This is a genomic window from Streptosporangium sp. NPDC002544 (assembly GCF_040295965.1).
Classification (GTDB): Bacteria; Actinomycetota; Actinomycetes; order Streptosporangiales; family Streptosporangiaceae; genus Streptosporangium.
The window spans coordinates 1-57,671 of sequence record NZ_JBEOWJ010000014.1 but is presented as its reverse complement, the minus strand read 5'-3'; the positions used below and the strand labels follow the sequence as shown (position 1 = coordinate 57,671).

Sequence of the window (57,671 nt, the reverse complement as noted above, 5' to 3'; positions counted from 1 at the left end):
GAGGGCTCGCGATGAGCCGGGTCAGGCGCGGGCAGTGGAATCCCGCCGACGTCAGGGTGGAGATCTTCGCCGTTCCCGGCATACCCGAGGTCCACGAGGGTGACGACGTCGGGGAGCTGATCGCCACGGCTCTGCCCGACCTGCGTGACGGCGACATCCTCGTGGTCACCTCCAAGATCTCAAGCAAGGCCGAAGGCCGGGTCCTGCACGGTGTGCCCCGTGCCGAGGCGGTCGGCGCGGAGACCAGGCGGGTGGTCGCCCGCAGGGGCGAGACCGTGATCGCCGAGACGAGGCACGGCTTCGTCATGGCCGCCGCCGGGGTAGACGCCTCCAACACCCGGCCGGACACGGTGGTCCTGCTGCCCGTCGACCCGGACGCCTCCGCCTCGGCCATCAGGGCGCGCGTCGCGGAACTGCTCGGCGTGTCGGTCGGCGTGATCATCTCCGACACCTTCGGCCGCCCGTGGCGCAACGGCCAGACCGACATGGCCGTCGGCGTCGCCGGGGTGACTCCCTCTCTCGACTACCGGGGCATGTCCGACGACTACGGCAACGCGCTCGAGGTCACCCTGACCGCCGTCGCCGACGAGTTCGCCGCGGCCGGAGACCTGGTCAAGGGGAAGGTCGCGCAGACCCCGGTGGCCGTGATCAGGGGCATGGCCGAGTACACCACCGAGGACGACGGGCCGGGCATCCGCGAGCTGGTCCGCCCGTCCGCCGACGACATGTTCCGGTACGGCTCGCGCGACGTGGTCTTCGCCCGCAGGACCATCCGGGAGTTCTCCGCGGAACCCGTGGACGGTGCCAAGGTCCGCAGGGCCGTCGACGCCGCGATCGCCGCGCCCGCCCCGCACCACACGACCCCGTGGCGGTTCGTCCTGCTGGAGTCGGCGGAGGCCCGGGAGAAGCTGCTCGACGCCATGCGCGAGGCCTGGATCGCCGACCTGCGCAGCGACGGTTTTTCTGAGGAGTCGATCGCCAGGCGGGTCAGGCGGGGCGACGTGCTGCGCGCGGCCCCGTACCTGGCGGTGCCCTGCCTGGTCATGGACGGCTCGCACACCTACCGCGACGACCGGCGCAACACCGCCGAGCGGGAGATGTTCGTGGTCGCGGCCGGCGCGGGGGTGCAGAACCTCCTCGTCCAGCTCGCGGTGGAGGGGCTGGGCTCCGCGTGGGTCTCCTCCACCATGTTCTGCCGCGACGTCGTCCGCGAGGTCCTCGACCTGCCCGCCGGCTGGGACCCGATGGGGGCCGTCGCCATCGGCCACCCCGCGGCTCCCCCGAGGGACCGCGCCCCCAGGCAGGCGTCCGACTTCATCGTCGTCCGCTAGGCCCGGCTTCCGCACGCGACACGAACCGGACTCGGAGCGGTTATCAGCGACTCCGGTTCGGGTTGCGGCGCCGCCGCGCGTGCGGGAAGCGGGATCGGCGCGTCCGGGGGCCTCGGCCGATCCACTCAGCCGTCCGCGCCTCCGTCGAGCTCCATCGCCCGATTTATATCGACGAGCGATTCCTCGTAACGGCCCAGGGACCGCAGCACCTCGCCCCTGCGGACGTAGGCCCAGGTGTATTCGGGGTCGATCTCGATCGCCCTGGTGAGATCGGCCATCGCCTCCTCGTCCCGGTGCAGCTTGTGCAGAATCGCCCCGCGGCTCCCCAGAGCACGCTCGTTGTCGGGCTCCAGCTGAAGGGCGTGATTCAGGTCGCCGAGCCCTTCATTTATCTTGTCCATCATGCGATACGTCTCACCGCGTGAGACGAGTGCCCAGACGTTGTTCGGCTCCATGCTCAGCGCGTGGGAGAAATCCGTGATCGCGTCGTCATAGCGGTTCACCTGGTAATAGAGCTCTCCGCGAGCGTTGTACAGGTCGGTGTCCTCCGGGGCGAGCATCATGGCCCGGATCAGATCGGTCTCCGCGTCGTCGTACCGCTCGACCTTGCGCAGCAGGCCCGCCCGCTCGCTGAGGAGCCAGACCTCGTCCGGAGTCAGCTCGATCGCACGGTTGTAGTCGGCCAGCGCCTCCCCGAACCGGCCGAGCGCCTCATACGCCTGCCCCCGGCTGCCGATCGCGTACGTGTACTCCGGGTCGATCTCGATCGCGCGGTCGAAGTCGGCGACGGCCTCCTGGAACCGGCCCGTCCTTCGGTACAGCTCACCCCGCCTGCCCCACACGATGTCGTTGCCGGGATCAAGCCGGAGCACCTCGGTCAGATCTGCGATCGCCTCATCGAAGCGCTTCATCATCGAATACGTCTTGGCACGTTCGATGAGCAGTCCACACCGCTGCGGGCCGCCTTCCCGCGCACCGGCTTCCAAACTTTCCTCGCCTGCCACGCCTACCTCTTCTTCAGCCATCTGAACGATCTTAGGTATGGCCATCTCGAAATGGCACCACATTTCCCATCATGAATTAATGATCGTGGGCATCGTGGTCTTTCTCCCCTCGGGACGCGCCTCCCGGCGGACGCTGATCCTGTCGGCCCATCCCGAGGGAAGGCCATGACCAGCGCGACCGGCCCTCACGAGCAGGTCCGGGGAAAGAGCGGGCCGGGCGAGGCGGCCCCTGACGGTTCGCCCGGCGGAAAGAGCGAGGTGGCGACGCGGCTTCGCGTCCCGTACGTCATCGCGCATGCCGGCGAGGCGCTGCCGCACCCCCTGCTGTTCGTACGCAGGCCGTTCACCACTCCACGACTCGCCTACGTCACCCCACACCCCGGAGATCGGGCCGACAACGGGGAGCGGCCGGGCGCCCGGCCATCACAGGAGCCGACATCGTTTCCGGTCACCGTGAGGATCCGGGGCCCGATCTGGGATTCGGAGGCTCAGCCGTAGCGGATCACGTTCACGACCACCGCGAACAGGATGAGCGCGCCCAGGCCGACCACGATCATGCGGCGGACCGCCTTCCAGGCCGCCGACTTGGCATCAGGGATCTTCGATGCGGCCTCGGCGGCCGCTTCGACCGCCTTGCCCCATCCCGCCCAGGTGTCCATCGTCCGCTGGAAACGCCGTCCGACGGCGAACACGATCGTGGCCACTACGACAAGGGCCAGGATCCGGCCGTTCGAGCTGTCCACGTCGCACTCCTACCGGGGGGAAGCAGGATTCTCGTCGCTGCCGGCATGCAGGGGGCTGTCAGAGTTGCGAGATGGCGAACACGATCGTGGCGATCACGATGAGCGCCATGATCCGGCTGTCGGCACTTTCCATCGATGTACCCCTACCTGGAGAGAAGCAGGATTTCGTCACTAAGAGTAGGCCAATGACTACTGAAATTCCAGACGCCTCCCCCGATCTCCTCGCTGGAACGATCCAGGGCTCCGGCCGGAGCGGCCGCCCGCCCCGGCGGCAGGTGGTCACGGGGCCTTGGCGCAGGTGGGGTGACAGAGACGGCGGGCCAGGGCGGACAGGAAGACGTCGATGATCTCTTCTGGGCGCTGGGCGACGTGCAGGGAACCGTTGGTGACCGAGGTGATCTGGGTGAGGGCGGCACGGTCGAGGTCGGTGCCGAAGGCGAGGACGACGATCTGGACGGGTCGCGCGGGGTTCCACTCACCGCGGAGCCTCTCCACCAGCTTGGCGCCGGAGATGCCCTTGCCGTCGTCCTTGCCCGCCGTGATGACGAGCAGGGTGTTGTTCATGGTCTCGTCGTAGGACTCGGTCAGCGCGCGGAACCCGGCGATGATCGAGTCGTACAGGGCGCTGGGCTCCTTCGGGTCGGCGCGCAGGGTCCGGGTCAGCTCCTCCAGGCGGCTGCGCCGGATGACCTGGCCGTCGTCGGGCTCGGTGATCGGGCCGAGGCGCACCCGCTCGCGCTGGTCCGCACCCTTGGCCGAGGAGAACTCCCACATGCCCATGTGCGTGGAGCCGGGAAAGAGCTGCAGGCCGAGCCTGGCGGCGTCAAGGGCGACGGTCAGCCGGGTCTTCCCCTGCTGCCCGTTGATCGGCCCGGCCATGTGCTTGCCGCTGTCCGCCAGGACCAGGATGTTGGTCGGCGGGGCGAGCCTGCTCCACGCCGCCAGCGCCTCGTCGATCATGCCGGGCAGGATGGTCGGGCGGGTGCGGGGCGCCTCGGTGGGAATCTCGGGACCGGGTGAGTACGGTCCCAGGGAGCCGTCGGGCGAGCGGAAGCCCGCCCTGCGGGCCGCCTCCTGGGCCTCGGGGGAGCGCAGCCAGGCGGCGAAGGCCCTCGACCCGCTCGCCTTCGCCTCGTCGGAGGAGGTGACCACGTACGGGTAGTCGAGGTTGATGGTCCCCTCACGGGGGTGCAGGGCGGTCACCGGGTCGTCCGACGGCCGGCGGTTGTGCTCCCAGACCGACTGCTCGGGAACGATCACCACGGGGCGCTGCCAGAAGGAGCGGTCGTCGACGGCGGCGAGCATGGTCCGGTAGTCGGGCGCCGCCCCCGCCTGCGCCCAGCGGACGAACGCGGTGAGCGCGCGGTCGGCCTCGGCGCCGCTGCCGACCACGTCCCTGGCCGCGGCCACGGTGGCGATTCCGGCACCCGCGAGCGACGGGTCGGGGACGCGGACCACGTCGGGCTCGTTCTCGGTCGGCTGGATCCGGCCACGGGTGGTCGCGGGGAAGACCATCCGCCAGTTCATGTCGGTCTTACCGACCGCGAAACGCCGGGCCAGGGACTTACGGGTGGCGAAGACCAGGGGCGAGGTCGCCATGACGGTCTCGGTGCCGGCCAGGTTCGCGGCCCCCTGCTTGCGGGCGAGCCGGATCCAGGCCGAGGAGTCGGAGATCCAGCCGTCCGGGCGCTCGCTGAGCACCCCCGCGGTGCCGCCGAGCAGGGTGCGCAGCACCGTGGCGGGTGGCTGCTCGGTCACCTGCACCAGCACGCACCGGCCGTCGACGCCCGCCCCGCTCCGGTTGAACCGCCCCGCCGCCTCCATGACGGTCGGGGCGATGTCGACGGCGGCGGCGACCCCGACCAGCACCGGGTCGCGGGCCGAGCACGAACCCCCCTGGTCGAGCACCAGGACGGCGCTCCCCGCCAGGGCGACCGCTATCGCGACCGCCGCCAGCGACAGGCGCAACAGGACCTGACGCCGACGCCGCTCAGCGCCGACGGCCACACGGTGTCGACCGGAGGAGGGCACACGGAGACCTCTCGCTAGAGGAGAAAGACGATTGTGTCAATGAACCCCTCACGGAGGGCAAGCAAATATAGAACTTGTTATAACTTTGTCGACCCCTCCAGCGGGAGCAGTGGAAGGGCGTTGGGGCGGACGCTCCGGCAGACCCCGTCGCTCGCCCTGGCCGCGGCCAGCCGCTCGGCGTCGGGCACGCCGTAGGAGGTGGTCCGCTGCCGGATCGGCCGCCCGGTCGGGGCGACCATGGCCTCGATCTCGCTGATCGTCTTGAAGGAGCCGTTCTCCGACCCGGCCATCCTGCTGATCGTCTCCTCCATCAGCGTGCCGCCGAGGTCGTTGACCCCGCCCATGAGCACCTCGCGGCAGAGCCCGTCCTGGAGCTTCACCCAGGAGCACTGGATGTTGGCGATCGCGCCGTGCAGCAGGACGCGGGCCAGCGCGTGCACCGCCCGGTTCTCCCGCGCCGTCGGCCCCGGGCGGGCGATCCCCGCCAGGTAGATGGGCGCGCTGTGGTGGACGAACGGCAGCAGCACGAACTCGGAGAACCCACCGGTCTCCTCCTGCATGCGGCGGATCAGCCGGATGTGCTGCACCCAGTGCGCGTGGTTGTCGACGTGGCCGTACATCATCGTGGAGGTCGTCGGAATGCCGACCCGGTGCGCGGTGGAGATGACCTCGACCCACTCGGCGGTGGGCAGCTTGCCCTTGGTCAGCACCCAGCGGACGTCGTCGTCGAGGATCTCCGCCGCGGTACCCGGCAGCGAGTCGACGCCCGCCTCCCTGGCGGCGACCAGCCAGTCCTCGATGGACAGGTTGGTGCGGCTGGCCCCGTTGATGACCTCCATCGGCGAGAACGCGTGGACGTGCATCTGGGGCACCCTGGCCTTGACCGCCTTGGCGATGTCGAAGTAGGCGGTGCCGGGCAGGTCGGGGTGGATGCCCCCCTGCATGCACACCTCGGTCGCCCCTGCCTGCCATCCTTCCCAGGCGCGGTCGGCGACCTGCTCCAGCGAGAGGGTGTAGGCGTCGGCATCGGTGCGGCGCTGCGCGAAGGCGCAGAAGCGGCAGCCCGTGTAGCAGACGTTCGTGAAGTTGATGTTCCTGTTCACCACGTAGGTGACGTCGTCACCGACCGCCTCCCTGCGCAGGCCGTCGGCGATCCGGCAGAGCTCGTCCAGCGCGGCGTCGTCGGCGCCGGCGCCCGACGGGTCTCCGGCGAGGTCGAGGAGGACGAGCGCCTGGGCGTCGCTCAGCCCCGCCGGGTCGCGTTCGGCCTGCCGCAGCGCCTCCCGCACATCGCCCCTGACGGCGCCGCCGCTCCCGGCGGCGCCCTCCGCGACGGGCAGACGCTCCCGCAGAGCCTCCCAGTCTCCGTAGACGTGGTCGAAGTCGTCACGACGGTCGGCGGTACGGCCCTCGGTGTCGACCGCCGTGTGCAGGTCGACGCGGCCCAGGGAGACGAAGCCCCCGTCGGGCTCCTGCCAGGGGCGGCCGGTCACGACCGCGTCCTCGCGGGCGAGGCCGGTGCCGGGGTCCGCCAGGGCGGCCACGTGCGCGTTGAGCCTCGGGTCCAGCCAGGGCTCCCCCGCCAGCACGAACTCGGGATAGATGGTCAGCCGCTCGCGCAGCGTGAACCCGGCGGCGGCGGTGCGGGCGGCGAGGTCGTCGATCTGCGGCCAGGGGCGCTCGGGGTTGACATGGTCGGGTGTCAACGGCGAGACGCCGCCCCAGTCGTCGATGCCCGCCCTGATCATCAGCTCGTACTCGGAGTCGACCAGGTTCGGCGGGGCCTGCACCCTCATCTTCGGTCCCAGCACCAGCCGGGTCACCGCGATGGTGGCGGCCAGTTCCTGCAGGTCCGCGTCGGGCATGCCGCGCATCGCGGTGTCCGGCTTGGCGCGGAAGTTCTGGACGATGATCTCCTGGATGCCGCCGTACTCGCGCGCCACCTTGCGCAGCGCGAACAGCGACTCGGCGCGCTCGGCGACCGTCTCCCCGATGCCGATGAGGATGCCGCTGGTGAACGGCACGTTCGTCCGCCCGGCGTCCTCCAGCACGCGCAGCCGCACGGCGGGGTCCTTGTCGGGTGAGCCGTAGTGCGGCTGCCCCTTCTCCTCGAAGAGCCGCCGCGAGGTCGTCTCCAGCATCATGCCCATGGAGGGCGCGACCGGCTTGAGGCGCTGCAGGTCCCGCCAGGTCATGACGCCCGGGTTCAGGTGCGGCAGCAGCCCGGTCTCCTCAAGCACCCGCACGGCCATCGCGCGGACGTAAGAGAGCGTGTCGTCGTAGCCGTGCGCGTCCAGCCACTCGCGGGCCTGGTGCCAGCGGTCCTCCGGCCGGTCCCCCAGGGTGAACAACGCTTCCTTGCATCCCATGGCCGCGCCCTGCGCGGCGATCTCCAGCACCTCGTCCGGGCTCAGGAACAGGCTCTCCAGCTTGTGCGGGGCGGTGGCGAACGTGCAGTATCCGCAGCGGTCCCGGCAGAGCCTCGTCAGGGGGATGAAGACCTTGCGGCTGTAGGTGATGACCCCCTGTCGTCCGACCGCCTCCAGACCCGCGTCCCTGACCCTCCCGGCGTGGTCGAGGAGGGTCTCCAAATGTGCGTCCCGGGCGTGCAACAGGGTTGTGGCCTCGGCGATATCAAGAGTTTTGCCATCGCGTGCCCTGGCCAGAGCCCGGCGCATCGCGTTGTCGGTGGGGTTGGGACTCATGACGTCACAGTACGGCGCGACGCTCACCTGCCCGGCGGCGGGTACCGGACCTCGATCCGACACTTCAGATTCGCTAAAGACTCGCTGCAAGCAGGTCTCGATAGACATAAATGCTTGCATATACATAAATTAGACATGTCAGCCGGACCCTTCGCAGCCACGAAGATCCCCGGCCCTCCTCCGAGGCACCCACCTCGGACCCCACCCCCAGGAGCCGAAAATGTTCTGGTTTCTCCTCGCCCTTGTCGCCGTCGCCGTCCTCGCCCCGCTGGTGGGCGCCGACACCCGTGACAGCCTCGACTGGCATCACCGGGAACCCTCCCCCGACGAGGGGGCGCTCAGCACGACCACCGGTCACGCGCGGGCGGCCGCGGCCCGCGAGCGGATGGCCGCGCACCGCCCGACCCCGGCGGCCGGCTGACCCTGCGCTTGGAAAGCCCCACCGGACGCGGCCCGTGCCGGACCGCGACCGATCCACCACGATCTCCCCGCACACCGTACGGCGGGGCCGGTCAGATGTCGCTGGAGAAGCGGATCGCGGACTCGGGGAGCACCACACCGGGCCAGACCCGGCTGCCCGCGAGCAGTTCGTTCCCGGGACCGACCACGGCGCCGTCGCCGACGACCACATCCCTCAGGACCGCTCCACAGTCGACACGCGCGCCGATGCCGATCACCGAGTCGACCACGACCGCGCCCGAGTGCACGATGCAGTCGTCTCCGAGCACGCTGCCACCGACCTGCGCCCCCGACTCCACGATCGCGCGGGCGCCGATCACGGAACCGCCGGAGACCTTGGCCTCGGGCGAGATCATGGCGCCGGGCAGGGCGAGGAAGTCACCGGTGGGACCTGGCAGCGCGGGCGAGACGAGCCGGCCGAGGACCAGGTCGCGGGAGCCCTGCACGAAGGCGGCGGGCGTGCCCACGTCGAGCCAGTAGGACGCGTCGGCGTAGCCGAGCACCAGAGCGCCGTCCTCGATCAGGCCGGGGAAGGTCTCGCGCTCGACCGAGACGACCTGCCCCTCCGGGATCGTGTCGATCACCGAGCGGGTGAAGACGTAACATCCGGCGTTGATCCGGTTGGTGACCGGGTTCGGGGTCTTCTCCAGGAAGGCGGTCACCCTCCCGTCGTCGTCGGTCGGCACGCAGCCGAAGCGCGAGGGGTCGTCCACCTCGGTCAGGTGCAGGGTGAGGGCGGCCCCCCGCGCGACATGCGTCGCGACCTGGTCGCCGATGTCGTGCCCGGACAGGATGTCGCCGTTCAGCACCAGCACCGGATCGTCGGGGCCGCAGGTCAGCGCCTTGGCGGCATTGCGGATGGCCCCGCCGGTGCCGAGCGGCTCCTCCTCCGTCATGTACTCGAGTTCGAGGCCGAACGCCTCGCCGTTCCCGAACGCCTCGGAGAACATCTCCGCCCGGTAGGAGGTGGCGAACACGATGCGTCGCACGCCGAAGGCCCTGGCGCGAGCGAGCTGGTGGGACAGGAAGGGAACTCCCGCCGTGGGCAGAAGGGGTTTCGGGGTGTCCAGCGTCAACGGACGCAGGCGCGTCCCTCGTCCACCGACAAGGAGAATCGCCTCTAGGTCCGGCAAAGGGGTCTCCATCATTCCGCGAGGTTAACTCACTACTCGGCCGCGCGCTGGTAAGAGAGCAGGTGTGCCTCGGCCGAGGCGTCCCAGGTGAACTCCTTGGCACGGGCGATACCCGCCGCGGACAGCACGTCCCTGCGCTCGGGCGAGGAGAGCAGCGTGCGCAGCGCCGCGGCGATGCTCTCGGCGTCCGGCTCGGTGTAGGCGACCGCGTCGCCCCCCACCTCCGGCAGCGAGGTGCGGTGCGTGGTGAGCACCGGTGCGCCGCAGGCCATGGCCTCCAGCACCGGCAGCCCGAAGCCCTCACCCCGCGAGGGAAAGGCCGCGATCACCGCCCCACCGAGGAAACCGCACAGGTCGGCGAAGGACAGGAAGCCGGGACGGAGCACCCGCACCGTCGAGGGGACCTGCTCCACCGCGGCGTCCACCTCGACGTCGCGGACGCCCCCGGCGAGCACCAGGGCGGGCGGGTGGGAGATGTCCTCGACGGCGCGCACGAAGCCGCGGATCAGGTTCGGCACGTTCTTGCGGGGCTCCAGCGGGCCGAGGAAGGCCACGTAGGGGGTGCCGTGCAGGCCGAGCCGGTCGGAGGCGTGCTTGACCTCGCGCTCGGACGGCGGATGGAACAGCGCCGGATCGACACCGTGGTAGGCGACGTCGATGCGGGTCGGGTCGGCCGAGAGCAACCTGATCAGCTCGTCCCTGGTCGCCTTGGAGGGCACGATCACCCGGGTGGCGTGCCGGACCGCCGTGCGGGTCGCCGCGCGGAAGAACGCCGCCTTGACCGCGTCGTGCTGCAGGGGCTCGGTGAAGCAGGTGAGATCGTGCACCGTCGCCACGGTCGGCAGGCCCGAGCTCAGCGGAATCGAGTAGTAGGGGGCGTGGATGACCTGGGCGGCGACCTGCCGGGCGAGGAAGGGCAGCCCCGTCTGCTCCCAGGTCAGGCGGGCGGCCCTGTTGGTGATCCCGTGAGGCCCCGGCACGATCCGCGCGGAGGGCGCCAGCCCGGCATATCGGGCGGCGTCGGCGCGCTGGCAGACGACCACGAGATCAGCGCCCGCCCTGTCCAGCGCGGCGACGAGTCCATCGACGTACCTGATCAGCGCACCGCGATCGGCCGGAACCGCGGCCGCGTCGACGAGCACTCTAGGCGTCAAGAAGGATCGCTCCCCTCATGATTCACGTGGGACGGCCGTCCCCTTCCTCCGTTCACTCTATTGCCAGAGTCTCCGAAATCATGGGGGAAATCACACGGCTTTTCCCGAAGCGTGGTCCTTATTGGAAGCCGTGGCGCGGCGCGCGGCCAGACCCGCGAAACCCGCGCAGACGAGATCGCCAAGAATGATCACGATCCGGGAGCAGAGCGCCGCCGCTATGGCCGACCCCCCGTCCAGGACAGGCGCCAGGACGGCCACCATGGCCACCTCCCGCACGCCCGCCCCCGCTGGGACGACGAACGTCATGATCCCCAGGCACCACGACAGGGCGAACGCGCCGATGGAGAACAGGACCGCGGAGAACCCGGAGGGTCCGAGGTCGTGCACGATCGCCGCCAGGTGCAGCCCGTACGCGATCCAGCCGCCCAGTGCCCAGCCCAGCGCGGTGAGCATGCCCCTGCGGGTGAGGGGACGCTCCAGCGGCTCGCGCCTCAGCTTGCGCAGCCCGAACCCGAGGACCGCGTTGACCACCCTCGGTTCGAAGGCCACCGCGAGCACGGGGATCAGCAGGAACGCCCAGGCGTACGGCGCGGCCGCCCCCGGCTGGGCCGCCAGCAGCGTCACCCCCGAGACCACCAGGCCGCTGCCGAGCTGCACCGGCAGCGTCAGGAAGAACGCCGCCGCACTGCGCGACCGGGGAACGCCCAGCTCCCGCCCCATCTCCATCTGAGCGATGACCGGCCAGAGCGAGCCGGGGATGTACTTGCCGAGCTGGCCCACGAAGAAGACCCTCGCCCCCGCGCGCAGCGGCAGCGGCGAGCCCAGGTCGGCCAGCAGCGCCCGCCATGTCATCATCCCGCCGCACAGCGCGGCGAGCACCGCCACCAGCGACGACACGAGCGACAGCACGGACAGCCGGGCGAACCCCGCGCGGATGTCGTCCCACTGGCTCAGCACCACCCAGGTGCCGAACCCGAGCGCGAGGAGCAGGAAGGCGACGCGGGCCAGCCGTCTCAGGGTGGACGCGCCGGACCGGACGGCTCCTTCGTCCTCGCTCACCGCAGGCTCACAGGGGCCGTACCGGCTCGGGGGGCTGCGGCAGCGTCCGCCCGGCCGGGCGGCGCTCACCCCTGGTCGCCACCCACAGGTAGGTGGGCACCACGGGCAGCAGGGCTCGCAGCACCGGGCGGGGCAGCCGCGACAGCACGCCACCGGCCACCCGCCCCGCCACACCGCCGAAGAGCTCGTCGCCCGCGAACGCCGCCGGGGTGGCGAGCACGGGGAAGGTGTAGTCCCACACCCGCAGGCCGCGCACCATCTTGCGCAGGCCGCGCCGGGTGCGATAGCGCTCGTAGTAGCTGTCGGCCCGGCCGAAGAGCCGCACGTAGCGGTCGGCCGCCGCGGGCGGCAGGTACGACAGGAACGGCAGCTTGTAGTGCGGCTCCATCACGCCGAGCCGGTTGCCCAGCCCGAGATAGAGGACACCGTCCGCGGAGAGCACCCGGCGCATCTCGGCCATGATCGCGTCCGGGTCGACCACATGCTCGTAGATGTGGTTGAAGACCAGTACGTCGATCGAACCGTCGGGGAAGGGCAGCGCGGTGCCGTCGGCGCAGACGAACTCGACCCGCTCGCCGAACCGCTGGGCCGCCTTGCGCAGGCCCGGCACGTCGATGTCGACGCCGAACGTCCGGCTCGCGCCCGCCGCGGCCAGCTCGTCGGCGATGAACCCCGCCGAGCAGCCGATGTCGGCGACGGTCAGACCGGCGAGGACGTCCTCTTCCCTGCCGAGAAAGTGCCCGAGCACCGCGACGATCTTCGCGGCCTTCCTGCGGCGCTTCTCCTCGTCCAGCATCGCCGCCTGGAACTCGGAGTACTCAAGCTGCGCGACCCGCTCGGCGCTCATCACTCGCTCACCGCTCCTCTTCTCCCCTTCGCGTGATGCCGGTTCGTGTGATGCCGGGACTTCCCCTCCGGATGGCACCGGACCGCGCACGACGCCCGCGGGCGCTCCACCACGCCGCCCAAGAGTACCGGTGACCGGTGACCCTACCGCCGAGTAAGGAGAGCGTCGTACCCTTGGCGGATGCTCAGCCGACTGCGGTCAAGCCGCCTGCTCCGGGTGCTGCTCGCGCTGGTCGCGGTGGGCTTCCTCGGCTACGGCCTGGCCAGGAACCGCGACGAGACCGTGGCCGCGATCTCGCAGCTCTCCTGGTGGTCGCTCGCCGGGTCCTACCTGTCGGTGATGGCCGGGATCGGGCTCATGGTGCTGGCCTGGCGGGCGCTGCTGGCCGGAATGGGCTCCCCGCTGCCCCTCGGGATCACCGCGAGGATCTTCTTCATCGGCCAGCTCGGCAAGTACGTGCCGGGCAGCGTCTGGGCGTACGCCGCGATGATCGAGCTCGGCCGTGACCACCGCGTCCCGCCCCGGCGCATGTTCGGCTCCATCACCCTGTCGGTGCTGGTCTCCCTCGGCTGCGCCCTCGTCGTGGCGGCGGTGACCCTGCGCGAGACCATGACCCAGGCGTGGTACCTGCTGGCGCTGATCCCCGTCATCGCCGTCTGCCTGCACCCCGGAGTGCTCACCTTCGGCCTCAACCTGGCCATGCGGATCGCCCGCCAGGAACCGCTCGGACAGGGCCGGCTGCTCAGCGGCCGTGCCGTGCTCACCGCGGTGGCCCTCACCGTGGCCGGCTGGCTGACCTACGGCCCCCACCTGCTGCTCCCCATGGCGGACCTGGGCGCCTCCGGCGATTCCCTGTACCTGGTGGCGACCGGCGCGTACGCGCTGGCCTGGGCGACGGGCATCCTCACCGTGGTCGTCCCCGCCGGGATCGGCGTCCGCGAGGGGGCGATGGTGCTCGCCCTGGCTCCGGTGCTCGACTCCCCCAGGGCGCTGGTGGCCGCGGTGGTGTCCAGGGTGATGTTCACCCTCGCCGACGTGAGCTGGGCCGGGATCGGCTTCCTGTGGGGCAGGGCCCTTGGCCCCGCCGGGGAGCCCGGCCGGCAGGCAGGCCCCGAGCCCGTGGCGACACGGGAGGGCACCGCCTGAGACCCGGCCCGGCTCAGCGCGAGACCAGTGCCTCGAGGTAGGCGGTCCAGTACGGCTCGGGGTCGACCGCCTTGACCCCGGCGCGGAGCCGCTCGGGCTCGCCGGGGCGGTAGAACGCGGCCAGCGCGGCGCGTAGCTCCTCCACCGAACCCGGCTCGACCAGCAGCCCGTCCACCCCGTCGGTGACGTGGTCGCCGAGCGTGCCCGCCCGGCTGGCGATCACCGGCACCCCGTGCTCGTGGCCGAACCACACCTGCTGGCTGGCCGTCCCGCTCCGGTAGGGCAGCACCAGCGCGTCCACGTCCGCGAACAGCTCGGGCACGTCCGCCGCCGGCACGTAGCCCGGTCGCAGCTCCACCCGTCCGGTCAGCCCGAGCTCGGCGACCAGCGCCCTCGTCGCCTCCTCCTGGCCACCCCAGAACTCCCCGGCCACCCGCAGCGACACCCCCTCGGGCAGCGCCCGGACGAGCAGGTCAAGCCCCTTGTACGGCCGGACGAGGCCGAAGAACAGCAGCCGGTCGTGCACGCCCTCCGCCGGGCCGCGCCCCGCGTTTCCCGATGGCAGATGCGGGGCCATCTCGGCCACCCGCACGGGCGCGGCGGTCAGCTCGCGGGCCTGCGCGGCCTGCCGCTCGGAGTGCACGAGCACCGCGTCCACCCTGCGCAGCAGCGCCTTCATCAGCGGTGTGTCGTACGGCTTGCGCTCGTGTGGCAGGACGTTGTGGCAGAGCGCCACGACCCGGGTCCTGCGCCCCAGGCCGGAGAGGACGCCCAGGTAGGGCGGGACCTGCACCGGGCTGAGGACGGCGAGGACGACCAGGTCGACGCTCCGCAGCCGTCGTCCGGCGCGGACCCAGCCGTCCGGTCGGCGCCAGTCGAGGTCGCGCCGGACGTGCGGGAACGGCTCGCCGTCGGGGACGTCGACGGTCTGCTGTCCCGGATACAGGAAGGAGGGGTACTGCGCCCGCCACGACTCGATCACCACGTCGTGCCCGGCTGCTCTCAGCCGGTGGGCCAGCTCCGTGGTGTGCGCGGCGCCGCCGCCCTTGTAGGGGTACGTCGGCCCGACGACGGCGATCCGCATCTACTCGCTCCTGGAACGCACGATGAGGTCGGCCAGCAGCGCCAGCGAGCCGATGAGCAGGCCGGAGATGAAGATCACAATGGTGTTGCTGGTCAGGTAGAACCCGTAGCGGACGATGTCGACGACGCCCTTGACCAGGCCGATGCCGACCAGCCAGAGCGCGGGCGGCATGAGGACCTTGAGCGGGTTGAAGTACATGACCATCCGCAGCACCTGCAGGATGTAGCGGTAGGCGTCGGAGACGAAGCTGAACTTCGACTTGCCGGCCCGCTTGCTGTAGCCGATCGGCAGGTAGTAGACGTCGTGCTGGTTCGACAGGAACGACAGCGTGATCGTGGTGACGCAGGAGAAGCCGGGCGGCAGCAGCCGCAGGTAGGGCTTGGCGACCGACTTGCGGAACGCCCGCAGCCCGCTGTTGAGGTCGGGGATCTTCTGCCCGGCCAGCCGCTCGGCCACCTTGCGGATGAACCACTTGGCCGGGACCCGGAGGAACTTGTGGGAGCCCTCCTCGCTGGTCCGCGCCCCCACGACCTGGTCGATCGTCGCGTCCTTCTCCAGGATCTGGACGAGCTCGGGGATGCGCTCGTTCGGGTAGGTCATGTCGGCGTCGGTCCACACGACGATCTCGCCGCGCGCCTCCTGGGTGCCGATCCTGCGCACCGTGCCGGAGCCGCCGTTGCGGTGGAAGGCCCTGATCCGCATGTTCGGAAACCTCGGCGCGGCCTCTTCGAGCCTGGCCAGGGTCTCGTCCGTGGAGAAGTCGTCGACCGCCACGAGCTCGTAGGTGTATCCGCTGTGGTCCATCGCCTCGCAGATGCGCTCGACCTCGGCGATGACGTGGTCCTGCTCGTTGTAACAGGGCAGGACGATGGTCACGTACGGTGTTGCGTCCACAGCTGATCCACTCTCAGGCTCTCGGGCATGCTCTCCGACGGGCGAGGATACTCTGCCCAGCCACGAGCCGAACGCACATCACGTTCTCAGGACAGCTCCCCGGAGCATTCCTGGGTGATTCCCAGCCAGGAACAGCCTTCGTCCACGCGCCTGATGGGTCCGACGCCCGCCATCCCCTCGACCGCGTCGATGACCGCAGGCACACCGGCCGGATCCGCGACCTTGACGTGGTAGCTCTCGGGAAGAGGAGCGTCGCTGGACTTCTGCCCCCACCTGTACGCGAACACCCGGCGGGCGTGGGCGACGTCCTCGAAGTAGACACTCTCGCTCTCCCGCAGGGCGACGAGCCTGGCCCCGACGGCCTTCCGCTCCCGCGCCGTGGCCGGTCCCCGCCCCTTACAGGCGAAGATCGTCCCCTTTCGCCCGCACAACGAGATGGTGACGTCAGCCCTGCCCTGCCAGAAGAACTCTCCGAAGGTCAGGACGTTGGAGACGCCCGGCACCTTGCCCATGGCGGATCCGAACAGCGCCAGGTCGCGCCATCGGTGCAGCCTGCCCCTGAACGATTCCGGCATGTCCTCCAGCTGGATGGCGGAGAGCAGAACCTTGTTGTCGGCGTTCTGTTCCCTGAAGTTCGCGTACGCCTCCTCCCGGGACTCGAACTCCACCTCCGCCACCTCGGGCATCGCCCGCAGCCTCGCCTCAAGCGCGCGTCTCTGCTTCGCCGTGATCGCCCGCCTGCGGCACTGCTTGAAGGGGTCCTGATCCTGGCACAGGAAGATGGAGAACGTACCGCCCTCGGGCCAGTCGTCCGGCGGTGGGGACACCTTTCGATGATCGCTTTTCTCAGGTTCTCGGATCCTCACGAGGAACCGTCATCCAGACGTCGGCGGCCAGGGACCAGGTGCCGTTGGGGGGGTCGACGAGGGAGCGCTCGTCCTGGCGGGTGCGGAGGTTCATGATGTGGACGGGGGTGCCGTACCCGGAGACCTGGCGGGCCTCGGCGGCCAGCAGGACCGGGACGCGACCGGCCGCGCGGATCCGGCTGACCAGCCGTCTGACGTCGCTCGTCCGAGGAACGTTGGTGCGGTAGAGAGTGACCCGGGCGGCGGGCAGGCCGCAGCTGCTCCGGACGAGCTGGGTGAAGCGGGCGGCGGTGACGCGCTCGACGACGAGCACCGAGGCGCGCGCGGGCAGGGCCGCGCACAGCGCCTCGACCGCGGCGCGCTCGCCGCGCTCGATCGGGTCGAAGGCGGTCCCCGCCGAGACGAACGCCACGGGGACGAGGAGGAGGACCGCGCCGACGGTGGCGAGACCCCTTCGGACAGGCGGGCGGTACCCGAACCCGCGCACCCGGTCCCGCACCCAGCCGAGGCCCCAGACGGCCAGCAGGATCAGGCCGGGGATGACGACGGGGACCAGCCGCCGGGCGGCCCACGGCTGGTCGGGAGTGATCCCGGGGCGGTAGAGCGTGGTGACCGTGGTCCAGGCGATGACGGCCAGTGGCAGCAGCCACTCCGGAGCCGTCCCCCGCACCAGCCTGCGCGCGAGCAGCGCCGCGGCGAGGGTGGCCAGGAGCACCGCGGGAAGCCCGACGTACCAGATCACCCAGTACGCCGAGTTCTCGTAGTAGAGCCGGGAGCCGTCGATCGGCAGGCCGTTGACCCGCTGGACCCCGACGATGAAGTCGGCGGTCAGCCGGTCCTCGGTGGTGGCGGGTGGCCGGATCACGGTCTGCAACCAGGGCCGGGCCGCGAAGGCCGCCCCGACCAGCACGACCAGGCCGCCGGCGATCTCGGGCAGCCTCGGCATCCGGGCGGCACGCCGCAGCGGCGCCGCGAGCCGGGGAGCGAGCGCCGCCATCGCGACGGTGAGCACCACGACCACGCCGCAGATGGCCAGCAGCGGGATGAGCGAGCCCGACAGGTATTTCAGGTAGGGGCGGGAGAGCAGATAGGCGGCGGCGAAGCCCAGCCCGGCCCCCACCGCCAGCCCGCCGAGCAGCGGCACGCCCAGCCGTCCTCCGTCACGGTTCCCGGCCCGGCGGACGGCGATGAGCAGCCCGGCGTAGGCGAGCACGGGAAGCACGTCGCGCAGCCCGTCGATCCTGACCATGACGGCCAGCCCGAACACCAGCCCCGCCAGGGCGGCCCCGGTCCGCGCGGAGCGGATCGCCGCCGGGCCGGTGTCTGAGGGATCGGGCGGCCGATGGCCGGCACCGGAGGCGCCGGAACCGCCCGGGGGCTCGGGTGGCGGGGAGGCGGTGACACCGGAGCGGAGCCTGGCCTCGGCGTCGTACAGCAGGGCGAGGCCGCCGAAGAGCAGGATCAGGGACGGGATCTCGCTGAAGGTGGTCCGCGAGGTGTAGAGGATCGGCAGGCTGACGGCGAAGACCAGGGCGGCGAGAGGCGCCCAGCGGGCCCCGACGAGCCGGGCGACGACCCCGGCGAGCACCAGCACCGCCGCCGCCCCCAGCACCGGCGGCACCAGCAGCAGCCCGGCGACGTCACCGAGCCAGGCGCCCACCGCGTGGAGCATCGGCGCCCCCGGCATGAACTGCGGCACGACCGCGCCGTCGAAGCCGTAGAAGCCCACGCTGTCGAAGTGGAGCGCCGGGTCGAGGCCGCCGAAGGCCTGCTCCTGGAAGGGCACGGGCAGCGAGCCGTGCCTGGCCAGCCAGATGCCGTACTGCGCGTAGGTGGCGGGGTCGCGTCGGACGATCAGCTGCTCGCTGCGGAACAGGCCGTTGAAGACTCCCGAGGCCAGTGCGACCGCGATCACCCCGGTGACCTGCCACGCTGTCGCCGGGATGGTCTCCGGCAGGCGTCGCAGACCGTACCGGCAGAGCAGCGCGGCGGCCAGCAGGCCCAGCGGGACCGCGGCGAGCGGCCGGAACCAGCCGAGCAGCAGCAGCGGCAGCCCGGCCAGCAGCCAGCCCGCCAGGACGAGCGCGGGCACGACCGAGACCACGGCGAGCACCTTGCCCGCCGAGGGGCCCGCCGAGGGCCTGCGCGTACGATCCAGCCAGCCGGTGGTCATGACACGACCCGAGCGTACTGGCAACCGAGACCCGTGCCGGGCACGGGCACGCGGGACGGCGGTGCCGTGCCGCCCGGCGTCCCACCTGGCGCGGAAGCCGGTAGCGTACGCGCAGCGCGTCAGAAGGGGGAAGAGTGGTCGGGTGGGCGGGGCTGCGGCATCACCGGTCCCTGGGGACGGTGACCATGCGTGTCGGCCGGATTCGGCGACCCGCGATCTCGCGCGGCGGCCCCGGCGGGGCCGCGACCGGAACCCGGCCGGGATTCGTGACCACCGCATGAGCGACGGCGGCTCCCCCGCCCCTCGCGGGTTCCCGAAACGTCACCGGCTCCCCGGCCGGCGGCGGTTCCCAGACCGCCGCCGGTTCTCCGAGCACCGCTGGTTCCTGCTCGTGCTGGGCGTGGGGGCCGCGCTGCGGGTGATCGCCATGCTCGGCTACCGGCCCGCGCTCTGGTTCCCCGACTCCTACACCTACGTCGTCACCGCGTTGAAGCCCCGGCCCGACCTGGTCCGCCCGGCCGGATACCCGATGTTCCTGCGACTGCTCGAACCGTTCCACGACTTCGCCTTCGTCGCGCTGGCCCAGCACCTGCTGGGGCTGGGGGCCGGCGTGCTGGTCTACCTCACCGCGCGGCGGCTGGGAGCGCCCACCTGGGCCGCGACGCTCGCGTCCGCCCCCTCCCTGCTGGACGCCTATCAGATCGAGCTGGAACATCTGCTGGTCTCCGACACCCTGTTCACGGTCCTGGTCCTCTCCGCGGTCTGCCTGGCCGTGCGCCGATCCGTCGGATGGCGTACCGCGTGCGGGATCGGGCTGCTGCTCGCGGCGGCCACACTGACCAGAACCGTCGGGCTGCCGCTGGTCGCGCTCTTCGCGGGCTGGCTGATCTTCAAGCAGCGGGGCCGGGTGGCCGCGGCGGGGGTGATGATCGCCGCCGCCACGGTGCCGATCCTCGGGTACGGGGCCTGGTTCTACGCGACGTACCAGCGGATCGGCATCGTGGGCGCGAACGGGGTCTTCCTCTACGCCAAGACGATGACCTTCGCCGACTGCGACGTGATGCGCCCGCCACCGGACCTGGCGGTGCTCTGCGACCCCCGCCCGCCCGCCCTGCGCCCGCCCGCGCAGGAGTACGTCTGGGCGCAGGACTCACCGCTGGTCAAGCTGCCCGGCATCACCTTCAGCCGCGGGAACGACGCGCTGGCCGGACGGTTCGCGTCGCTGGCGATCCGGAGCCAGCCGCTGGACTACCTGGGCTCGGTCGCCTCGGAGCTGGCCCGCTCGTTCACGGTGGACCGCCCGGTCTACCCGGATCAGGAGATCTACGACTACTACCTGTTCCCCGCGACGCCGCCCGCGCCGCCCGGACGCTACCCGGCGACCGTGGGCGCCCAGGCCGCGGAGCGCTACCAGCGTGGTCCGATCACCACCCGGATCGTCGAACCGTACGCGGGCTGGATCCGTGCCTACCAGGGAGTCGCCGGACTGCCCGGCGCGGCGGTGCTGGTGATCCTGCTGCTGCCGCCCGCGGCGGCGTGCGTCCGGCGGTTCCGCCCGGACACCACGGCGTGGGTGCTGCCCTGGTCGGTGGCGGTGGTGCTGCTCGCGATGCCGCCCGCGGTGGCGGAGTTCGACTACCGGTACGTCCTGCCGGCCGTACCCGCCGCCTGCCTCGCGGCGGCACTGGCCGTGCGTAAACCTAATTTCAGTAACATTCCACTAAATGTCCGCATTTGAGTATGCTGGCCGCCGGATCATCACGGCGCTGGCAGGGGGCGGTCTTGGCCAAGTTCGCATCATCACGTCTCCTGGCGCGCCCCTCGTGATCTACTCTCTGGGCGCGATGAGCGAGCTGCGCGAGAACCGGACGATGCCGCCAAGCAGGGGAATCGGATGAGCGACCACCGGCAGGCTTCCGTGAGAGACCAGCGGACGGCACCCGCCTCCCACGGCCGCAGAGGGGCCCGGCGCGCGGGCGGGGAGGGCCCTCCCCCTGAGCATCCTCCGGCGGCCCCTCCACCACAGCCGAAGGAGGGTCCGCCGAAGGGCAGGGGCCGCAAGCAGAGGCGGCTCGGCATCGGCGCCTGGTCCGGCATCGCGGCGACCGGCCTGCTGGTACTCAGCACCCTGGGCGGCTACAAGGTCTACCGGGACACGCTCGGCGAGGTCGAGACGCTCAGCCTCACCGGCAAGCTGGGCAACAACCGGCCGGCCGCTGTCAAAGGCGCGCTCAACGTGCTGATCGTGGGCTCCGACACCCGCGAGGGCGACAACCTGAAGTACGGCCAGAAGATGGCCCACGACGGCAAGCGCACCGACACGATCATCCTCATGCACATCGCGCCCGACCGCGACAAGGCGACGTTCGTCAGCTTCCCCCGCGACTCGGTGGTCGCCATGCCCGCCTGTACGTCGGAAACAGGCGCGCCGGTGGCGGCCCGCACCGAAATGATCAATGCCGCCTACAACGAGGGCGGCATCACCTGCACGATCTCCACCATCGAGTCGCTCACCGACATCCGGATCGACCACTTCGTCGAGGTCGACTTCACCGGTTTCAAGAACATCGTGAACGCCCTCGGCGGTGTCCGGATCTGCCTGACCAAGCCGGTCGACGACAAGAAGTCCAAGCTCACCCTCCCAGCCGGCTGGCACCTGCTGGCGGGCGAGAAGGCGCTGGGCTACGTCCGGCTGCGCAACTACGGCGACGGCAGCGACATCGGCCGGATCAAGCGCCAGCAGGTCTTCCTCAGCCAGGTGGTGAAGAAGGCCACCAGCAGCGAGCTGCTGACCGACCCCTTCAAACTGCGGAACTTCATCAAGGTCGCCGCCCAGTCCGTCCGGATGGACGAGGACCTCGCGAAGGACAGTGGCACCCTGCTGGAGATCGGGCAGAGCGCCCAGAAGCTGACCGCGAGCGGCGTCAAGCTGATCACCGTCCCGTGGGGCCCGCACCCGGACGACAAGAACCGGGTCGCCTGGGTGCAGCCGTACGCGAACCAGCTCTTCGCCGCGATCAAGAACGACACCGAGGTCACCCCGCCCCCCGACACCAAGGTCAAGACCGTCAACCGCGAGCAGGTCAGGCTCCAGGTGTTCAACGGCACGGACACCCCGGGCCGGGCCAAGCAGGTGGCCGACGAGCTGGCGGAGCAGGGGTTCGTGATCACCCACGTCGGCAACGCCCGCCCGGCGACCGGCAACGTGTCCACCACCACGGTGCGCTACGCCAAGAAGGACACCGAGGACGGCCCCGCCTACGGCGACGCGGTGGCCGCCAGGCTCTCCGGCGACAAGCGCACCCCGGCCGCGGGCAAGGTCAAGCCGGTCACCACCGAAAAGTACACGCCGCCCACGGCCCCCAAACCCACCCCCGACGCCAAGGCCCCGACCGGACCGGTCATCCAGCTGATCATCGGCGCCGACTGGCCGGGGGTCCGGGTCCTTCCCAAGATCCCGGACGCCCTCACGGACAAGGTCGTCGACAGCAAGACCAACCCCTGCACCTGACATCCTCGCCCGGCACGCGGCCGGGCGAGGATGTCCGGACGGAGCACCGTGCCCGGACGCCACGGCCGGCTCTCGTGACCGGGCATCGTGGCCGGGCATCGTGGCCGGGCCGAGCGGCGAGGCCACGGCGTCCGGACGACCGGGGGTCACGGCGCAGCCCGGCGAACCGGACATCCAACACCGGGCAACGGAGCGCCACCGCCCGGGAAAACGGCGAGCACCCGCCGTTCCCGGATTTTGGACAGTCACGATTACCCGAGAACCTCCCTAATCAGAGTGCGCGTGTGCGACAGCGGGCTCACAGTCGGTTTAGGGTGGTCGGGGCGGTGAGGCGAACGATCACCCGGCCCGCCCCGGGTGCCCCCGCCAGTCTGCCCGACTACTCCCCGGTCTCCGACAGATAGCTGAGCCTTCCCCTCGTGAGCGACATCCGATCCTTCCAGGTGCCGGCCCCCCAGGACGACGGCGGTTCCGACGGCGGACAGGGCCGGAAGCCCGCCCCGTGGCCGACGCCCGGCCAGGCGCAGCCGCCCGGCGGGCACCAGCCCACGTGGCCGGAGCCGCCGGGCGGTGGCCCGGCCGCCGGCCGTCCGTCCCGGCACGAAACCCGGAACGCCCGGGAGGAGGAGAGCCCCGGCGAGGTCACCGAGTGGGGCGGTTACCCGGCATATCGGGAGCCCTACCCCGGCGACCCGCTCGACCTGTCCAAGCCCCTGGAGCCCGAACCGGTGCCCCAGGAGTCCACCTGGGCCCGCGAGACGCCCCAGCCGTGGACCCAGGACGGCCCGTCCTGGACGCAGGAGAGCACCACCTGGGCTCAGGAGAGCACCGGGTGGGCCCAGGAGAGCGCGGTGTGGGCCCAGGAGCCGTCCTGGGTGCGGGAAGCCTCCTCCCCACAGGGCGCCCCCCAGGTGCCCCTCCCCCGGCCTGACTGGGCCCCGCCGCCCGTGTCGCAGCCGCAGACGGGCACGCACCCCTACGTCGCCCCCCAACCCCAGGCACCCGGCCAGGTGCCCGGCGCGGGATCGCCTCAGGCTCCCGGGCAGCCCGCGAGTCCCGGGATGTTCCCGGGCGCCGGGCACCCGCAGACCGCCACGCCCCCCCGGCAGGCGCCGCCCGCGGGCAGCGAGCGCCCCTTCTCCTACTGGGAGAACAACCACCGGGAGAGCGAATCCTCGTTCTGGAACCAGGGCCCGCAGGCCGAGCAGGAGCTGCGGGCGGAGCGGGAGCGCGAGTCGCAGGTCGAGGAGGAGCCCGCGGCTCCCCCTGCCAAGAAGAAGCGCGAGCCGTATCTCGACAATGTGAAGTTCGTCCTGATCGCCCTGGTGGTGATGGGCCACTCGCTGGTTCCCACCCTGAAGGCGGACTCGGCGAGCGCGGCGTACCTGTTCATCTACATGTTCCACATGCCGGCGTTCGTGCTGATCAGCGGCTACCTGGGCCGCAACTTCTGGCACTCCAACGCGAAGATCAACAAGCTGGTCGACACACTGCTGATCCCGTACGTGGTCGTGGAGATCGGCTACGCGCTGCTCCGCTACGGGCTTGGCCAGAAGTGGACGCTGACGATAATTGATCCGGCCTGGCTGAACTGGTATCTGGTGGCCCTGGTCCTCTGGCGGATCTCCACACCCATCTGGACCCGGATGCGGCAACCGCTGCTGGTCGCGGTGGTCATCTACATGGCGGCGGGCTTCTCCGAGATCTCCGGTGACTTCAGCATCGACCGCTTCTTCGGCCTGCTGCCGTTCTACGTGCTCGGCCTGCTGCTCAAGCCCGAGCACTTCGACCTGCTCAAGCCCACCTGGGTCAAGATCACCTCCGCGGTCGTCCTGGTCGGGGCCGCCGGGGTGGCGATCCTCATCGCGCCGCACGTCCCGCGCGCCCCGATCTACTTCCGCTACAGCTTCAAGGCCATGGACATGTCCTGGTGGATGGGCTTCGGCGTGCGCGCCGCCGTGCTGGTCGCGGCGCTGATCATGACGGCCGCGGTGCTCGCGCTGGTACCCCGCCGCGAGACCTGGTTCTCCGACCTCGGCACCCGCACCCTGTACGCCTACCTGCTCCACGGCGTCGTGGTGGTCATCGCCAAGGACCAGGGCTGGCTGAGCTTCCCCTGGCTGTACGGCCCGCTGGGCGTGGCGGCGATCGCGTCGAGTTCGCTGGCCCTGGCCATCGTGCTCTGCCTGCCGGAGACCCGCAAACTCTTCAAGTGGCTGCTCGAACCCAGGCTGGTATGGCTCTACCGGCGACCGTCCTCGGCCCCCGCCGCCAAGGCCACGCCCACCACCGAGGCCGCGCCCGCCGCCAAGGAGAGTTCAGCGGCAGTTCCCCGGTAATTAACTCAACACATCCGGTGCTGACGGAACAGCCACCCAGCATCGGCATATGCGGGTATGCGTCGCGACAATCGTTCATCATCCAGAAGACGCCCGGATCGCGCATCGGCAGATCCGGGCGCTTCTCGACGCCGGGCACGACATCACCTACGTCGCCCCCTTCACCGACTGCAACGTCACTCCGGATCCGCGGATCCGGGCGATCGACGTGCCCCGGGCGATCGGCAACCGCCGCAGGCGCGCGCTGAAGGCCGCCAGGGGAGCTCTCAGCCGCGGGGTCGAGGGCGCCGACCTGCTGATCGTGTACGACCCGGAGCTGCTCTCCCGCCTGCCCAGGCGCCGCCCCACCACCGTCTGGGACGTACGCGGTGAGGCCGGTGCCACACCCGGGCACCGGGCCCTGCCCTCGCTGGTACGCCGGATCGAGGCCCGAGCGGAACACCGGCTGCGCCTGATCCTGGCCGACGACTCCTACCGGGACCGCTTCTCCCTGCCCCACCCGGTCGTCCCCAACACCGCCTGCGTACCCGAGAACCCGCCCGCGCGGCCCGGCCGCGACCGGGTGGTCCACATCGGTCACCTCTCCGAGGCCGGAGGCGTGGCCGAGCTGATCGAGACGGCCAGGCGGCTGCTCCCCCACGGGATCAGGCTCGACCTGATCGGCGCCGCCGACGCCGAGGTCAGGCCGCTGCTCCGGGACGCGCAGCGGGAGGGCCTGCTCGACTGGTACGGCTATGTGCCCAACCGGCACGCGCTGCGGATGGCCGAGGGGGCGATCGCCGGGCTGTCGCTCCCGCACGACGCGCCCGGCCACCGGCCCGTACCGGCCAAGATCATCGACTACATGTCCCGGGGCGTCCCCGTGGTCACCACGCCGCTGCCCACCGTCGCCGCCCTGGTCGAGCGGACCGGCTGCGGGGTCGTCGTCCCCTTCGGCGACGTCGGGGCGGCGGTGCGCGCGGTGCTGACGCTGCGGGACGATCCCACCGGGGCCGCGGAGATGGGCGGGCGCGGCCACGCCGAGGCCCTGGCCCACCACAACTGGCCGGACCACGCGGGCGCGTTCGTCGGGCGGTTGGAGGAATGGGCGGGCAGACCGGTGACGTCCGGCCTGGAGATTGGTCTACTGGAGGCATGGCACGCCATCTGATTCAGGGGCGCGAGATCGCCATGCCGGTCCGCGTCCGAGACGCCATGGTCTGCAGCGCCTCCTACCTGGTCCGGGCGGACGCCGCACGGGCCGTGATCGCCTATTCCCACCTCGACGTCGCCGAGGTGCTGCCCCGCAAGGCCCTGTGCACGCTGATGTTCGCCGACTACCGCGACGGCGACCTGGGCCTCTACCACGAGTTCGGCATCGCCTTCCTGGCCAGGCCCCCCGGCGCGGACCACGCCCCCGGCGGCGGGCTGCGCGCGAACCTGTCCGAGCTACGCAGGACCGGCGCCGGGGCGTTCGTCCACTGGCTCCCGGTCGACCAGGGCTTCACCCTGGAGGCGGGCCGCACGATCTGGGGTTTTCCCAAGGAACTGGCCGACATCGACCTGCGCACGTCCTCCCCCTACAAGCGGTGCATCCTGCGTAAGGACGGCCGCCTGGTGCTGGACCTGCTGATCAAACCCGGCGTCCCGGTGCCGGGCACCGGCATGATGACCGCCCTCGACGCCTACAGCCACTCAGATGGCGTCACCCGCCGCATCCCGTGGTCGATGTCCCCCCGCGGCATCCGCGCCCGCCTCGGCGGCGCCCTGATCCGCCTGGGCAACCACCCGATCGCCAAGGAACTGAGCGAACTCGGCCTGCCCAGACGAGCCCTGGCCACGACCACGGTCTCCCACATGGCCATGACCTTCAACGAGGCCAAGGAGCCCTAGCGGGGTCCGGCCGGTCACCGCGATCGCGGCGGCCTGCCGCGACCACGAGAGCCCGTGGTTCGACTAGCGCACCCATGACGGAGGCCGGAGCGGGCGCCTGGCGGAGCCGTACCGCCTTTGGCCACCGGTCACCGAATGTGCCCCAGGCCGCTATCGCCGACCTGGGACAGAGCCTCCCTGGTCAGCATCAACGCCCGACGAACGGGCAGGTGGCGTTCACACCCGTCTGCGGGGTGGGACCGGGACGCGGTCGAGGTCGTGGGCGACGACGACGTCGCCACGGAACGCGGCGGCCGCCTGGTCGGCGAAGCGGTGCTCGTCCTCGGCGCGGTACCGCTCGGAGAAATGGGTGAGGACCAGCCGCCGGACGCCGGCCTCGGAGGCGACCTTGGCGGCCTGGCCGGCGGTGAGATGGCCGTAGTCACGGGCCAGCGCGGCGTCCTCGTCCAGGAAGGTCGACTCGATGACCAGCAGATCCGCCCCGTCGGCCAACTCGAAGACCGCGTCGCAGAGGCGGGTGTCCATGATGAAGGCGAACCGTTGCCCGGGACGATGCACGCTGCACTCGCCCAGGGTCACCACCGTGCCGTCCGGAGCGGTGACCTGGCCGTCCTCCCGTAGCCGACGTATGGCGAGACCGTGCACGCCTCGGGCGGCGAGTTCGTCAGGCAGCATGGTGATGCCGTCGGGCTCGACCAGGCGATAGCCGTACGCCTCCACCGGATGGTCGAGCCGGCGGGCCGTCAGGGTGAACGGCGCGTCGGCGGTGTCGAGTTCCACCACGGAGCCGCCGAGCGGCTGTTCACGGATCCGGATGGTGTCGTGGAAGATCGTCGCATGCCGCAGCCGCTCCCAGTAGAGCGCACCGCTGGCGGGGAAGGCCGCGTTCGCCTCGGCCACCCCGTCACGTGACATCCGCTGGACGATTCCCGGCACTCCGAGGCAGTGGTCGCCGTGGAAGTGGGTCAGGCAGATCCAGTTGACGTCGTGCACGCTGAACCCGGCGTGAATCATCTGCCGCTGCGTCCCCTCCCCCGGGTCGAACAGCAGGCCGTGCCCGTCCCAGTGCAGCAGGTAGCCGTTGTGATTACGGGTACGGGTGGGAACCGCACTGGCGGAACCGAGCACAACAATCTCACGTGCGGACATACGTCAATGATCACTTAACCGGGGGCGGCGAGCGACCGGATAACGACCGGGTGAACGGCTCCGGCCCGTTCGGCGGGTCGCCTGGCACGGCGGCCCCGGTACGGAGTCAGCCGTCGAGTTCCAGCAGGGGCAGCTCGGCTCTGGTCGGGAGGCCCTGCCAGTCGCTGGGTCCGGACGAGGCGAAGGCGGCGAGCAGGAACCCGCGGCGCAGCCGGTCGGTCGGGTGCAGTCCCTCCAGCGCCGCGCTGAGATAGCCCGAGACGAAGGCGTCCCCCGAGCCGTTGGGATCGACCACCGGCGCGGAGATGCCGGCGGCGTCGTGGCGGACGCCGTCGACCCGGACGCTCGCCCCCCGGGCGCCGCGTATCACGATGACCTCGCGGTCTCCGGTGAGCGCGGGCTTGACCAGGTCGAGCTCGCTCTGCCGGACGAACAGCACGTCCGCCGAGCAGGCCAGCACGCTGAGGATCTCCTCGGCCTCCCGCAGGTCGGGCCAGAGCTGGTCGTGGTAGTCGATCGCCACCGAGACGGGGACCCTCGCGGTCCGCGCGGCCCGTACCGCGGCGTGCATGGCGTCGCGCGCGCTCAGCGCGGCGGTGATCCCGCTGACGTGCAGGACGCGCGAGGCCGCGACCCGGTCGACGGGAACGTTCCCCTGGGCGAGCCTGGCGCCCGTGCGGTAGTAGGTGACCCTGGCGGCCTGACCGAGCCTCGACTCCTTCAGCAGCATCCCGGTCGGCGATCCCTCGTCCACCCGGACGTCGGAGACGTCCACCCCCTCGCCGCGCAGCACGGTGAGGATCCTGGACCCCAGCTCGTCACCGCCGACCTTGCCCAGCCAGCTCACCCGGTGGCCGAGCCGGGACAGCCCGATCGCGACGTTGAACTCGGCACCGGCGACGTCCAGCCTGGCCTCGTGCTCATGGCGGATCCGGCCGCTGGTGACCACGCCGAAGGCCTCGCCGAGAGTGTAGACGTCCATGCCGGAGCGGGACTCAGACGATCGGTGGGCGGCCGAGGCGCAGCATGCGCCAGGCGGTCTTCCAGCCCATCGGGCGACGCTCCCCCGCGGGTTCTCTGAGCCCCTCGCCGAAGCCCTTGAACCAGGCGCGCAGGGCGGGCCCCGAGCGCTCGCGGACCAGGGTCAGCACGCTCCAGTTGAGCAGGTAGAGCGTCGCGAGCACCCAGGGAAGGTTGCGGCGGGCCAGCCAGACCCGGTTGCGGGCGTTGAGCCGGTAGAAGTCCGTGTGCCTGGTCGGGGGGACCTGCGGGTGGTACATGACCGTCTTGGCGTCGTACTCGATGCGGTAGCCCTCACCGAGGAGCCGCCAGGCCAGGTCGGTCTCCTCATGGGCGTAGAAGAAGCGCTCGGGAAGCCCGCCGACCTGGAGGAACGCCGACCGGCGGATGGCGCACGCGCCGCCCAGGAAGGTGGTGACCGGGGAGGACCGCTCAGGGTCGCCCGCCCGCAGGCGGGGAACGTGGCGGCGCTGGCCGATGCCGCCGTCGGGGTCCTTCACCCGGAAGGAGACGACCGCGAGGTCGTGCTCGGTGGAGAAGCGCTCCCGCAGGTGGGAGACGAGCCCCTGGTCGGCGTACCAGCCGTCGTCGTCGAGGAAGAGGACGACGTCGCCCGTGCACTCCTCGACGCCACGGTTGCGGCCCGCGGGAATGCCCGCGTTGTGGCTCAGCCGCACGCTTCTGATCGAGGCCGAGGACCCCTCGGGCACGGTGGCCGACAGCTCGGGAACATCGGTGCCGTTGCCGACGATGACCACCTCGACGTCGCCGTCGACCTGGTTCAGCGCGGATTCGACCGCCCGGTCCAGCTCTGGGATCCGGTTACCCATGGTGAGGATGACGCACGAGATCTTCAACGGGTCATCGCCTTGACGCGTCGAAAGCACGTACGGAGCATACGTTCATGATCACCGAGTCTGCTGGATCGGGCAATTCTGGCAGGGTCAATGCTTCCTTGGTTACCGGGAAACAAGCGTATCGGAACCGTCGGCGAACACCTGCCAAACAGTAAGGTGTTCGCACCTACGACGCGCCCGGACGCCATCCGGTTCCTCATGAAAGCCGCCTGGACGCCAGAATGCTGATCAGATGCAGGATCATCTGCAGCACCGCGACGACCACGCAGGCCACCACGAGCACCCTCGTCGCGGCCAGCCCTCCGTTGATCGCGTCCCAGATCGCCGCGACCACGACGAGGAGGGACAGCTCGACCGCCTGCACGATCCGGTGGAACCTCAGCGCCGCCGCGGCCTTACGCGCCAGGCCCAGCCCGCGCGACTGGAAGTGCTCGGCCGAGGCCTCACTCGCCGCGACCAGCCCGGAGCGGGCGCGGGCCACGTCGACCAGGTCGGTCTCCGCCTTGATCAGGATGGCGCCGAGCGCGGCGGCGAAGCCCGTCACGGTGTACCAGTCGGGCAGGATCTCCGACGCCCGGAACCCCAGCCCGATGAGCAGGGCGGCCTCGGCGAAGTAGTGGCCGACCCGGTCAAGGTAGACGCCGGTGATGGAGGTGCGCCGGGTCCAGCGGGCCAACTCGCCGTCGGAGCAGTCGAGCAGCAGGTAGAGCTGGACCAGCAGTGCCGCCAGCACCGCCGCCCAGAGGCCGGGCAGCGCGAGCACCACTCCGGCCAGCAACCCGGTGAGGATCATCAGCCAGGTGGTCTGGTTGGGCGTGATCGGCGTCTTGGCGAGGAACCAGGTGACGTAGATCGACAGTTTGCGCATGTAGAGCACGCCGGCCCAGTGCTCGCCGCTGTTGCGTTCCATGGTCGAGTGCGGCTGGGCCACCGCACGGAGCTCAGCGACCGACGGCCCGGACATAATCCTCCACCCGATCACGAATCTCCGGCTCCGACAGGCGCAGGTGCTCAAGGATCGTGTAGCGACCGGGGCGGGTGGCCGGCGCCAGCATGACCGCCTCGGTGAACTGGGCCGCGGACAGCCCCACGTCGGTGGGGCTGACCGGCAGCTCATGCCCGCGCAGGCAGTCGACGACCTGGTTGAGCCTCCGTGAGTCCTCGCGGAGGAAGAAGCAGAACGCGGCACCTATCCCGGCGAGCTCGCCGTGGTTGGAGGTGCCGGGAAAAAGCTGATCCACGGCATGCAGGATCTCATGGTCTCCGCCACTCGAAGGACGGGAAGACCCGGCGACCACCATCGACATCCCCGACAGGATGAGCGCCTCGGCCAGCACGGTCAGGAACGCGTCGGCCTCGATCGAGTCGGCCCTGCCGATCACCGCCTCCGCCGCGGTGCGGGCCATCGCGCAGGCCAGGCCGTCGATCGGCTCGCCGCGCTCGCTCGTGCCGAGCTGCCAGTCCTCGATCGCCGAGAGGTTGCTGACCACGTCGCCGACCCCGGAACGGACCAGCGAGGCGGGCGCGTCGTGGACGAAATCGAGATCCACCATGATGGCCAGCGGCATGGGCACGCCGAAGGAGCCCTTGCCGCCGTCGTGCGTCAGCGAGGCCACCGGCGAGCAGATCCCGTCGTGCGACAGGTTGGTGGCCACCGCCACCATCGGGATCCCGGCCAGCGACGCGGCGTACTTGGTCACGTCGATGGTCTTGCCGCCGCCGATGCCCACGACCGCCTCGTACGCGCCCTTGCGCAGCTCGGCGCCGAGCGAGACCGCCTCGTCCACCGATCCGTCCGAGACCCGGAAGAACCTGGCCTCGTCGAGCGAGGGAGCGATCACCGAGGTGATCCTGTCTCCCTGGCCCGGCCCCACCGCCACCGCCACCCGCCCGGAGGTCGCCACCCGGCTGTCCGCCAGCAACGATCCGAGCTGGGCGATCGCGCCCCGCCGCACCTCCATGGACAAGGGCGCCGGGAGCATCCTGGCTAGTATCGGCACGCGATCTCCCGCGCCTTGGCGAGGTCGTCGTGGTTGTCTACCTCGACCCACGGGACGTCGCCGATCGGGGCGACCGCGATCTTCTCGCCGCGGGCCACGAGCTCCTGGTAACCGTCCTCGTAGTAGAGCTGCGGGTCGCGCTCGAAGGTGGCCTGCAGGGCGTCGGCGAGGCGCTCACCGATGCCGGGACGGATGAGCGTGGCGCCGATGTACTCACCGGCGGCCTCGGCCGGATCCATCAGCTTGGTGATCAGCCGCAGGTGACGGCCACCGTCGAGGGTGACCTTCATCTCCTCGTCGGCGAGCTTCTTGACGTCGTCGACCGCGAGCAGGATGTCGGTGGTCGCGGGCGCGGAGAGCAGCGTCTCCTCCACCGAGACGGGGTGCACCGTGTCACCGTTGACCAGGAGCACGCCCTGGTCGAAGTAGTCGCGCGCGCACCACAGGGAGTAGGCGTTGTTCCACTCCTCGGCCTTGTCGTTGTGCACGAGGGTGAGCTTCACGCCGTGCCGCCGCTCCAGCTCGGCCTTGCGCTCGTGTACGGCCTGCGCCTGGTAACCGACGATGACCACGACATCGCGGAGATCGGCCGCCGCGAGGTTACGCAGCGAGATGTCCATGATCGTGGTGTCGCCGTCGACCGGCACGAGCGCCTTGGGCAGCGTGTCCGTGTACGGCCGCAGACGCCGTCCGGCCCCGGCGGCCAGCACCATTCCCAGCAACGCGCACTCCTCATTCGGGTGAGAGCCTCCCGGCGGGCACTCCTAGGCCCCAAAGGTTAGTTGCCTTCAGGCCCTGATCGTGTAATTGAGGGTTTGCCGGGTGTTCTCAATCGTGTGCGCCGAGGTCGGCCGCGTCCATCCCGAACCTCGGGGCGGCCAGCCAGCAGGTGATGCTCTCCCAGCTGAAAAGGCACCACAGGTACAGCGAGAGCAGCACGAACACCAGCGTGACCTGCCCGGCGAGGCCGCCGAGGGCGACCAGCAGCATCCTGCCGTCCCAGCCGAGGCCGGATGTGGCCAGCCAGGTCGGCGGGTAGACCCGCTGCCGGAGGCGGTAGACGACGTCGTAGTGGTGGAAGGCCATCGCGCCGAGCAGTATGAGGATCAGCCACGGCGGCACGTCGTGCGCGAAGCCCACCGAGGCCACGAAGCCGTACTCGGTGAGACGCAGGATCGGCGGCACCAGCCAGTCGAGCCGGCCGTCGTGCGGGTGGGAGCTGCCCGGACCGGCGAGCAGCAGCGCCACCGCGGGGGCGAAGACCGCCAGCCCGTCGGTGCCGGCCACACCGACCAGCAGCAGCACCCCGGTCACGAACATCCCGACGATGGCGGGCGGCAGCGGCGGCAGCTGCCCGGCGACCAGTGCGCCCATGGCCCTCGACGGCACCCCGTCGTCCCGGTAGGCGACCACGGCACTACGCGGCACCGGCGCCATATGCACAGAAACCATGATCACATCCGTTTTCCCAGTCGCCCCGCGAAAAGCCCGACCGTTCCTGCCCGCCCCGCGACGGACACCGCCTGCCCCGTGGCAGGCCCGGCCGATCCCGTGACCGGCCGACTCGATGGCGGGAACCGCCGCCCCGGCGGAGCCCCCGTCCACGCCCGAGTCTCCCGTCTCGTGGCGGGCCCACCCCGCCCTGCCGCGCGCCCACCGTCTCCGGTCACCGGCTCAACGACCTGCCCATCCGGCCCGCGAGAGTGTAGGTCGCGGCGATCCCGCCCCAGACCAGCAGCGCGACGAAGGTCACCCGGGCGTTGAAGAGGGCGGCGGTCACCGCGATCAGGGCCATCCGCTCACCGATGGGCAGCACGATGATCTTCTTGAACCAGCGGGTGGGGGACGCCTTCTCCATGGTCCGCGAGAGCCGTACGATCGCGTTGCCCGTACCCGGCCCGTCGCCGTCCCCGGCCGCTCTCCCGGTGTTCTGCTCGGCCCCGCCGTCCGCGGCCCGCACGGCACCGGTACCCACCGGTGTGGCTTGCCGCTCCGGCTCGCGGAGCGGCACCGGCCGTCTGGCGTCATCGGCCGGGTCACCCGGCGAGCCCGGCGTCCTGGCCCAGGCCGCGCCCACCCGGGCGGCGTCGGCACGCGCCCCCGCGTACGAGAAATCGATCATGTGCCGGAGCAGCTGCAGGATCATCGCGGCCACCGCGAGCCCCCAGATGCCGTCGGGTCCGCCGCCGGTGGCCTCCAGCCCGGCCGCGTACCCGAAGGCGAGTCCCACGTAGACGACGTACTCCTTGACCCGGTCGAAGGTGGCGTCCAGCCAGGCCCCGAACGGCGAGAAGGCACGGGTGTAGCGGGCGAGCTGGCCGTCGACGCAGTCGAGCACGAACGACAGGTAGAGCAGGACCGCCCCGGCGATCAGGGCCTGCCGGGTGCCCGTGGAGAACCAGACCGCGGCGAGCGCGGCCAGGCCGACGGACATGCCGGTGATCGCGTTCGGCGTCAGACCGAGCCTGGCGGCGAGCTTCACCAGGTGCCTGGACCAGGAGCTCACTCCGTACGTGGCGAAGAAGCCGTCGTTGGCCTTGACCGCGCCGTCCAGCCGGGCCTCGGCCTCGTCGACCTCCGCCAGCCTCGGCACCGCCGAGTCGACGTCCGCCTGCTCGGCCATCCGGTCGCCGTGCAGCCGGCCGAGCCCGGCCGCGCGCACCGGGACACCGGCGCGGACCAGACCGACCAGGAGCAGCTGTGGGGCCTCGCCGCCGTCCATCGGGCCGAAGCCGCCCGCCTCGGCGAGCTCGGCGAGCGTCTCGGCGGCCTCGGCGAGGCGCGTCAGGTCGGACACTCCCACCTGGAGCGCGCCCCTGAAGGTGCCGTCCGCCTCGCCCACCTCGTGGAAGGAGGTGCCCGCGGCCACCACGTTCCCGCCGTCGATCCTGACCGGCGGGCGTGACGGCCCCGGCGCGGCCCTCTCGCCCTCGCTCACCAGCGCGCGGGTGTCACGGGCCGGATGCTCGGTGAGCATGGCCAGCGCCTCGGTGTGCGCCACCAGGTCACCGGCGACCAGCAGCACGGGGCCGATGGACGAGCGAGCCACCTTCGCGACCCTGCGCAGGTCGTCGGCGAGCCCCCGCGACCCCTCGGCGCCGATCATGTGGGTGCCGCCGGGCGCGTGGATGATGTCGCTGGAGCGGGCCACCACGTGCACCTCCCGCACCGAGAGTGTGGCAAGCTGTCCGGTCAGCCTGTCGAGCAGCGTTCCGGCGGGACAGCGCAGGGCGGACGCCTCGGTGGTGGCGAGCACGACCGCGGCCGTCTGGGAGGCGGCGTGAGAGTCAGGCAATCCGGGCTCCTTCGTATCCGACGGGATCACCGTACGAATCGGGGAGTGCGCACTCAGGGTAGCTAGATCTTGACGGGATAGCACGGGAGCACGCCGGACGATCGGGTACGCACCCATTACGCTCGCCATACCCGAACTGTCAAAGGAATCTGATCTTGGCCGAACGTGAACCGCGTCCTCGAACCGTCGGAGTGGTCCTGGCAGGCGGCGTCGGCCGGCGCGTCGGCCTCGGCACCCCCAAGCAGCTGCTGGAGATAGCGGGCCGGACGATCCTGGAACACACCCTCGCCCTGTTCGAGGAGGCGCCGGAGATCGACGAGGTCATCGTGCTGATGGCGCCCGGCTTCACCGGGGAGGTGGAGCGGATCGTCGAGCGGAACGGCTTCGCGAAGGTCACCCAGGTCCTGGAGGGCGGCCAGAGCCGCCCGGAGACCACCTGGCGGGCGCTGCGGGCCCTGGGACCCCAGGAGTGCGACGTGCTGCTGCACGACGCGGTACGCCCGCTGGCGGACAGGAGGATCATCACCGACTGCGTCGAGGCGCTGAGGACCTGCTCGGCCGTCGAGGTGGCGATCCCGAGCTCCGACACGATCGTGGTGACCTCGCAGGGGCCGGACGGGGAGATCGTTCGTGACGTCCCCGACCGTGCCACCCTGCGCCGCGTCCAGACCCCGCAGTGCTTCCGGCTCTCGGTGATCCGCGAGGCGTACCAGCGAGCCTTCGCCGACCCCGGCTTCGGCGACCGGCCGCCCACCGACGACTGCGGCGTGGTGCTGCGCTACCTGCCCGAGGTGCCGATCCACGTGGTGACCGGCAGCGAGCGGAACATGAAGGTCACCCACCCGGTGGACCTCCTCATCGCCGACACGCTCCTGCGGCTCGCCGCGAGCGACGTTCCCCCCGCCTCGGCCTCCGCCCTGCGCGAGGCGATGGAGGGCAGGACCGTGGTGGTCTTCGGCGCGGGCGCCGAGGTGGCGGAGCTGGCCGGAGAGCACGGCGCCCGCGTGTTCCGCTTCCCCGGGCCGTCCGACCTCTCCGGGGCGCTCGAAGGGGTGCGCGTCGAGGACCCCGGCGCCGTGGCCGACGCGCTCGCCCACGCCGCCAAGGAGACGGGCGGGATCGACTACGTGGTCAACGCCCCGGGGGCCGCGCCCTCGGGCCGGCTCGACGCGGTGGACGACACCGCGATCGCCGAGAGCATGAACGTGCACCACCTGGGTCCGGTCAACATCGCCAGGGCCGCTCTCCCCCATCTCCGCGAGACCCGGGGCCACCTGCTGTTCCACGCCCCCGCCCGGGTCGAGGGCGCCGATGACAGCCTGCGCTCCGCCGCGGGTGCCGCGCTGGCCGGTCTGACCCGGGCGCTGGCGGGGGAATGGGCCTTCTACGGAGTACGGGTCAACTGCGTCGTTCCCGGGCGGAGCGACGCCCCGCGCACCGTCGCCCGCACCTCGCTGGACGTGCTCGCCTCCGGCGTCACCGGTCAGGTGGTCGATGCCCGCCCCTGACCGGCTCCCGCCCCGGTGAAGTGGGTCAGCCCGGCTTGCCGAGCCTCCTCGGGCTGGTCAGAAAACCCCAACCCCACGACATGTGCATGGTGACGTAGACCAGCGGCAGCCGGATGAGCGCCTGGGGCGGCAGGCCGCTGCCGGTGACCACGGAGCCGGCCAGGACCGCCGCCAGGTAGCCGCCGGGGATCAGCAGGCCCGGCCAGAGGAAGGGGGAGACCATCAGGCCGGCGAGGATGGCCAACACGGCCAGCGGCGGCGCCAGGTAGCGCAGGTTGATCGTGCCCTCGTGGGTGCGGGCGACCACCCTGCGCCAGCGGCCGTAGTGGAAGTACTGCTTGGCGAGGGCCTTGAGGTTGGGCCTCGGCCGGTAGGAGACGCGCATCCGGGGCTGGAACCAGACCAGGCCGCCCGTCTCGCGGATGCGGTGGTTCATCTCCCAGTCCTGGGCCCGCTGGAAGTGCTCGTCGTAGCCGCCGACCCGTTCCAGAGCCTCCCGGCGGAACACGCCGAGGTAGACCGTGTCGGCCGGGCCCGCGGTGCCGCCGGTGTGGAATCTGGCGCCGCCGACACCGATCTTGGAGGTCATCGCGCGGGCCACGGCCTGCTCGAACGGCGTGACGCCCTCGGCGGCCATGATGCCGCCCACGTTGTCCGCGCCGGTCTCCTCAAGGGTCTCGACCGCGACCCGGAGGTAGTCGTCGGGGAGCATCGCGTGGCCGTCCACCCTGGCGATGATCTTGTTGCTTGACGCGGCGATGGCGGCGTTGAGCGCGTTGGGAGTCCGGCCCGTGGGGTTGGGGACCACGATCACGCGGGGGTCGTCGGCGGCGATCTCGTCGGCGACTTCCTGGGTGCGGTCGCGGGAGGGGCCGATCGCGAGGACGACCTCGATCGGTCCTTCGTACCGCTGCGACAGCACCTGACGCACCGCCTCCCGCAGATGGCGCTCCTCGTTCAGCACCGGGATGACGATGGAGATCGGAGGCCAGACACGTGTCTCGGAAGACGACGCCGGCGCGGGCGAGTCGGGGAACTGCTTCATGGCGTCGCTCACGCTACTGTACGAACGGGTACCTCATCGACCCAGCAGGAGCCTAGGGGGCCATGCATGCGTGACCCGCATGAGGATTCGGGTGTGCACGTGGGCGGCGACGCCTACGGCAGTGTCCGATTGAACCCGAGACGTGACCGCAGGTCAGCCAGGGGTGCCCGCACCAGGCGACGCGGTCTCGTCATCGCGGGAACGCTCTCGTGCCTGGTCCTGGGCAGCTCCGGAGTGACGTGGGCGCTGACGAACTACGCGACGACAAAGATCAAGTCGGTCGACGCGGGGCTGCAGGGGTCGCGGCCGAGCAGCGGCGCGATGAACATCCTGGTGGTCGGCGTCGACAGGCGCGACGACCTCACCCGCAAGCAGCAGAACCAGCTCAAGCTGGGCCGCGAGAGCGGCGAGCGCACCGACACCATGATGGTGATCCACCTGTCGGAGGACCACCGCAGGGTCACCGTGGTCAGCCTCCCCCGCGACACCTGGACGACGATCCCCGGCAAGGGCCAGCACAAGATCAACGCGGCCTACCAGTTCGGCGGCCCGAAGCTCGCGACCCGCACGGTGCAGGCGGCCACCGGCCTGACCCTCCACCACTACGTCGAGGTCAACGTGCTCGGCTTCATCAACGTGGTCGACGCGCTCGGCGGCATCTCGGTCTGCACACCGGTCCCGATCAACGACCCGAAGACCGCACTCAACCTGGAGCCGGGCACCTACTCCTTCGACGGCGTCAAGGCCCTCTCCTACGCCCGAACCCGCGCCACCGCCCGCTCCGACCTGGACCGCATCGACCGCCAGCAGCAGGTGATCTCCGCGCTGCTGAACCAGGCACTCAGCGGCGACACGCTCACCAACCCGATCAGGCTGGCCTCGTTCGTCGACACCGCCCTCGACACGGTCCGGGTGGACGACGCGCTCCGCAAGGACCTGCTCGGCCTGGCCAACCAGCTCAAGGACGTCTCCACGGACGACGTGGCCTTCGCCACGGTCCCGCTCGCCGAGGTCGACTACCGGACGCCGACCGGCGAGTCCGCCGTGCTCTGGGACAAGAACGCGGCCAAGGAGCTGTTCCGCCGGATCGCCGCCGACGAGACGCTCGTCAAGCCGACCAAACCCGCCGGGTCCACGCCCACCCCGAGCGCCTCGGCCTCCCCCACGGCTCCCGCGCTGACCGTACCGCCCGCGCGGATCTCCCTCAGGGTTCTCAACGGCACCACGATCAAGGGGCTGGGCGCGCAGACCAGGACCGAGCTGCAGAAGGTCGGATTCCTGGTGCCCGAGGCGGCCGGCAACACCCCGCAGAAGGGCTTCGAAAGGACGGTCGTCCGGTACGGCCCGGGCCGCGAGGACTCGGCGCGCACCGTCGCCGCCGCGCTACCCGGCGCGGAGTCGCGCCGGGTGGAGAGCCTCGGTGACGCGATCGAGGTGGTCGTCGGCCTGAAACACGCGCCGCCGAAGAAGGTCACCGTGAAGGAGACGACCGCACCGGCGACTCCGACCGCCTCCCCCTTGGCGACCCCAACGGCGAGGACGGCCACGGAGAACATCTGCAAAAAGTGATGTTGCGCATAACAATCTTCGGCTTGGGCAGTCAGCGGGGCACGGAGGTGGTGACCGTGATCTCGACATTTGATGTTCAGACGTGGCGCAGCGGTCCCTGCGCGGTCGTGCGGGCGACAGGCGAGCTCGACCTGGCCGTCGCTCCCCGGCTGCGCGCGGAGATCGACCGCGTCCTGGACGGTGCCGGCCTCCCGGGTCTGGTGGTCGACCTGACCAGGGTGCCGTTCTGCGACTCGGTGGGGCTGGGCGTCCTGGTGGGCACCCTCACCCGGCTCAGGGAGGCCCGCTGCCGCCTCATCCTGGTGGTGGGTCCCGGCATGATCACCCATCTGCTGACGATCACCAATCTCGACCGGCACTTCGAGGTACGCGGCAGCCTGCGCGAGGCGCTGGACGCGCTGACCCCGAGTCACTCGACGAACTGAATCACCCCAGCTCAGAGCAGCTTTCCCGGCCGGCTCACCCTCCTCTTCCGTAACTCTCGCAGCACCCTCCCAACCCTTTTCGAGCCCTCCGGCCGAAGGCCGACGCGCGCCACCGGCAAACTGTTTCCTCGAATAGCTGGCACATATACGGGTAGGCATCTACACTTCGCTTCGAAGCTACACGATCACGGAAAGCGATGGTTCGCACCGTTAGGGAGTATCGTGGCTTCAGATCGTCCATCCATCTTCGCGCCGGGCAAGACGCGATCGGGAGGACGAGCTGAGGCCGGACGTCAGAGTGACACTCCCCGGCCGGATACGTACATTCACGTGAGCCTGCAGGGAAGTGGGCGATGAACGCACTTCAACTCACGAGCGAACACGCGAGCGGCTTCGTGGTCATCACGGTGGCCGGCGAGCTCGACCTGGCCACCAGGCCGGAGCTGTCCGACTGCGTGCAGGAAGCCATCGACGCCTGCCAGGGCACGGTCATCATCGACCTCTCCGGGGTCACCTTCATCGACGCCTGCGGCCTGAGCTCGCTGATCGGTATCAAGCGGTACGCGCGCGAGCGCGACGCCCCGCTGCTCCTGGCCGGAGCGCCACCCGTGGTCCTCAGGCTGCTGAAGCTCACCCACCTTGATGCCTCCTTCACGGTGATCTCGCGCTCGGAGACGATGGGCCCCCCGCCGGGCTGCCCCCAGCACGCGCCGTCCGTCCAGGAGATCACCCCCCTCGCCGACCGGTAGGCAGGCCCCGCCACACCGGCGGAGGCGGCCACCACGGCCGTCTCACTCCCCCTCGCCGCCCTACCGGCCTCCGAGGTCAGGCCGACTCCCTGATCACCAGGGTCGGTTCGAAGATCCGTGAGGTCACCGGGTGGTCCGGCTGCTCGATGTGGGCCAGCAGCAGCCGTCCCATCTCGGCGGCCATGTCCTCGACGGGATGGCGGACCGTGGTGAGCGGCGGGCGGCAGACCAGTGCCGCGCTGCTGTCGTCGAAGCCCACCATGGCCACGTCGTCGGGCACCCGGCGCCCGTGGTGGCGCAGCACCAGCAGGGCGCCCTGGGCCATCAGGTCGTTGGCCGCGAAGACGCCGTCGACGTCGGGGTGCTCGGCGAGCAGCCGCTCCATCGCCGCCTCGCCGCTGGCAAGCGTGAAGTTGCCCTCCACGCAGGGAATGTAGGGGTGGCCGTGGACGGCCATCGCCTCCTGGAAGCCCGCCAGGCGGTCCTGGCTGGCCGGGACGTCGAGCGGGCCGGAGATGGTCGCCAGCCGGCGGCAGCCCCGGGCGACGAGATGGTCGGCGGCCAGCTTGCCCCCGGCCCGGTGCGCGACGTCGACGTAGCTGATCGGGATCGGCCTGGCCGGTCTGGCGAAGAGCACGGTGGGCAGCGCGGCCTCGGCGAGCAGCCTGGGCAGCGTGTCCTCGGCGCTGATGGAGACCAGGATGGCCCCGTCGGCGTTGCCCTGGCGCAGGTAGGCGATGACCTGGTCGCGGCTCTCCGGGGTGTCGGCGAACATCAGGATCGGGTAGATGCCCAGCGGGCGCAGGAAACCGACGACCCCCCCGGCCACCCGCCCGAAGAACGGGTCGGCGAAGACATGGCCGGGGAACGGGTTCTCCTCGTCGCCGCCGGCCCCGGAGACGATCAGGGCGATCGCCCCCGTCCGCCGGGTGACCAGCGAGCGCGCCGCCTGGTTGGGCACGTAGCCGGTGAGGGCGATCGCCTGCCTGACCTTCTCCTGGATCGCGAGATCGACATTGCGAATTCCGTTGATCACGCGCGAGACCGTGGCCCGGGAGACCCCCGCCGCCCGTGCCACATCCTCCAGGGTGGGGGGTGCCGACACCCGCGGCAGGCCTTCGCCCATAACCTCTCCTTAAGCGTGAAGACCCCCGGCCTCAGCTGTGGGGAGTACGTCAGAAGGCTTTTATAGCACAGCGAGAGAGCGCTCTCCCGAGGGCTTCCGCGGGGTCGGCGCCTGCTCGCCGGCGAGCACCTCGACGCTCAACGGCAGGTCGGCGGCCGAGCGTCCGGCGAGCACCGTGAAGGCGCCCTCCTCGGCCCGCCAGGCGTGGTGCTCGGCCGACCAGTGCTGGAAGGCCCGCGCCGGGATGTCCACCGTGACGTCGACGACCTCGCCGGGCCCCGCGTCGGCCAGGGCGTAGCCGGCCAGCCAGCGCACGGGACGGGCCACGTCCGTCTCCGGCCGGGACAGGTAGACCTGGACGACCTCGCGCCCGGCGCGCTCGCCGGTGTTGCGCAGCCGTACCCGGACCGGCAGCGAGCCGTCCGGGGCGGCCTCCGAGGGCAGCGTGAGGCTGTCGTAGGACCAGGACGTGTAGCCGAGCCCGTGCCCGAACCAGTACGCGGGTGGCTCGGGCTGCCGCAGCCAGCCGCGGTAGCCGATGTCCAGGCCCTCGGCGTAGGCGAGCGTCCCGCCGTCGGGTGCCGTGGAGACGAGTGCTCGCTCCGCCCAGGTCGTGGGCAGCCGGCCGCCGGGCTCGGCGCGGCCGAACAGGACGTCGGCCAGGCCGTGCCCGTACTCCTGGCCAGGGAACCAGCTCAGCAGCAGCGCCGCCACCTCCTCGCGCCACGGCAGGATCATGGGGCCGCCGGAGTTGACGACCACGACGGTGGCCGGGTTGGCCGCGGCCACCGCGCGGACCAGCTCGTCCTGGCGTCCCGGCAGGTCAAGGTGGGTACGGTCGACGCCCTCGTTCTCGATCTCCTCGGTGGAGCCGACCACGACGATGACGGCGTCGCAGGTCCCGGCGAGCTCGACCGCGGCCGCCAGCTCCACCTCGTCGGCTCGGCGGGACGGGTCGGCGGCCAGGACCGAGGCGATCCCGCTGCCGGGGTCGAGCCGCCGCCGGGAGACGAGCTCCACCTCCCTGCCCGCGGCCATCGGGACCCTGACCCGCCGGTACGGCGGGGACAGGTGCACGGTGGCGGGGTCGTCGGTGTCGCGTTCCACCTCCTCGTCCACCAGGACGCGGCCGTCCACCTCCAGCAGCACGTGCCCCCATCCGGCCACCGCCAGTTCCCAGGCGCCGTCCGTCTCCGGGCTCAGCAGCGCGCGGATCTCGACGGTGGCCGCGGCGTCGATCCGCGCCGGTTCCAGGACACGGCCGGTCAGCCGGTGCTCGGCGTGGATCTCCGCGCCCCCGGCGTCCAGCAGCCTGACCAGGACGCCGGGTTCACCGGTCAGCGGGTTGCGGGCGTTCTCCGTGCCCAGCGGGGTGGGCCGGTCGTCGAGGTGCGGGCCGGGCGAATGGAGCACCTCCGCGATGCCGGACAGCGCCTCGCGGATGCCGTCGAGGGGCGACACGACGGACATCGGGTACACGCCCGCGCTGCCGCCGCCCTGGATCCTGGCGACGGCGGCCTTCGGCCCGAGCACCGCGACCCTGCGCAGCCGCGAGGGGTCCAGCGGGAGCAGCGACCCCTCGTTGCGCAGCAGCACCGTGCTCGCGGCGACGGCCCGGCGCAGCAGCACGCGGGCGGGGCCGTGGTCTTCCCGTTCCGCGGGCTCCGGCGGGACGGCGGAGCCGAGGTCCAGCGCGCCGACCCGGGAGGCCAGCCTGAGCAGGCGCCGTACCTTGTCGTCGATCGCGGCCTCGGGTACCTCGCCCGCGCGCACCGCGGCGACCAGTGCCTCTCCCCAGGGGCCCTGCGGCCCCGGCATCGCGAGGTCCTGCGCGGCGCGGGCCGAGGGGGCGGTGGAGCGGACGCCTCCCCAGTCCGACACCACCACCCCGTCAAACCCCCACATCGTCTTGAGCGGGTCTGTGAGCAGCGGGCTCTCCGACATCGTGGTCCCGTTCACCCCGTTGTAGGCGGACATGACGGCCCAGACGCCCGCCTGCACCGCGGCCTCGAACGGCGCCAGGTACAGCTCGTGCAGGACCTGCTCCTCGACGCGGGCGTCGAGGGTGAGCCGCTCGGTCTCGGAGTCGTTGGCGACGTAGTGCTTGGCGGTGGCCGCCACCCCGCCGGACTGGACTCCCCTGACGCAGGCGGCGCCGATCCTGCCGGTCAGCAGCGGGTCCTCGGAGTAGCACTCGAAGTGGCGCCCGCCGAGCGGCGAGCGGTGCAGGTTGAGCGTCGGTGCGAGCAGGACGTCCACGCCCTTGCGCCGCGCCTCGGCGGCGAGCAGCCCACCCAGCAGCTCCACCAGATCCTCGTCCCAGGTCGCGGCCAGTGCGGTGGCCGACGGCAGGGTCAGCGAGGTGCTCCGCTCGTCCCAGCCCTCCCCGCGCACACCGACCGGGCCGTCGGAGGTGACCATGGCCCGCAGTCCGATGCCCGGCTCGGCGTGGGTGGACCACACGGTCGCCCCGGTGAGCAGCCGCACCTTACGTTCCAGGTCCAGCTTCTCCACCAGCCGGTCGAACTCGTCGATGCTCACGTGGTTTCCCTTCACCGTTGGAGATCACTGTTGTAGATCACTCTTGGAGAGCGCTCTCCAGTACGTCACGACGTCAGCGCGCTGTCAATGTCCAAAAACGGCGGCGCGACGGTGTCCCCGGGGATCCGGTCAGCGGATGCCGTCGAGCAGATCGCTCTGGGCGACGCGGGCCCGCTCGACGGCTGCGGCCAGAGCCCTCGTCCCCTCGTCGGCACCGGCGGTCTGCTCGGAGCGGGCTACCGCGGCCGACTGGTCGAGGTGCTCGCGCAGGCGGTCGGCGAAGAGCCGGTCGAAGGCCGGACCGGTGGCCTTCCTCAGCGCCGCCAGATCGGCGGCGGTGACCATACCCGGCATGTCATGCCCTTCGTGCACGTTCGTCGCGGGCAGGCCGGTACGGCCCAGCATCTCCCTGAGGCGTTCGAGCTCGGCCAGATGGGCCTTCCTGATCCGGGCGGCCAGCCGCCGTACCGCCGGGTCGTGCCCGCGTTCGGCGCCGAGGTCGAGCAGGGGCAGCGTCCGCTCGTCCATCGGGATCATCAACTGGAGCCACGCGGTGTCCGTGGTGTTGAAACCGGCCGCCGGCGTGGCGGCGGGGGCGGCGGGGGCGACCGATGCCGGGGATTCATGATGGTGGCCCGGCGCGGCCGCCGGGGAGTGGGCACCACAGCCGGCGACCGGGCCGGACACGAGGAACAGGGTGAGAATCGCGCCGGCACGTCTCATATGGACCTTCTCGTGTCAGGGGCGGGTGCCAGGCCCCGGCCGCCGGGGCCGGGACCTGGCATCCGCGGTCAGGGGAGCTCGAAGTTCTCTGTGAGGGCGGCGCCGCGGTGCGGCTTGTACAGGTCGTAGCCACGCGGGTTGCACTGGAGACCACCATTGATGCAGTGGGTCACCAGGGCGTCAAGGATGGCGGGGCTGTCCCAGGCGTTGAAGAAGTCGTAGTGCCAGGTGTAGCCGCGGCCGCTGGCCAGCCGCGCCTGCGACAGGTCACCGCTCGCGGGGAAGGCGATCTTGAACTCCAGCATCGGCACCGCCACCGGGTGGCTGGCCGGGCAGTAACCGTCGACGGGATAGGACATGTGGCTCTTGTGGTTGGGGCTGTCGAGGTTGACGCCGTCCCAGCAGCTCGGCGACTGGTAACGGACGTTCACCTGGCTGCCCGCCACGCAGGAGGTCGGGATGTCCCAGCTGTGGGAGACGTCGCCGCACTCGAAGCCCTCGACGGTGCCGGGAGAGTCGCGGAACTCCGCCAGCGTCGCGGTCGGGCTGCCGACGACGAAGCGCAGGCCCTGCGGGAAGGGCTGCACCTGCCAGTAGTCAAGGATGCCGGACTTGTAGTAGATGACCTGGTTGCCGGTCGGCCGGATCAGCTGGTCGCCCTTGTAGAAGCTCGGGAACCAGTAGGCCGACCTGTCGTGCGGGTTGGTGCACGAGGTACCGCCGCCAAGGAGCGAGGAGGTCGTGCTGCTCGCGTTGGTCGTGTTGTTGCCGACGAAGGTGTGCATGTGCGAGGCGCCCGGCAGGCCGGGGTAGACAATCGGGTCGTCCGGCCGGTCCGCCGTCCAGGAGCAGTTGGCCTGGAACTCGTGGTGGGTCACCTCGTCGGTGAACGTCGGCTTCGGCCTCGGGGTGGTCCCGGCGCCGCCGGTGCCGTACACCTTGAACTCCCAGAGGGAGTAGCCGTAGCCGGTGCCCCGGGCGGTGCCGTACATCCGCACGTAGCGGCCGGAACCGGAGACAGCGAGGGTCTGGGTGCCGCCGGTGCCGGTGGTGGTGGAGTAGATGTCGGTCCACGGCGCCGTGCCGTTGCCGGAGACCTGGATCTTGAACGCCTTGCCGTAGGCGCCCTCCCAGTTGAGAACCACCTGGGAGACGGTCGCGGTGGCACCGAGGTCCACCTGGAGCCACTGCGGGTCGGCGGCGGCGCTGGACCACCGGGTCCCGTTGTTGCCGTCGAAGGCGGCCCCGGCACCGTACCCGCCTCCCTCGGTGGAGGAGGCGGTCGCGGGCCGGCCCTGCGAGAGCAGGGCGTCCGCCGCGGTGGCCGGGGTGATGATCGCCAGGCCGGCCGCGACCAGCGCGGTGAGCGTGGCGACGACCAGTCCCAGGCGGAGCCTGACTGGGCTTCGGGATGGATGCATTGCCTCTCCTTCTGTGGGGGGTGGCCGTCGAAAACGGCGGCACGGAGAGCGCTCTCCTATGAGGTTGATCCATTTTGTTATGAATTGTCAAGACGAGATGGCACCCAACCCGAAACCCGTCGTTCATGTTCGTGACACACGGAGTGCGACACCAGCGGCTTCTGCGGGGCGTCTCGGCCGGGGGCAGGTTTCCAGAGCGTGAGCAGCGCGTTTCGGAGTCGCGTGAAGAAGGGCCTTGACACCGCTCGATCTCCGGTAGCACCCTCGGTTACGGAGAGCGCTCTCCCCCCCTGCCGCGTTGATGGCAGGCATCCCCTTTTCGAGGAGAGATCGTGCATCCAGCTCGTGGTTCGGGCCGATTCCGGTTAGGTCTGGTCATCGCCGCCCTCGCGGCCCTGGTCGTCTCCGGTCTGGCATTCGTCAGTCCCGCGGTGGCGGCCGACACCCTGCTGTCACAGGGCAGGACGGCGACCGCCTCGTCGTCCGAGGGCGCCGCCTACGGCGCGGCGGCAGCGGTCGACGGCAACCTGACGGGCACCCGGTGGGCCAGCCTCGCCAGTGACCCGCAGTGGCTCCAGGTCGACCTGGGCGCCACCGCGACGATCAGCCGGGCCGTGCTGACCTGGGAGAGCGCGTACGGCAAGGCGTTCAAGATCCAGACCTCCGGCAACGGCACGTCCTGGACGGACGTCTACTCGACCACCACCGGCACCGGCGGCACCCAGACCCTCGACGTGACCGGCACCGGCCGCTACGTACGGATATACGGCACCGCCCGGGGCACCGGCTACGGCTACTCCCTCTGGGAGTTCCAGGTCTACGGCAGCATGGGTGGCACCCAGGGGCCGAACTGCTCCACCGCGAACGCCGCCCAGGGCAGGCCCGCCTCGGCCTCGTCGATCGAGGGCGCCGGAACCCCCGCCTCGGCCGCCTTCGACGGCAACCTGACGGACACCCGGTGGTCCAGCGCCGCCAGCGACCCGCAGTGGCTCCAGGTCGATCTCGGCTCCTCCCAGCCGATCTGCCAGACCGTGCTGACCTGGGAGGGCGCCTACGGCAAGGCGTTCAAGATCCAGGTCTCCGACAACGGCACGACCTGGACGGACGTCTACTCGACCACCACCGGCACCGGCGGCACCCAGACCCTCGACGTGACCGGCACCGGCCGCTACGTACGGATGTACGGCACCGCCCGGGGCACCGGCTACGGCTACTCCCTCTGGGAGATGCAGGTGCGCACCGGCACCGGCGGCAACCCCCAGGAGCCCGAGGAGCCCGGCACCTGGACCGAGGTGTGGAAGGACGACTTCAACGGAGCGGCCGGCACCTCCCCCTCGGCTGCCGACTGGATCCTGCGCACCGGCACCTCCTACCCCGGCGGCGCCGCGAACTGGGGCACCGGCGAGGTCGAGACCATGAGCGCCTCGACGGCCAACGTCTTCCTCGACGGCACCGGCAACCTGAACATCAAGGCGATCAAGGACGGCGCGGGCAACTGGACCTCGGGCCGGATCGAGACCCAGCGCACCGACTTCGAGCCCAAGCCCGGCGAGATGCTCAGGTTCAGCGCCCGGCTGAAGCAGCCCGACGTCGCGAACGCCCTCGGCTACTGGCCGGGCTTCCGGGCGACCGGCGCCGCCTACCGCGGCAATTACAACAACTGGCCCTCCGTCGGCGAGACCGACATCATGACCGGCGTCAACGGCCGCGACCAGCTGGCCAACACCCTGCACTGCGGCACCGCCCCCGACGGGGTGTGCAACGAGTACAACGGCCGCACCAGCGGTTTCGCCACCTGCGACGGCTGCCAGAGCGGTTACCACGAGTACGCCCAGGTCATCGACCGCACCAAGACCGACGAGGAGATCCGCTTCTACCTCGACGGCAGGCAGACCTGGATCGTGCGCCAGAGCCAGGTCGGCGTCGCCGCCTGGAAGGCCGCCCTGCACCACGGCTTCTACCTCCGCCTCGACCTGGCCATCGGCGGCTCGCTGCCCAACGCGCTCGCGGGCGTCACGACACCGACCGCCGCCACCACCTCGGGCGGCGTGCTGAGCGTGGACAAGGTCTCGGTCTCCAGGCAGACCGGCACCACTCCCGCCGCCATGACCGACCCGGCGACCCCGGCCGGCCCGAGCACGGTCAGGGTGACCGGCTCCCAGGGCAACTGGCAGCTCCAGGTGAACGGTTCGCCGTATGTGATCAAGGGTCTGACCTACGGCCCGCCGCAGGCCGCGGCCGACGGCTACATGCGTGACCTCAAGGCCATGGGCGTCAACACGATCCGCACCTGGGGCGTCGACGACACCCACACCCCGGCGCTGCTGGACCGGGCCGCCCAGCAGGGCATCAAGGTCATCGTCGGGCACTGGCTCAACCAGGGCGCCGACTACGTCAACGACACCGCGTACAAGACCAACGTGAAGAACGAGATCGTCGCCCGGGTCAACGCCCTCAAGGGCCGCCAGGGCGTGCTCATGTGGGACGTCGGCAACGAGGTCATCCTCACCATGCAGGACCACGGCCTGCCGGCCGACGTGGTCGAGCAGCGACGGGTGGCGTACGCGAAGTTCGTCAACGAGGTGGCGGAGGCGATCCACGCCGCCGACCCCAACCACCCGGTCACCTCCACCGACGCCTACACCCACGCCTGGACCTACTACAAGGCCCACTCCCCCGCCCTGGACCTGCTCGCGGTCAACTCCTACGGCGCCATCCACACGGTCAGGCAGGACTGGATCAGCGGCGGGTACACCAAGCCCTACATCGTCACCGAGGCGGGACCGGACGGCGAGTGGGAGGTCCCGAACGACATCAACGGCGTGCCCAACGAGCCGACCGACCTGCAGAAGCGGGACCAGTACACCGCCAGCTGGAACGCGATCAAGGGCCACACCGGCGTCGCGCTCGGTGCCACCGAGTTCCACTACGGCCTGGAGAACGACTTCGGCGGGGTGTGGCTCAACACCACCACCGGCGGCTGGCGTCGGCACGGCTACCACGCGCTCAAGGCGGCCTACACCGGGCAGCCCTCGGCGAACACGCCCCCGGAGATCACCTCGATGACCGTCGGCTCGCAGACCGCCGTCCAGGCCGGCAAGCCCTTCACCGTCGAGGTCGCCGCCTCCGACCCGAACAACGACCTGATCCGCTACAACCTGATGTTCAGCAACAAGCACATCAACGGCAACCGCGGCTTCGACAACGTCAGGTTCACCCAGACCGGCCCCGGCAGGTTCTCGGTGACCGCACCGGAGCAGATGGGCGTGTGGAAGGTGTACGTGTACGCCTTCGACGGGCACGGCAACGCCGGCATCGAGCAGCGCTCCTTCCGCGTGGTCCCGCCCACGGTCGCCGGAACCAACGTGGCGCTCGGCAAGCCGACCACCGCCTCCACCTACCAGGCGACCGGTGACGGCGGCCCGTTCACCCCAGGCCGGGCGACCGACGGCAACTTCTCGACCCGCTGGGCCAGCGAGTGGGCCGACCCGCAGTGGATCCAGGTGGACCTCGGCGCGACCACCGCCATCAAGCACATCCAGCTCGGCTGGGAGGGCGCGTACGGCAAGGCGTACCAGATCCAGACCTCGACCAACGGCTCGACCTGGAGCAACGCCTACTCGACCACGACCGGCGACGGTGGGTTCGACTCCATCGACCTCACCGCGTCCGCCAGGTACGTCCGGGTGAACCTCACCCAGCGCGGCACCGCGTACGGCTACTCCCTCTGGGAGTTCGGCGTCTACAGCTAGTTCCTCGCCGGATCCCGCACAGCGTCCGGCCCTGGACAGGGCCGCGTGTGCGAGTAGTGACACACCGCCCAGGTCTTTTACCGGGCGGTGTGTCACCGCCTCCTCTCGGAACCCCTGCGGAAGGCCTTCAGAAGCCCTTCTGCGGCGCCGAATCCTGACCGTCAGGCAACGCGTGAGGAGGGCACCGCCCAGGTTTCACAGGAGCCCGGGTCGCCGCTCCTGAAACCGCGCTCGAGCCAGTAGACGATGTTCTTGCCCTTGGCGAAATAGCGGTCTTTCTTGGAGTTGTAGTCGCCGTTCTCCTTCACGAGTTCCAGCAGCGCGGGCCAGCCCTCGCTGTCCTGCCCCGCGCTCTTCCAGACGCTTCCCAGGAAAACTCCACCCAGGCAGTCCGCCTGCAGGGCCCAGCGCCGGACCCGCTCGAAACGCTCGGCCTGGTTTTTGGACGGCAACGCGCCGTAAGCATCGGTGATGCCGGTGAGGAACTGCAGATGGTTGCCGTAGAGCCTGGCGACGTAGTGGAAGTGGTAGATCTCGCGGGTCGGCAGGTAGTAATCCTCGTCCACCAGTATCGCCATCGTCTTCGTCGCGGAGCAGTAACGGGAGTTGATGTCCTTGTGCCACTTTTTCCCGCAGAACTGCGTCTGCTTGGTGAGGACGACGAGCTTGGCGGGCGCGAAGGGCAGCTTGGCACGCTTGAAATGGGCCGACCACGAAGCGTTCAGGCAGCTCCACAACCCGACGAGGGTGCGCTTGGCGTCCGCGACGCTCTGGGTGCTGAGCGCGCCATCAGGACATTCCGATGATTTGATCCTGCCGCTGCGGTAGAGGCTGTTGTCGGTCAGCACGGGCACGTCCCTGACAGGAGAGGCGAGAGCCTCGGCACTGCCGGAGATGAGGAGAACGCCGAGGAGGGCCGAGGCCAGCAGCGCGGGGGGTCTGAACATGAGAAAGCAGGTTAGAGCAGAACACCGGCAACAATGAGGTCCAATCTTCCCCCTCTCCGCAGAGAGCCCGTCGCCAAAGGATCGGCACGGCGTCGACATGGCCGGGTCGATGGGAGATTCGTCGATCGATCACCGCCGATCGGCTGTGGATATGCTGGCCATGTCGGGAAGATCCGCGCCCGATATCCGACAGGCCCTTGCCGTTTACAGGGAGTAACGAATGGCACGCTTGGTGGCCACCGGTTGGACCGGAGCAGTTCTCGCCGCCCTCCTGCTGACCGGTTGCTCCTCGGACCAGTTGGGCGATCGCGGCGGGAAGGAAAACGCGGCGCCTGACAGGGTCGGCGATGTCGATTACATCGAGGTCTTCCGCAACGCGGACAATTTCCCCAACGTCGCCCGGATCTGTGTCGAGGGCCTGGCCTTCGCCGCCACGTCGAGCGGGACACGCGGCGAGAGCGGCGTCGCCAACCCCGCGCTGCTCCGCATACCCGAGTGGGACGCCAAGTGCGCCGAGCACTCGAAAACCCCTCCGTCACCCAAGGCGAGTTCCTCTCCGGGCTGACCTGGGAGCCGTGACTCCCTCGGACGGGATTCCTTTCCCGGCTCGGGCTCGTCGACCAGTCGTGACAGACACGCTCGCCCGGTCAGGACCCGCTCAGGGGGCGGCCCCGCCGCTCTCGGCGAGCAAGGACATCCGTGCGGAGTGCCGGCATTCAAGCGCGGCCCTACGAGGCCTGTTCCTGCCGCTCGTCACCCGTGTCGAAGAAGGTGCTGAGATACTCCTCCGGTTCGAGATCGCTGTCCCGGAGGAGGGAGAAGACCTCCGTGCCCGGCTCGATCACGTCGTCTGACAGCCGGTACGCCTGCGCCAGCCCCAGATACTCGAACGCGGTACCGGTGGCGTATTCCGCGGCCTCGCGTTCCGCCATGACAATGGCCTCGTCAAACGAACCGGCGCGCCACAGGGTGACCCGTTCCTCGTAGGTGTCGTATGGCGCCCCCCAGCGGAAAACACATCGAACCGTGTACCAACCGATGTCAGGCGTCTCGATCACACCGTAATGATGCCGGAGGGGCACCATTCGATCTTCAGCGGGTTCATGAAATCACCACCCGGCTTCCGCGGCCGGGCGGTTCTCCTTCACCGAAGACGCGGCACGGAGAGCCGGTTGTTCACTGTAGAGAGGAAACCTTGGTCGTACGCCTACGGCACCCGCGATGGCGGCCGCATGGCCGCGACCAACGTCAACGGCGACTGGGCAGGTGGCGGCTGGCAGGACCCCATCGGCATCTTCACCGACGTGCTCCAGGAAGGATCACCGGCAGGTGCGGAGCATGTTGAGCAAGGCCACCTTCTCCTTGCGGGTCACGAAGAGCCGGTAGTGGTGCTTCACGGTGATCCATGAGGTCGCGTACCGGCACCAGTGGGCGCGGCGTTGCGGGCGCCAGCCCTGCGGGCCTCTGCCGCCTTTGGCGATGTTGGCGGAGTGGCTGACGGTGAGCAGTTCGGGGCGGGTCAGGTCGTTGGCGAAGGCGCGCCGCTTGGCCTGGCTCCAGCGTTTGGCGCCCGAGCGCCAGGCATAGGCGAGCGGCACCAGGTGGTCGACGTCCACGTACTTCTCGCTCTTCAGCCACTTGCCGTCGTACGGGCTGTACCAGAGCCCCTTGACCGGGTGGCAGGCCGCGTTACGGCGTACGTTCCGCCCGTCGCGGGCCAGGACCATCTCCCGCGTGCTGCACCTGCCCTTGCGGTGCGCCGATCGGGATTGGAACCGCTCGCGGCTGTAGCCCCGGATGGACAGGGGCCTGGCGACCTTGAGCTGAGCCAGCATGCGCCGGGCGAGGGCCGTGGTCTCTGCCTGTGATCGCTTGCGCGGTTCGGCCACCGCCTGCGGGGTGGTGAGGGCGGAGGTGATCGGGATGAGCACGAGGGTGAGTACGGCGACGTGGGTTGCCCGCCTCAGGAAGATCATGGCTTTACCTATACCCAACGACAGCCCCGCCCCCGGCAGCCGGCAGGAACAGCCGGAGCCGGTGATCGCGCCACTAGCCGCGCAAGCCGTACGGGCCGGGAAGCGGTCTTCAGCCGCGCCCGCGACCTGATGTTCTTCTGCTCTGTACGGCCCGCAGCGTGAGCATGCCGCCCAGCAGCACGAGCCAGGCACCGAGCGTGAACCTGGTGAGCAGGAGGACCACGATCATCAGGGCCTCGAAGGTACGCCCCGGCGACCCCGGCATCAGGTCCACGAAGTGACCGACGGTCTCCACCGACATCAGCAGGCCGCCGATCCCGCCGAGCACCGCGATGAAGGCGTTCAGCCGCCACAGCAGGAGTGCGGCCGCCGCGATCACCACACCCAGCAGGACGGCGGGGACGATCGCGAGCAGCACCTCGGGCAAATCGTCCTCGCTGCCCAGGACGAGCCCCCAGAACAGGAAGACCAGGGCCAGTGGGATCACGAGCGCCATGCTGATCGCCGAGGCCACATTGTGGCGCCACACCGCCACGCAGAAGGCGGGAACCACCGGGATCAGGCAGCCCATGCTGATCATGATCCAGGCGGGCAGGCTCAGGAGGTACCTGTGCTGCTCGAAGACCCACCCCGCGAAAAAGTCCAAACCCTGGGCGAACAGGGTCAGCGCGAGCAGGACCATCAAGACCAGCGCCACCACGGAGGCGATCAACCGCGGGGCATGAGAGTGAGCCCTGCTCCCCGGCGCCTGCGATCCCAGGTCGGGCAGCAGCAAAGTCCCGGACGGCGGGGGTGCCGGACGGTCCGGCACGGGCACTGTCCGCGATCCGGCCGCAGCCCCCGGCTCATGCCCTGTCAGCAGGCCCAGCAGTTCCTCGGCGCCGGGCCGTGCCTCCGGGTCCTTGGCCAGGCAGCGCGCGAGCAGTGGCCGCAACCCCTCCGGCACCTCGGACAGATCCGGCTCGGTGGTCAGGATGGCGTGCATCAGGGCGGGCATCGTGTCCCCCTTGAACGCCTGCTGCCCGGTAGCCGCGAACACCATCGTGCTGGCCCAGCTGAACAGGTCCGCCGCCGGCCCGACCGCCCCGCCCGCGAACTGCTCGGGCGCCATGAACGCGGGCGTCCCCATCACACTGCTGGTGGCGGTCTGATCCAGCGCCCTGGCGATCCCGAAGTCAATCACGACCGGCCCCTCGGCCCCCATGATCACATTGCTCGGCTTGAAGTCCCGGTGCACGATCCCGGCCCGGTGGATGGCGGCCAGCGCGGTCAAGGTGGTCACCGCCAGCCGTTCCAGCCCGCTGCCGAACCGCACCCCCTCGCCTCTCACCAGCCGGTCCAGCGAGGGCCCGGTGATGAACTCGCTCACGATGTACGGTCGGCCATCGGCGACCCCGACGTCCAGCACCCGGGCCGTGCAGAACGGCGCCACCCGCCGCGCCGCCTCCACCTCCCGCATGAACCACCGGTGCGTCTCCGCATCCTCCATCTGCGCGTGCAGCACCTTCACCGCGACCTTCGCCCCCGCGGCGTCCTGCCCCAGATACACCGACCCCTGCCCGCCTCGGCCGAGTACACCGCTCAGCCGGAAGGCGTTGATCTGAACCGGATCCGCAGACGCGAGAGGCAGCACGAAATGACCTTAGTGCGCCCTTCACTCCCCCACCAGACAGCCGACGAGGCGCCGTCATGGGCGGGATCATGCCTAAAACCAGCCGCAGGAGCGCTATGCCGGCCGGACACTCCCGGCGCGCCGGTGTTCTTCATCGACGAGCGCACGTTCCGGCCGCGCGCCGCCTCTCAGGGAACAGTGATCGTTCAGCGTCGAAACCAGGAGACAGCGAACCCCGCCCCTGAAGAGATGGGAGCGGGGTTCGTGCACTTCAGGGGTTACTTGAGGAGCTGGCGGGCCATCACCAGGCGCTGGATCTGGTTGGTGCCCTCGTAGATCTGGGTGATCTCGGATGCCGGGTGCCGTCACTTGCGGAAACGGCTCGATCATATCGCTGAGCAGGGATTACGCCTGTGGTCATCTCGCGTCACTTCTCGCTGGTTTCGACGCTCCCACGGAACAGCGACGGAACAAGGAGCCTCATCGACCAGGCGGCCACGGCCGATCAGCTCGTAGGTTCATCGGGCGCAAACGGCCTAACTCCTCGGAGAACTCCCGCTCGCCGATCTCATACGGAGCGAACTCGTCGAGATCCAACTGAGCGTAGGTCAGGAAGCCATACCGGTCCTCGTCGTGCTCCGCGTCGTAGGCGATCACCGTGCCGTCGGCGTAGACCTCGACCTGCACATGGGCGTACCCCTCGCCATCGAGCGCCAGATAGAACGTGGAGGTCCCCCAACTCGCGTACTCGTCTCCCCGGTCCTCGTCCCATCCTCGCCGGAAGTACCTCACTCCATCAGTGTCCTCTCCGAACCGCGTTACCCTGGCCGGAGACGAGAGGGCATCCGTGAGCGCAGAAGCCTGGCGCCGGCTCCGGCCACAGATCATGCTCGGGCAGAGACTACAAGGAACCGTCCTGCCCGCTCCGTGGCCTGCCGGAGTGACCGGAATCTTCGTAGACCTCCACCTCCTCGTGGTCGGCTTCGTGGATGTCCTTCTCCTGCCGTACGACGCCGACCGATGGCCCACTGTGGGAACAGTGACCGACTTCGAGATCTGGTGGATGGATGAACGACCCCAGATCCGCCTCAAGCCCGCCGACCCCACCTACCTCCGCAGTGACTTCGACGATTGAGCCACTGGTGGTGCTCGCAGAGCACTTCATTACGAGTAAGACACGATCGTCCAGGACCGTCCATAGCCATCTTCCTGGCCTGGCCGGGCCGGGTCTACGGGGTCCCTCAATCCAGGACCGTCCATGGTCGTCCAGGACTGTTGTTAGCACCTGCGTTAGCAAAATCACCAGTCGTCGGAGTTGAAAGTCTCCGGATCATGGGCGCTCTCCCGAATCGCATCGTCAGTCTTGGACTCCTCACGCTGGCGCTGGCGGTTGGCGTACTCGGCGGTGCCTGGGGTGTTGGCGCGGACTCGCATGAACTTTCCCTGCCTCCTGCGTAGCTGCTGCTCCTCTTGGCTGACCTTCAGTTCGCGCTCCTGCTTCGCGGCGGCGGCATGCTGAGCGGCGAACTGTCCCAGCTTCTGACGAACCTCAAGCTCCTCAGCGCTGGGCTGGGCCGACTGACGCTGCTTCTTTGACTTCCCCATGACGTTCATCCTGAGGAAGCGGCGGGAAGCTGGCCAGAATCCGTCAGATGGATGTAACGCACTGGTGAGCGCAAAGATCATCGAGCAAGGTGCTTTTGGCCTCTTTGTTACGAGTGAAGTTGAATGATCTTTTTGCCTGGGAAAAGTTGTTACCCAACCACGAAGAGGGGTTACAGCAGGTTTTTTCGTATATCCAAGAATGCCCTATCATCGACGTATGTCACAAGGGGAACATCGGCAGCCCGCTCGCGGGGGTTTCCACCTCACCAAAGAACAGCTCGCCTTACTCACCATCTTGAGCGTAATCGCCGCTGTGTTCTCAGCCACGACCGACGTGTTCGGAGTTTTGAAAGGTGATCCGTCCCCAGCCGTCAGCACCGCTAACTCTGTGAACGCTACGGAAACTGGATCTCCCCGCCGCACTGAGGACTATCAGCGCGCATGGATAGAAACAGCGCAAAAGGTATGCGCCAATACCTACGCCCGCGACTACGATACGTGGCGTAATTGTTACAATGCGATCGCCATTCGTGGTGGACTGTCCCTGTTCCCTGCTATCAAGTGAATGTCGTGTCTGGGTCGGTGCGATATTTTCCCCGTTGAGCTACGACATGGCCTTCGACTCCCGATCATCACGAGCAAACGGCGCATCCCAGGTTGATGGGCTCACGCGCTGGTCGAGTGGTAGATACGGATCGGTGGCATGTGATCGTGTAAGGCGGTGTTGCTGTACGACACCCCTCGCTAGGCTGCGGAATGGCTGCTTGATCACCGTTCGCTGTGCAGGATCTCCATGACCTGAAGCACGTCGGTGGCGACATGATCCGCGCTGTGATCGTGGCCGACCCAAGCGCCTCGGTTGATCCAGATCGTACACAGCCCTGCTGCCTGTCCCCGCCAATGTCGGCAACAAGGCTGTCACCGACCATCCATCCCCCGCCTTTGAGGGATATGCCGCAGTGCTGAGCCGCGACCTCGAACAGACCGATGTCAGGCTTACGGATGCCTTCGACCCCTAAGAGCGCGTAGGCGTCGACGGCTTTGGCCAGCCCCGCCCGCTGGATCTTTCCGAACTGGTTGTCCGCCGTACCATTGGTGACGATCGTCACCCTCCAGCCCGACGCGCGGAGTCGAAACAGGCCCTCCATCATCTCAGGCCGATAGTGGACGAGGTACGGCATGCGTTAGCGGTAGCGGCTCCACAACTCTTCCACTGGGGAAGCGTTGCAACCGATTCCACCTATTTGTTGTTCACCTGCCTGGAAGGCTCTGGCCACTTTCAAGGGTGGGTGTGGAAGTGGGTCCATGACATAGTTTAAGTTCCCTGCCTGAACCGCACTGGCAGGGGGCGTTCATCGTATGGGACAGGAAATGCCGCAAAGCCACGACGTCGGGGTGGTCGGGATCGTGGGCGGCCTCGGCGATGGCCAACGCCCTTTCAAGCAGCGGCACCGCCTCACCAGGTCGGCCCAGAGCGCAGAAACTAGCGGCGAGATTTCCCAATCCGATTGCGACGTCGGAGTGGTCAGGGCCGTGGGCGGCCTCGGCGATGGCCAACATTTTCTCAAATAGCAGCACCGCCTCACCAGGTCGGCCCAGAGCGCAGAAACTAGCGGCGAGGTTCCCCAATCCGATCGCGACGGAAGGGTGATGAGGACCATAAGCAGCTTCGGCGATGACCAACGCCCTCTCAAACAGCGGCACCGCCTCACCAGGTCGGCCCAGAGCGCAGAAACTAGCGGCGAGATTTCCCAATCCGGTCGCGACGTCGGGGTGGTCGGGGCCATAGGCAGCCTCGGCGATGGCCAACGCCCGCTGCTCCAACGGCACCGCCTCACCAGGCCGCCCTAAAGCGCAGAAGCTGGAGGCGAGGTTTCCCAATCCGATCGCGACGGAAGGGTGGTTGGGGCCATAGGTGGCCTCGGTGATGGCCAACGCCCGCTGCTCCAACGGCACCGCCTCACCAGGCCGACCCAGATCACGAAAGCTGGAGGCGAGGT

Annotated in this window: 51 protein-coding genes (1 of these 51 running past the window's edge); 18 read left to right on the top strand and 33 right to left on the bottom strand. The window is 70.1% G+C overall.

Annotated elements, in window-relative coordinates; translation table 11 throughout:
* Both cofD and ABT061_RS22095 read left to right on the top strand, forming a co-directional pair.
* Nucleotides 1-15: the final stretch of a 2-phospho-L-lactate transferase gene (gene cofD, locus ABT061_RS22100; protein WP_350920780.1), read on the top strand. Its footprint begins 951 nt before the window's first position; only the last 15 of its 966 coding nucleotides appear in the window; its start codon lies off the left edge, out of view; its stop codon occupies nt 13-15.
* A complete protein-coding gene (locus ABT061_RS22095; protein ID WP_350920778.1) occupies nt 12-1,331 on the top strand; it encodes a coenzyme F420-0:L-glutamate ligase in 1,320 nt (439 codons plus the stop codon). Before cofD ends, ABT061_RS22095 begins: the two co-directional genes overlap by 4 nt.
* A gap of 125 nt (nt 1,332-1,456) precedes the next feature.
* Here ABT061_RS22095 and ABT061_RS22090 read toward each other — a convergent pair whose 3' ends face one another.
* Nucleotides 1,457-2,356, bottom strand: a complete 900-nt coding sequence (locus ABT061_RS22090; RefSeq protein ID WP_350920775.1) for a tetratricopeptide repeat protein — start codon at nt 2,354-2,356, stop codon at nt 1,457-1,459.
* Between the two features lie 144 nt (nt 2,357-2,500).
* Between ABT061_RS22090 and ABT061_RS22085 the strand changes: the two genes are divergently transcribed.
* Nucleotides 2,501-2,833 (top strand): hypothetical protein, encoded by a 333-nt coding sequence (locus tag ABT061_RS22085; RefSeq protein ID WP_350920773.1) that lies wholly within the window; start codon nt 2,501-2,503, stop codon nt 2,831-2,833.
* On the opposite strand, the gene ABT061_RS22080 is transcribed toward ABT061_RS22085, so the two are convergent.
* The 3 genes from ABT061_RS22080 to ABT061_RS22070 all read right to left on the bottom strand — a co-directional run bounded on the left by ABT061_RS22080 (nt 2,824) and on the right by ABT061_RS22070 (nt 7,814).
* Nucleotides 2,824-3,078: a hypothetical protein gene (locus ABT061_RS22080; protein WP_350920770.1), complete on the bottom strand. Its 255-nt coding sequence runs from the start codon at nt 3,076-3,078 to the stop codon at nt 2,824-2,826. The genes ABT061_RS22085 and ABT061_RS22080 overlap by 10 nt on opposite strands.
* Nucleotides 3,079-3,357: 279 nt before the next feature.
* Complete coding sequence (locus ABT061_RS22075) at nt 3,358-5,085, bottom strand: substrate-binding and VWA domain-containing protein (protein ID WP_350920767.1); 1,728 nt, start codon at nt 5,083-5,085, stop codon at nt 3,358-3,360.
* Nucleotides 5,086-5,186: 101 nt separating this feature from the next.
* Nucleotides 5,187-7,814: a bifunctional FO biosynthesis protein CofGH gene (locus ABT061_RS22070; protein WP_350920764.1), complete on the bottom strand. Its 2,628-nt coding sequence runs from the start codon at nt 7,812-7,814 to the stop codon at nt 5,187-5,189.
* Between the two features lie 220 nt (nt 7,815-8,034).
* On the opposite strand from ABT061_RS22070, the gene ABT061_RS22065 reads away from it, so the two are divergent.
* Nucleotides 8,035-8,235 carry a hypothetical protein gene (locus tag ABT061_RS22065; RefSeq protein WP_350920761.1) on the top strand — a complete coding sequence of 67 codons (201 nt, stop codon included), beginning with the start codon at nt 8,035-8,037 and terminating at the stop codon, nt 8,233-8,235.
* Between the two features lie 91 nt (nt 8,236-8,326).
* Here the strand turns inward: ABT061_RS22065 and manB are convergent, their stop codons facing one another.
* The 4 genes from manB to ABT061_RS22045 all read right to left on the bottom strand — a co-directional run bounded on the left by manB (nt 8,327) and on the right by ABT061_RS22045 (nt 12,466).
* Nucleotides 8,327-9,421: a mannose-1-phosphate guanylyltransferase gene (gene manB / locus ABT061_RS22060; protein ID WP_350920758.1), complete on the bottom strand. Its 1,095-nt coding sequence runs from the start codon at nt 9,419-9,421 to the stop codon at nt 8,327-8,329.
* Between the two features lie 17 nt (nt 9,422-9,438).
* Entirely contained in the window at nt 9,439-10,560 is a 1,122-nt protein-coding gene (locus ABT061_RS22055) for a glycosyltransferase family 4 protein (protein WP_350920755.1), read from the bottom strand.
* Between the two features lie 90 nt (nt 10,561-10,650).
* Nucleotides 10,651-11,619: a lysylphosphatidylglycerol synthase domain-containing protein gene (locus tag ABT061_RS22050; RefSeq protein WP_350920752.1), complete on the bottom strand. Its 969-nt coding sequence runs from the start codon at nt 11,617-11,619 to the stop codon at nt 10,651-10,653.
* A gap of 7 nt (nt 11,620-11,626) precedes the next feature.
* Nucleotides 11,627-12,466 (bottom strand): class I SAM-dependent methyltransferase, encoded by an 840-nt coding sequence (locus ABT061_RS22045; protein ID WP_350920749.1) that lies wholly within the window; start codon nt 12,464-12,466, stop codon nt 11,627-11,629.
* Nucleotides 12,467-12,646: 180 nt separating this feature from the next.
* Here ABT061_RS22045 and ABT061_RS22040 point away from each other — a divergent pair, with 180 nt between their 5' ends.
* Nucleotides 12,647-13,612, top strand: coding sequence for a lysylphosphatidylglycerol synthase domain-containing protein (locus tag ABT061_RS22040; RefSeq protein ID WP_350920746.1), 966 nt, complete (start codon nt 12,647-12,649; stop codon nt 13,610-13,612).
* Between the two features lie 13 nt (nt 13,613-13,625).
* Here the strand turns inward: ABT061_RS22040 and ABT061_RS22035 are convergent, their stop codons facing one another.
* The 4 genes from ABT061_RS22035 to ABT061_RS22020 all read right to left on the bottom strand — a co-directional run bounded on the left by ABT061_RS22035 (nt 13,626) and on the right by ABT061_RS22020 (nt 18,629).
* Complete coding sequence (locus ABT061_RS22035) at nt 13,626-14,696, bottom strand: glycosyltransferase family 4 protein (protein ID WP_350920743.1); 1,071 nt, start codon at nt 14,694-14,696, stop codon at nt 13,626-13,628.
* On the bottom strand, nt 14,697-15,590 hold the full coding sequence (locus tag ABT061_RS22030; protein ID WP_350920740.1) for a glycosyltransferase family 2 protein: 894 nt from the start codon (nt 15,588-15,590) through the stop codon (nt 14,697-14,699). It lies immediately after the preceding gene.
* An 86-nt stretch (nt 15,591-15,676) separates the two neighbouring features.
* A complete protein-coding gene (locus ABT061_RS22025) occupies nt 15,677-16,417 on the bottom strand; it encodes a permease-like cell division protein FtsX (RefSeq protein ID WP_350920737.1) in 741 nt (246 codons plus the stop codon).
* A 19-nt stretch (nt 16,418-16,436) separates the two neighbouring features.
* Nucleotides 16,437-18,629, bottom strand: coding sequence for a hypothetical protein (locus ABT061_RS22020; protein WP_350920734.1), 2,193 nt, complete (start codon nt 18,627-18,629; stop codon nt 16,437-16,439).
* Nucleotides 18,630-18,906: 277 nt separating this feature from the next.
* Here ABT061_RS22020 and ABT061_RS22015 point away from each other — a divergent pair, with 277 nt between their 5' ends.
* From ABT061_RS22015 to ABT061_RS21995, 5 genes are all read left to right on the top strand, one after another.
* Entirely contained in the window at nt 18,907-20,367 is a 1,461-nt protein-coding gene (locus tag ABT061_RS22015; protein ID WP_350920731.1) for a glycosyltransferase family protein, read from the top strand.
* Nucleotides 20,368-20,547: 180 nt separating this feature from the next.
* The gene (locus tag ABT061_RS22010) at nt 20,548-22,140 is read left to right on the top strand and encodes an LCP family protein (protein WP_350920728.1); all 1,593 of its coding nucleotides are present in this window, start codon (nt 20,548-20,550) and stop codon (nt 22,138-22,140) included.
* A 419-nt stretch (nt 22,141-22,559) separates the two neighbouring features.
* A complete protein-coding gene (locus ABT061_RS22005; RefSeq protein WP_350920725.1) occupies nt 22,560-24,479 on the top strand; it encodes an acyltransferase family protein in 1,920 nt (639 codons plus the stop codon).
* Nucleotides 24,480-24,528: 49 nt separating this feature from the next.
* The gene (locus ABT061_RS22000; protein WP_350920722.1) at nt 24,529-25,629 is read left to right on the top strand and encodes a glycosyltransferase; all 1,101 of its coding nucleotides are present in this window, start codon (nt 24,529-24,531) and stop codon (nt 25,627-25,629) included.
* Nucleotides 25,614-26,351, top strand: a complete 738-nt coding sequence (locus ABT061_RS21995) for an acetoacetate decarboxylase family protein (RefSeq protein WP_350920719.1) — start codon at nt 25,614-25,616, stop codon at nt 26,349-26,351. Before ABT061_RS22000 ends, ABT061_RS21995 begins: the two co-directional genes overlap by 16 nt.
* Nucleotides 26,352-26,567: 216 nt before the next feature.
* Here ABT061_RS21995 and ABT061_RS21990 read toward each other — a convergent pair whose 3' ends face one another.
* The 8 genes from ABT061_RS21990 to ABT061_RS21955 all read right to left on the bottom strand — a co-directional run bounded on the left by ABT061_RS21990 (nt 26,568) and on the right by ABT061_RS21955 (nt 34,672).
* Nucleotides 26,568-27,500, bottom strand: coding sequence for a ribonuclease Z (locus ABT061_RS21990; RefSeq protein ID WP_350920716.1), 933 nt, complete (start codon nt 27,498-27,500; stop codon nt 26,568-26,570).
* A gap of 106 nt (nt 27,501-27,606) precedes the next feature.
* Nucleotides 27,607-28,482 (bottom strand): sugar kinase, encoded by an 876-nt coding sequence (locus ABT061_RS21985; protein ID WP_350920713.1) that lies wholly within the window; start codon nt 28,480-28,482, stop codon nt 27,607-27,609.
* Nucleotides 28,483-28,495: 13 nt separating this feature from the next.
* On the bottom strand, nt 28,496-29,377 hold the full coding sequence (locus ABT061_RS21980) for a glycosyltransferase family 2 protein (RefSeq protein ID WP_350921116.1): 882 nt from the start codon (nt 29,375-29,377) through the stop codon (nt 28,496-28,498).
* Nucleotides 29,378-29,573: 196 nt separating this feature from the next.
* The gene (locus tag ABT061_RS21975; RefSeq protein ID WP_030907483.1) at nt 29,574-30,341 is read right to left on the bottom strand and encodes a CDP-alcohol phosphatidyltransferase family protein; all 768 of its coding nucleotides are present in this window, start codon (nt 30,339-30,341) and stop codon (nt 29,574-29,576) included.
* Complete coding sequence (locus ABT061_RS21970; RefSeq protein ID WP_350921113.1) at nt 30,319-31,359, bottom strand: iron-containing alcohol dehydrogenase family protein; 1,041 nt, start codon at nt 31,357-31,359, stop codon at nt 30,319-30,321. Before ABT061_RS21970 ends, ABT061_RS21975 begins: the two co-directional genes overlap by 23 nt.
* Before the next feature lie 5 nt (nt 31,360-31,364).
* Nucleotides 31,365-32,099 (bottom strand): phosphocholine cytidylyltransferase family protein, encoded by a 735-nt coding sequence (locus ABT061_RS21965; RefSeq protein WP_030907488.1) that lies wholly within the window; start codon nt 32,097-32,099, stop codon nt 31,365-31,367.
* A 106-nt stretch (nt 32,100-32,205) separates the two neighbouring features.
* Nucleotides 32,206-32,829, bottom strand: a complete 624-nt coding sequence (locus tag ABT061_RS21960; RefSeq protein ID WP_350920709.1) for a DUF5941 domain-containing protein — start codon at nt 32,827-32,829, stop codon at nt 32,206-32,208.
* A 214-nt stretch (nt 32,830-33,043) separates the two neighbouring features.
* A complete protein-coding gene (locus ABT061_RS21955; RefSeq protein ID WP_350920706.1) occupies nt 33,044-34,672 on the bottom strand; it encodes a CDP-alcohol phosphatidyltransferase family protein in 1,629 nt (542 codons plus the stop codon).
* 155 nt (nt 34,673-34,827) lie between these two features.
* Here ABT061_RS21955 and ABT061_RS21950 point away from each other — a divergent pair, with 155 nt between their 5' ends.
* Entirely contained in the window at nt 34,828-36,180 is a 1,353-nt protein-coding gene (locus ABT061_RS21950; protein WP_350920703.1) for an SDR family oxidoreductase, read from the top strand.
* A 25-nt stretch (nt 36,181-36,205) separates the two neighbouring features.
* Here ABT061_RS21950 and ABT061_RS21945 read toward each other — a convergent pair whose 3' ends face one another.
* Nucleotides 36,206-37,225 (bottom strand): glycosyltransferase family 2 protein, encoded by a 1,020-nt coding sequence (locus ABT061_RS21945; RefSeq protein ID WP_350921111.1) that lies wholly within the window; start codon nt 37,223-37,225, stop codon nt 36,206-36,208.
* 66 nt (nt 37,226-37,291) lie between these two features.
* On the opposite strand from ABT061_RS21945, the gene ABT061_RS21940 reads away from it, so the two are divergent.
* The 3 genes from ABT061_RS21940 (at nt 37,292) to ABT061_RS21930 (ending at nt 39,968) form a co-directional block, all read left to right on the top strand.
* Nucleotides 37,292-38,794 (top strand): LCP family protein, encoded by a 1,503-nt coding sequence (locus ABT061_RS21940; RefSeq protein ID WP_350920700.1) that lies wholly within the window; start codon nt 37,292-37,294, stop codon nt 38,792-38,794.
* Nucleotides 38,795-38,850: 56 nt separating this feature from the next.
* Nucleotides 38,851-39,219, top strand: coding sequence for an STAS domain-containing protein (locus ABT061_RS21935; protein ID WP_350920698.1), 369 nt, complete (start codon nt 38,851-38,853; stop codon nt 39,217-39,219).
* Between the two features lie 353 nt (nt 39,220-39,572).
* Nucleotides 39,573-39,968, top strand: a complete 396-nt coding sequence (locus ABT061_RS21930; RefSeq protein ID WP_350920695.1) for an STAS domain-containing protein — start codon at nt 39,573-39,575, stop codon at nt 39,966-39,968.
* 76 nt (nt 39,969-40,044) lie between these two features.
* Here ABT061_RS21930 and ABT061_RS21925 read toward each other — a convergent pair whose 3' ends face one another.
* From ABT061_RS21925 to ABT061_RS21910, 4 genes are all read right to left on the bottom strand, one after another.
* A complete protein-coding gene (locus ABT061_RS21925; RefSeq protein ID WP_350920692.1) occupies nt 40,045-41,094 on the bottom strand; it encodes a LacI family DNA-binding transcriptional regulator in 1,050 nt (349 codons plus the stop codon).
* Between the two features lie 60 nt (nt 41,095-41,154).
* Complete coding sequence (locus ABT061_RS21920) at nt 41,155-43,635, bottom strand: glycoside hydrolase family 3 C-terminal domain-containing protein (RefSeq protein WP_350920689.1); 2,481 nt, start codon at nt 43,633-43,635, stop codon at nt 41,155-41,157.
* A 129-nt stretch (nt 43,636-43,764) separates the two neighbouring features.
* Nucleotides 43,765-44,358: a DUF305 domain-containing protein gene (locus ABT061_RS21915; protein WP_350920686.1), complete on the bottom strand. Its 594-nt coding sequence runs from the start codon at nt 44,356-44,358 to the stop codon at nt 43,765-43,767.
* Between the two features lie 68 nt (nt 44,359-44,426).
* Nucleotides 44,427-45,779, bottom strand: coding sequence for a DUF1996 domain-containing protein (locus tag ABT061_RS21910; protein ID WP_350920684.1), 1,353 nt, complete (start codon nt 45,777-45,779; stop codon nt 44,427-44,429).
* A 332-nt stretch (nt 45,780-46,111) separates the two neighbouring features.
* Here ABT061_RS21910 and ABT061_RS21905 point away from each other — a divergent pair, with 332 nt between their 5' ends.
* On the top strand, nt 46,112-49,531 hold the full coding sequence (locus ABT061_RS21905; RefSeq protein ID WP_350920681.1) for a discoidin domain-containing protein: 3,420 nt from the start codon (nt 46,112-46,114) through the stop codon (nt 49,529-49,531).
* A 161-nt stretch (nt 49,532-49,692) separates the two neighbouring features.
* Here ABT061_RS21905 and ABT061_RS21900 read toward each other — a convergent pair whose 3' ends face one another.
* Entirely contained in the window at nt 49,693-50,478 is a 786-nt protein-coding gene (locus ABT061_RS21900; RefSeq protein WP_350920679.1) for a neutral zinc metallopeptidase, read from the bottom strand.
* A gap of 220 nt (nt 50,479-50,698) precedes the next feature.
* Between ABT061_RS21900 and ABT061_RS21895 the strand changes: the two genes are divergently transcribed.
* Nucleotides 50,699-51,043, top strand: coding sequence for a hypothetical protein (locus ABT061_RS21895; RefSeq protein ID WP_350920676.1), 345 nt, complete (start codon nt 50,699-50,701; stop codon nt 51,041-51,043).
* A 163-nt stretch (nt 51,044-51,206) separates the two neighbouring features.
* Here ABT061_RS21895 and ABT061_RS21890 read toward each other — a convergent pair whose 3' ends face one another.
* From ABT061_RS21890 to ABT061_RS21875, 4 genes are all read right to left on the bottom strand, one after another.
* Entirely contained in the window at nt 51,207-51,536 is a 330-nt protein-coding gene (locus ABT061_RS21890) for a hypothetical protein (protein ID WP_350920673.1), read from the bottom strand.
* 261 nt (nt 51,537-51,797) lie between these two features.
* Nucleotides 51,798-52,454: an HNH endonuclease family protein gene (locus ABT061_RS21885; RefSeq protein ID WP_350920670.1), complete on the bottom strand. Its 657-nt coding sequence runs from the start codon at nt 52,452-52,454 to the stop codon at nt 51,798-51,800.
* Between the two features lie 109 nt (nt 52,455-52,563).
* On the bottom strand, nt 52,564-54,087 hold the full coding sequence (locus tag ABT061_RS21880; RefSeq protein WP_350920667.1) for a serine/threonine-protein kinase: 1,524 nt from the start codon (nt 54,085-54,087) through the stop codon (nt 52,564-52,566).
* Between the two features lie 459 nt (nt 54,088-54,546).
* Nucleotides 54,547-54,858 (bottom strand): hypothetical protein, encoded by a 312-nt coding sequence (locus ABT061_RS21875; protein ID WP_350920664.1) that lies wholly within the window; start codon nt 54,856-54,858, stop codon nt 54,547-54,549.
* A gap of 148 nt (nt 54,859-55,006) precedes the next feature.
* Here ABT061_RS21875 and ABT061_RS21870 point away from each other — a divergent pair, with 148 nt between their 5' ends.
* Entirely contained in the window at nt 55,007-55,201 is a 195-nt protein-coding gene (locus tag ABT061_RS21870) for a hypothetical protein (protein ID WP_350920661.1), read from the top strand.
* Between the two features lie 164 nt (nt 55,202-55,365).
* On the opposite strand, the gene ABT061_RS21865 is transcribed toward ABT061_RS21870, so the two are convergent.
* Complete coding sequence (locus ABT061_RS21865) at nt 55,366-55,752, bottom strand: hypothetical protein (protein WP_350920658.1); 387 nt, start codon at nt 55,750-55,752, stop codon at nt 55,366-55,368.
* 136 nt (nt 55,753-55,888) lie between these two features.
* On the opposite strand from ABT061_RS21865, the gene ABT061_RS21860 reads away from it, so the two are divergent.
* Nucleotides 55,889-56,236 carry a hypothetical protein gene (locus ABT061_RS21860; protein ID WP_350920655.1) on the top strand — a complete coding sequence of 116 codons (348 nt, stop codon included), beginning with the start codon at nt 55,889-55,891 and terminating at the stop codon, nt 56,234-56,236.
* A gap of 67 nt (nt 56,237-56,303) precedes the next feature.
* Here the strand turns inward: ABT061_RS21860 and ABT061_RS21855 are convergent, their stop codons facing one another.
* Both ABT061_RS21855 and ABT061_RS21850 read right to left on the bottom strand, forming a co-directional pair.
* The gene (locus tag ABT061_RS21855; protein ID WP_350921109.1) at nt 56,304-56,819 is read right to left on the bottom strand and encodes an HAD family hydrolase; all 516 of its coding nucleotides are present in this window, start codon (nt 56,817-56,819) and stop codon (nt 56,304-56,306) included.
* Nucleotides 56,820-56,922: 103 nt separating this feature from the next.
* Nucleotides 56,923-57,671, bottom strand: a 749-nt coding sequence (locus ABT061_RS21850; RefSeq protein ID WP_350920652.1) for a tetratricopeptide repeat protein, incomplete at its 5' end; no start/stop codon positions are given.

Coding starts and splice junctions, on each gene's coding strand:
- ABT061_RS21945 (WP_350921111.1), bottom strand. CDS start 37,225: ATGAAGCAGTTCCCCGACTCGCCCGCGCCGGCGTCGTCTTCCGAGACA.
- ABT061_RS21855 (WP_350921109.1), bottom strand. CDS start 56,819: ATGGAGGGCCTGTTTCGACTCCGCGCGTCGGGCTGGAGGGTGACGATC.
- ABT061_RS22040 (WP_350920746.1), top strand. CDS start 12,647: ATGCTCAGCCGACTGCGGTCAAGCCGCCTGCTCCGGGTGCTGCTCGCG.
- ABT061_RS22045 (WP_350920749.1), bottom strand. CDS start 12,466: ATGAGCGCCGAGCGGGTCGCGCAGCTTGAGTACTCCGAGTTCCAGGCG.
- ABT061_RS21865 (WP_350920658.1), bottom strand. CDS start 55,752: ATGATCTTTGCGCTCACCAGTGCGTTACATCCATCTGACGGATTCTGG.
- ABT061_RS21885 (WP_350920670.1), bottom strand. CDS start 52,454: ATGATCTTCCTGAGGCGGGCAACCCACGTCGCCGTACTCACCCTCGTG.
- ABT061_RS21930 (WP_350920695.1), top strand. CDS start 39,573: ATGAACGCACTTCAACTCACGAGCGAACACGCGAGCGGCTTCGTGGTC.
- ABT061_RS21900 (WP_350920679.1), bottom strand. CDS start 50,478: ATGTTCAGACCCCCCGCGCTGCTGGCCTCGGCCCTCCTCGGCGTTCTC.
- ABT061_RS21970 (WP_350921113.1), bottom strand. CDS start 31,359: ATGCTCCCGGCGCCCTTGTCCATGGAGGTGCGGCGGGGCGCGATCGCC.
- ABT061_RS21910 (WP_350920684.1), bottom strand. CDS start 45,779: ATGCATCCATCCCGAAGCCCAGTCAGGCTCCGCCTGGGACTGGTCGTC.
- ABT061_RS21940 (WP_350920700.1), top strand. CDS start 37,292: ATGCGTGACCCGCATGAGGATTCGGGTGTGCACGTGGGCGGCGACGCC.
- ABT061_RS22015 (WP_350920731.1), top strand. CDS start 18,907: ATGAGCGACGGCGGCTCCCCCGCCCCTCGCGGGTTCCCGAAACGTCAC.
- ABT061_RS21915 (WP_350920686.1), bottom strand. CDS start 44,358: ATGAGACGTGCCGGCGCGATTCTCACCCTGTTCCTCGTGTCCGGCCCG.
- ABT061_RS22070 (WP_350920764.1), bottom strand. CDS start 7,814: ATGAGTCCCAACCCCACCGACAACGCGATGCGCCGGGCTCTGGCCAGG.
- ABT061_RS21975 (WP_030907483.1), bottom strand. CDS start 30,341: ATGTCCGGGCCGTCGGTCGCTGAGCTCCGTGCGGTGGCCCAGCCGCAC.
- ABT061_RS22095 (WP_350920778.1), top strand. CDS start 12: ATGAGCCGGGTCAGGCGCGGGCAGTGGAATCCCGCCGACGTCAGGGTG.
- manB (WP_350920758.1), bottom strand. CDS start 9,421: ATGATGGAGACCCCTTTGCCGGACCTAGAGGCGATTCTCCTTGTCGGT.
- ABT061_RS22000 (WP_350920722.1), top strand. CDS start 24,529: ATGCGGGTATGCGTCGCGACAATCGTTCATCATCCAGAAGACGCCCGG.
- ABT061_RS22085 (WP_350920773.1), top strand. CDS start 2,501: ATGACCAGCGCGACCGGCCCTCACGAGCAGGTCCGGGGAAAGAGCGGG.
- ABT061_RS22035 (WP_350920743.1), bottom strand. CDS start 14,696: ATGCGGATCGCCGTCGTCGGGCCGACGTACCCCTACAAGGGCGGCGGC.
- ABT061_RS22065 (WP_350920761.1), top strand. CDS start 8,035: ATGTTCTGGTTTCTCCTCGCCCTTGTCGCCGTCGCCGTCCTCGCCCCG.
- ABT061_RS21960 (WP_350920709.1), bottom strand. CDS start 32,829: ATGGTTTCTGTGCATATGGCGCCGGTGCCGCGTAGTGCCGTGGTCGCC.
- ABT061_RS21895 (WP_350920676.1), top strand. CDS start 50,699: ATGGCACGCTTGGTGGCCACCGGTTGGACCGGAGCAGTTCTCGCCGCC.
- ABT061_RS21995 (WP_350920719.1), top strand. CDS start 25,614: ATGGCACGCCATCTGATTCAGGGGCGCGAGATCGCCATGCCGGTCCGC.
- ABT061_RS21860 (WP_350920655.1), top strand. CDS start 55,889: ATGTCACAAGGGGAACATCGGCAGCCCGCTCGCGGGGGTTTCCACCTC.
- ABT061_RS22020 (WP_350920734.1), bottom strand. CDS start 18,629: ATGACCACCGGCTGGCTGGATCGTACGCGCAGGCCCTCGGCGGGCCCC.
- ABT061_RS21925 (WP_350920692.1), bottom strand. CDS start 41,094: ATGGGCGAAGGCCTGCCGCGGGTGTCGGCACCCCCCACCCTGGAGGAT.
- ABT061_RS22090 (WP_350920775.1), bottom strand. CDS start 2,356: ATGGCTGAAGAAGAGGTAGGCGTGGCAGGCGAGGAAAGTTTGGAAGCC.
- ABT061_RS21990 (WP_350920716.1), bottom strand. CDS start 27,500: ATGTCCGCACGTGAGATTGTTGTGCTCGGTTCCGCCAGTGCGGTTCCC.
- ABT061_RS21985 (WP_350920713.1), bottom strand. CDS start 28,482: ATGGACGTCTACACTCTCGGCGAGGCCTTCGGCGTGGTCACCAGCGGC.